This window comes from Stutzerimonas chloritidismutans AW-1 (assembly GCF_000495915.1).
Taxonomy (GTDB): Bacteria; Pseudomonadota; Gammaproteobacteria; order Pseudomonadales; family Pseudomonadaceae; genus Stutzerimonas; species Stutzerimonas chloritidismutans.
In genome coordinates this window covers 1-57,318 of the sequence record NZ_AOFQ01000071.1, presented here as the reverse complement: position 1 = coordinate 57,318, position 57,318 = coordinate 1, and the positions used below count along the sequence as shown (strand labels likewise).

The window sequence follows — 57,318 nt, the reverse complement described above, 5'->3', positions numbered from 1 at the left end:
GAACATCTGCTCCGCCTGGATCCCCTGGCTAGCCATGGTCGCCTGCACGCGGTGCTCGGCCATCTGTTTGCCGGCCAGGGTGAACCCCAGGTAACAGGTGGAAATGGCCAGGGCGTAGGCGGGCCATCTGGCCCTGCGTCCGCGCAGGCCATACAGCAGACCCGCCAGCACCGCAATGAGCAGTGGCACGCTGTACAGCGGGTCGATGATGAACACGCTGGACCAGGCGATAGGCGGCGTGGTCAGTGGCCAGAGCAGCTGCGTGCCGTAGCTGGTGAAGGCGTCCAGCAGAACGTGAGTGATCAGCACCAACCAGATGCTGAGGAACAGTCGTGTAGCGGTGTATCGCTCGTCCGGCCGGAATCGCCTGATCAGCCAGGTCAGCAGAACGGCGAGCAGACTCAGCACGAACAACGAATGGCTGAAGCCACGGTGATAGGTCATGTTGGCGACCGCATCGCCGTAGTCGATGACCACATCGAGGTCTGGCAGGGTGCCGAGCACGGCGCCGTAAGCGAGCGCCTTGCGACCCTGCCAGCGACCGAGCATGGCGCCTTGTACACTGGCACCGAGTAGAGCCTGGGTGATCGAGTCCATGTTCAGATCCGTTGGGGCGGGCGTTTACCTTAGCCGCACGGGTGCCGGCAGCTGACGGCCAATGTTCTAAAAAGTGTGTCGGCGGCGCGCAGGTCATAGGACAATCACCGACACCCATCGTCTGCCGCGAGCTTTCATGCTGGAAATTTCCAATGCCGTGCAGTTGCCGGATGCCGAGATCGAACTGACTGCCATCCGCGCCCAGGGTGCGGGCGGGCAGAACGTCAACAAGGTTTCCAGCGCGTTGCACTTGCGCTTCGACATCCAGGCGTCGTCATTGCCGCCGTTCTACAAGGAGCGGCTGCTGGCCCTGCGCGACAGCCGGATCACCAGCGAAGGCGTGGTCGTCATCAAGGCGCAGCGGTATCGAACCCAGGAGCAGAACCGCCTCGATGCGCTGGAACGACTGGCGGAACTGATTCGCAGCGTGGCCAAGGTGGAGAAGGCGCGCCGCCCGACCAAGCCGACGCTCGGCTCGAAGAAGCGCCGGCTCGAAGGCAAAACCAAGCGCGGCGCGATCAAGGCAGGGCGGGGGAAGGTCGACTTCTGATCGGTGTGTGTCGCCACGCCGCCCGCGGAGCAGCCGGCTACAGGGTGCCGGTCCGTGGTGGCATCGGCTCGTCCTGCGCGACCGGATGCTCGTCGACCATTTCCGCCTCGTTGGCCGGCGCAGCATCAGCTTCGACTTCCGGGGTGTCGGGCATCAGCTCCAGCACGGTATGGCTGGTACGCAGCATGGGTGTGAAATGACCGTGCGGCTCGGTGACCAGATCCACTACGCGACGCGGGCGCCAGAACGAGTAGATCGCGAGGATGCCCAGCGACACGGCGAAGAACAGTGGCAGGGCGATGTGGCCGAACAGGTGCATCAGACCACCGGCGACCACCGGGCCGAACGCCGCACCGAAGCCGTTGGCCAGCAACAGGCCGCTGGAACCCGAAAGAATTTCGTCCGGGTGCAACTGATCGACCATCTGCGCAACGGCGATCGAATAGATCGAAAATGCCAGCCCGCCCCAGAGAAACATCAGCCCCAGCAGCAGCGAGCCGGACAGGATCGGTGTGATCACCAGCGCCAGGACCGCGGCGATCGCTACCACCCAGAGCAGCACGACGCGCCGGTCATGCTTGTCCGAGAACAGCCCGATCGGCCATTGCAGCACCGCGCCGCCGAGAATCGTGATGCTCATCAGCAGGCCGACACCAGCGGCATCGAAACCGACCTGGCTCGCATATACCGGCGCCAGGCCCCAGAAACCGCCCAGCGTAAGCCCGGAAATACCGGCCGCCATCAACGGCAGCGGGGCGATGCGCGCCAGTTGCAGCAAGTCGGTGGCTGGCATGTCCGGCAGCGCGGGTTGCGCCTGGCGGGTCAGGGTGATCGGCATTAGCGCGCTACTGATGAGGATGGCAGCCAGCGCGAACAGCGTGAAATTCATCGGTGTGTCGAGGCTCAACAGCTGTTGGGCAGCCGCCAGCGCGCCGAGGTTGACCGCCATGTACAGGGCGAACACCTGGCCGCGCTTCTCGCCGCTGACCTGCGCGTTCAGCCAGCTTTCTATGACCATGTACAGCGTGACCAGCGACACCCCGTAGAGCACCCGCAGCACCAGCCACACCCAGGGGTTGACGATCAGCACGTGCACCAGTACGGCTACCGCCGCCAGCGCGGCATAGAAGGCGAAGGTGCGGATGTGGCCGATGCGGCGGATCAGCGAGGGCGCCAGCCAGGTGCCGATCAGGAAGCCGGCAAAATAGCCGGACATCAGCAGACCGATCATGCCGGTGGAGTAGCCTTCGGCAACGCCGCGCAGAGTCAGGAGTGTGTTGAGCAGCCCGTGGCCGAGCAGCAGCAAAGCTACTCCGCCCAGCAACGAACTGATGGGGGCAATCAAGGACTTCATGTCGAACAACCCTAGGCAACTAATACGGTGATGGCAACCTGCTTGTTCGCGGGCCACCGTGAAACATTATGTGCGGACGATGTGCTCCGCTGGGCTCTGCCGCCGGTTGCTTGGGCAGTTTTTCCCGTTCAGGATTCCGCGCACATCGGACTTTCCAGCGGAGCGTTGTGGCTGATGGCCTCGTTGAGCTGCTGCACGGCAGCGTCTATTGCCTCGCGGTCCGGCCGCAGGGCGATGCTTTCCTTCGCCTTGTCGAGCACTGCCTGCGCATGCGCCAGCAGAACGGCTTCGGTTTCGGGCTCAGGATCGAAGAACAAGAGGTTCTTGAAGCACTGCAACAGGCTGAGCACGACCTGGGTATCGCCGCCGCCATAGTGCCGTGGCGGCCCCAGTACGGCCAGGAGCATCTGTTGCAGCTCCAGCTCGCGAATGTATAGCCGCGGCGGTTCGTCCGGCTCGCTGGCAACGTCGAAATCCGGCAGCTTCAGGCGCTCGGCGAACAGCACGCCAAGCATGTCGATCGCCTTTATCGCCGTGCCCGGGTCATTGATGCCTGGGCTTAGTGCCTTGCTGGCGATCTCGGATATCTGCTTGAAACCAAAGAAATAATGCTGATTCGCGTACTCCTCGACATAGAAGTCGAAGGCATCGAGTAGCGTCTCGGTCACTTCCTCATCGACCTGGCGGCTAAGCCTGAACAGTGGGTGGCCAGGCATCACGAAAAAGCCGTTGTGCACCTCAATGGTCATGCGCAGGTCGTGCTTCTGCAGCAGCGCCTTGGCCGCCTCACTGTTGAAGGCCTTGAAGTAGCCAGCACGGGTCGAGCGGGTAACCGGCCAGCCCTGATCATCCGGCCACTGTTGGCGTTCGCTGAACTGACCGAACTTGCCTTGCTGCACCTGCAGTTCCTTCAGGGTCTTCTTGAACAGGCTATTGAGGATGTAATCGACCTGAATCGATTGCGAGATACCGCGTATGAAAGTAATGAACAGGCACAGGCTGACGATCCCCAGCCCCAGCGCGAGAAAGATGCCGAGGCTCGGGATGTTTATGTCGTCGCCTTCCTGAATAGTCAGGATCAGCAGCAGCGAGTCGATGATGGTGCCCAGATAGATTCCGAGGATGAACTGGTGGTTGCGGCTGCTGATCAGGCTCGGGATGACGCGCGGCGAGAGTGTCGAGGACGCCGAGTTGAGCACCACCATCACCATGCTGAAACTGAACACCATCAGCGAGACGATGCCGCCAACCAGGGTGCCGAGGATTAGGCGGGCATTTTCGGCGTTGTTGACCAGGCCAAGTTTGATGTCCTCCTTGTAGACCTGCAGGTAGGTCATCTCCAGCCAGATGCTGATGACGCAGAGCAGTACCAGGCCGAGCGTGATCAGCGCGGGGTAGAAGGCGATACTGCTGACGATGCGCTGGTAGAGGCGAAACAGGCGATTGTTAGATGTAGCCATGCAGGGCTTCCGGATTGCGGTGCGTACCGGTTTCGGCAGTGCTGACGGGCAAATGTTCGGTGGACAGGGATTTCAGTATTGCGTGGGGACCAGGGTTGCGATCAGCGCACGCACGCTGCCGGGCAGCGCGTCCAGTTCGCGAACCAGAATGCTGCGCTCGCGCACCGCCCAGGGTTCGTCCAGTGCCACCAGCGCAAGCTGCATGGTGCGGCTGTGCCGCCTTGCCGCGGATTCGGGAATGATGCCGATGCCCACACCGGCCTCGATCATCCGGCACACCGCTTCGAAGCTGGAGACCTGGATGCGCAGCGATAGCTGGCTGCCAAGCTTTTCCACCTGATCGCGCAGAAAGGTCAGCAGCGTGCTGCCCTCATGCAGGCCGATGTGCTGGTAGGCCAGGGTCTGGCGCAGCGTGACCTGTCGCTCGCCCGCCAGCGGATGGCCGATCGGCACGGCGAGCAGCAGGCGGTCGGTGCTGAAGTGCAGCACCTGCAGTCCCTCGGCGCGCACCGGCCCGGCGATGATGCCCATGTCCGTGCTGCCGTCGAGCACGCCACGGACGATATCGCGGCTCAGCCTTTCCTGCAGGTCAACCGTCACGCCGGGGCGCTCGGCAAGAAAGCCGGCCAGCACTTCCGGCAGAAATTCGGTCACCGCGGTGGTGTTGGCGAAGATACGGATATGTCCGGCCGAATCGGTGCCGTATTCGGTGAACTCGCTCTTCAGGTAATCGACCTGGCGCATGATCAGCCGTGCGTGCTGCAGCAGCTTGTGTCCGGCCGGCGTCAGCTCGACACCGCGGCTGTCGCGGTACAGCAGGCGGCTGTCGAGCTGGCTTTCCAGCGCCTTGATGCGAGCGCTGGCCGCTGCCGGTGACAGATGGGCACGGCGCGCGCCCTGGGTCAGGCTCGGGGATTCGGCGATATGAATGAACAGGCGCAGGTCGGCCAGATCGAAATGCATGCTTGATACCGGTACTTGGAACGGCGTTCAGCTTAGCCGAACGCTGGTGTCGGTAAATACAAATTCACGGAACGCCGCCGTCGTAGCATTCTCCAGCGAAACAAAGACAACGACCGGAAGCCGCAATGACCGATATCTCTGCCTGGATTGGCCGCAGCGAAGAAGTGCACGACCAGCTCAGCCGCAACCTGCTGATGCGCATCGCCGCCACATTCGGCGAAACAACGCCCGCTCATGGCGAGGCGTTGCCGCCGTTGTGGCAATGGTGCTTCTTTCAGGAGCCCATCGCCGAGAGCGGCCTGGGCAAGGACGGTCACCCGGCGCGCGGCGGCTTCCTGCCCCCGGCCGATAACCGCAACCGCATGTGGGCCGGTGGTCGGGTCGAGTTTCTCCGTCCGCTGGAAGCCGGTGGCGAGGCGCGGCGGGGGTCGACCATCAAGCACATCGAGGAAAAGCACGGTCGCACCGGTGCGCTGCTGTTCGTCACCGTGCAGCACGACTACCTGCAGGACGGCCGTCTGGCCATCCGCGAGGAACAGGACATCGTCTACCGCGAGCCCACCCCGCCAAAGACCAGCAGCGGCGAACCCATGGTCGCCGGTGGCTGGCGCGAGGCGGTAACGCCGACGCCGACGCTGCTGTTCCGCTATTCGGCGGTCACCTTCAACGGCCATCGCATCCATTACGACTGGCCCTACGTCACCGAGGCCGAGGGCTATGCCGGTCTGGTCGTTCACGGCCCGCTGATCGCCACGCTGAACCTGCGTGCCTTTTGCCGCGCCAATCCCGATGCCCGCCTGCGCCGCTTCGCCTACCGCGGCCTGCGCCCGCTGATCGCACCGCAGCCGTTCGAGGTCGGCGGGCGCATTGTCGCGCCGGGCAATGCCGAACTCTGGGCCGGCGATCACAACGGCCTGGCGCAGAAAGCCGAAGTGGAATTCGACTGAGGTGTATGGCGGGACTCCGCCCCCTCACCCTAACCCTCTCCCCAAGGGGGCGAGGGGACGGCATCTGCGGGGTGGTCAGGGGCGCAGGTGATAGTCGTCCCGCGGAAGAAAGTCTGGTGAGCCTCAAGCTGAGTGCGCTACCGGGCAGTCCAGCCAAACGCGAATGCAGCCCCCTCTCCCGGAGGGAGAGGGCTGGGGTGAGGGGGCGGTGCTGCGGCCCTGCACAATCCCCCTGCCACTGCACAAGCCAACATACTCTCCTCCTTGGGAAGAGTGCCGGGGAGCGGGCTGGGGCGAGGGGGCGTTGCTACGCACATGCACTCCCGCCCAGCCATTGCACAGACCAACTCCCTCTCCCCCTTGGGGATAGGGCTGGGGCGAGGGGGCGGTGCCAAGGACCGACACAGCCGCCCGACCACCACACAACGCAACCCTCTCACCGCGCGTACGCGACAACGTATACGAGCGAGCACCCCACAGAAGCCCAGTCATCACGCGCGCTCCTGCCAGGCGGGCGTGCGTTTTTCCAGGAAGGCGCTCAGGCCTTCCTGACCTTCCGAGCTGGTGCGCAGGCGCGCAATGGCCTGTTCGGTGGTCTGGCGCAGGTCGGCGCTGAAATCGCCATCACCCACTTCCAGCAGCAGGTCCTTGCAAGCCTTGAGCGCCTGCGGGCTGTTGAGCAGCAGGTTGTCGACCCACTGCTCGAGCGCGGCGTCCAGTTCACTGGCCGGGTAGGTCTCGGCAAGCAGGCCGAGTTCGCGGGCACGCTTACCGTCGAAGCGTTCGGCGGTCAGCGCGTAGCGGCGGGTGGCGCGCTCGCCGATGGCCTTGACCACGAACGGGCTGATCACCGCCGGGGCCAGGCCGATGCGTACTTCTGACAGGCAGAACAGCGCATCGCTGGCACCGATGGCCATGTCGCAGCAGGCGATCAGCCCCAAGGCGCCGCCAAAGGCCGCGCCCTGCACCACGGCCAGGGTCGGCTGCGGCAGTTGGTAGAGGCGTTGCATCAGCTCGCCAAGTTCATGGGCGTCGGCGAGATTGGCCTGGTAGTCGAGCTTGGCCGACTCGCGCATCCAGCCCAGATCGGCACCGGCGGAGAAATGCTTGCCGCGCCCGCGCAGGATCAGGAAGCGGATGCTCGCATCGTCCTGCACCTGGGCCAGCGCGGCGTTCAGTTCGCCGATCACCCGGGCGTCGAAGGCGTTGTTCTTGTCCGCGCGGTTGAGCCAGAGGGTGGCCACGCCGCGCGCGTCTGTGTTCAATTCGATGGTCTGGAAATCGGTCATCTCGGCATCCTCGATGCGACTGCAGTCGCCGGCGCGTTCGGCTGCCGGCGGCACGGATTACATGCGGAACACGCCGAAGCGGGTCGGCTCGATCGGCGCATTCAGCGCGGCGGACAGCGCCAGCCCCAGCACCTCGCGGGTCTGCGCCGGGTCGATCACGCCGTCGTCCCACAGCCGCGCGCTGGAGTAATAGGGATGGCCCTGGCGCTCGTACTGCTCGAGAATCGGCTGCTTGATCGCGGCTACCTCGTCGTCGCCGAGACTCTTGCCGGCGCGCTCGCTCTGTTCCTGCTTGACCTGGGCGAGCACCCCGGCGGCCTGTTCGCCACCCATCACGGCGATGCGCGCGTTGGGCCACATCCAGAGGAAGCGCGGGTCGTAGGCGCGGCCGCACATGCCGTAGTTGCCGGCACCGAAGCTGCCGCCGATGAGCACGGTGAACTTCGGCACCTGGGCGCAGGCCACCGCGGTGACCAGCTTGGCGCCGTGCTTTGCGATGCCACCGGCCTCGTATTTCTGCCCGACCATGAAACCGGTGATGTTCTGCAGGAACAGCAGCGGGATGCCGCGCTGGCAGGCCAGCTCGATGAAGTGCGCGCCTTTCTGCGCCGCCTCGGCGAAGAGGATGCCGTTGTTGGCGAGGATGGCGATCGGGTAGCCGTGCAGATGGGCGAAGCCGCAGACGAGGGTGGTGCCGAACAGCGCCTTGAATTCATCGAACTCACTGCCGTCCACCAGCCGCGCGATCACCTCGCGCACGTCATAGGGCTGCTTGGCCTGCGCCGGGATCACGCCGTACAGCTCGTCGGCGGCATACAGCGGTACGCGCGGTTCGCGGGTCTGCAGCTGGCCGAGCTTGCGCCAGTTGAGGTTGGCCACGCAGCGGCGGGCGATGGAAAGCGCGTGCTCGTCGTTTTCGGCGTAGTGGTCGGCGACGCCCGAGGTCTTGCAGTGCACGTCGGCGCCGCCCAGCTCCTCGGCGGTTACCACTTCGCCGGTGGCAGCCTTCACCAGCGGCGGGCCGGCGAGAAAGATGGTCGCCTGGTTGCGCACCATGATGGTCTCGTCGGCCATCGCCGGCACGTAGGCGCCGCCGGCTGTGCAGGAGCCCATCACCACAGCGATCTGCGGGATGCCCATGGCGCTCATGTTGGCCTGGTTGAAGAAGATACGGCCGAAGTGCTCGCGGTCTGGGAACACCTCGTCCTGTCGCGGCAGGTTGGCGCCGCCGGAGTCCACCAGGTAGATGCAGGGCAGGCGGTTCTCGCGGGCGACGGTCTGCGCGCGCAGGTGCTTCTTCACCGTCAGCGGGTAGTAGGTGCCGCCTTTCACTGTGGCGTCATTGGCGATGATCATGCATTCGACGCCTTCGACGCGGCCGATCCCGGCCACTACGCCGGCAGCGGCGACATCTTCGCCATAGACCTCATGGGCGGCCAGCGGCGCGAGTTCGAGAAAGGCCGAGCCGGCGTCGAGCAGGGTATCGATGCGCTCGCGCACCAGCAGCTTGCCGCGTGAGACATGGCGCTGCTGGGCGGTGGCGCCGCCGCCTTCGCTGACGCGGCCGAGCAGGGCGCGCAGGTTGTTCACCTGTTCGAGCATCGCTGCGCTGTTGGCGGCGAACTCCGGCGAACGGGTATTGATCTGGGTGTGCAGGATGGCCATGGTTGGCTCCGTTCAATTCCATCATGGATGGCGCTGCCATCTACCGACTGCGGTGGAAAACGCTTCGCGGTTTTCCACCCTACGAGGGTTGGGTGTTGTTCCGCCCGCAGCTCACCTGGATTCGTTGAACAGCTCGCGGCCGATCAGCATCCGGCGGATCTCGCTGGTGCCGGCGCCGATCTCGTAGAGCTTGGCGTCACGCAGCAGGCGGCCGGTGGGGAATTCGTTGATATAGCCGTTGCCACCGAGAATCTGGATCGCCTGCAGGGCCATCTGCGTGGCGTTCTCGGCGGTATAGAGGATCACCCCGGCGGCGTCCTTGCGGGTGGTCTCGCCACGGTCGCAGGCCTGGGCGACGGCGTAGAGATAGGCACGGCTGGCGTTGAGCTGGGTGTACATGTCCGCCACCTTGCCCTGGATGAACTGGAACTCGCCGATGCTCTGGCCGAACTGCTTGCGGTCGTGGATGTAGGGCACCACCACGTCGAGGCAGGCCTGCATGATCCCGGTCGGGCCGCCGGCCAGTACCACGCGCTCGTAATCCAGGCCGCTCATCAGCACCTTGACGCCGCCGTTCTCGACGCCCAGCACGTTCTCTTGCGGCACCTCGACGTCATCGAAGAACAGCTCGCAGGTGTTGGAGCCACGCATGCCGAGCTTGTCGAACTTGTTGCCGCGGGAGAAACCTTTCCAGTCGCGCTCGACGATGAACGCGGTGATGCCGTGCGGACCCTTGTCCAGGTCGGTCTTGGCGTAGATCACATAGGTGTTGGCGTCCGGGCCGTTGGTGATCCAGGTCTTGCTGCCGTTGAGCACGTAGCGGTCGCCGCGCTTTTCGGCGCGCAGCTTCATGGAGACCACGTCGGAACCGGCATTCGGCTCGCTCATGGCCAGCGCGCCGACGTGTTCGCCGCTGATCAGCTTGGGCAGGTAGCGGGCCTTCTGCTCGGGGTTGCCGTTGCGGTTGATCTGGTTGACGCACAGGTTGGAGTGGGCGCCGTAGGAGAGGGCGACCGAGGCCGAGCCGCGGCTGATTTCTTCCATCGCCACCACGTGGGCCAGGTAGCCGAGGCCGGCACCGCCGTACTCCTCGGAGACGGTCACGCCGAGCAGACCCATCTCGCCGAATTTTCTCCACATGTCCGCCGGGAACAGGTTTTCCTGATCGATGGCTTCGGCGCGCGGAGCAATCTCGGCGGCGACAAAGGCCTGCACCTGCTCGCGCAGCATGTCGATGGTTTCACCGAGGGCGAAATTGAGGCTGGAGTAGTTCATGGGGCCACCTGCTTGTCTTGTAATTGTTCTGTTTTCAGAGGATTCGTTCGTCCGGCGGAGTGCAGGCCGGCGCTCTGGTAGCGGTCTGACGTCATCGACAGGGATGGTCGTTCGCTGCTTTACGTTAACGTAAAGGTCCGCTCTCGGTCTGTCAACACACCGCCGAGTCGGCATGCTGCAAGCATAGGCCTGCCAAGGTGCGGCCGTCGGTGGTCGGTCCTGCGATGGTGTTTCGTCGGTGGCGGGGCACTCGCCGCGAGGCTGGCGGGACTAAACAGGCAGTGGCCGCAATGCCGGCCTGCCACCCGACGAGGAACTCCATGCCCCGCATCGGCTTCGCCTGCATGTATCGCCATCCGCAACAGAGCCTCTCGCTGAAGGAGCTGGAGCGCATCGAGCGCACCTTCAATCCGCGCAGCACCACGCTGCGCTGGATGGCCTCGGTCGGTCGCGCCGCGGCCGAGGCGAGGCTGGAGGAGATCGTCGAGCACAACCTGAGCGCTCAGCGGGTGTTGCTCGAATACGTCGCCACATTGCCGCCGATGCTGCGCATGTTGCGCCTGTCCAGCGACTTGCTGCCGTTCTACAGCCATGCCGAGATCGCGCCGTTCTATCGCCGTGCTGAAATACAGAGCCGCCTAGAGGCGGGTTTCGCCGCGATCGGCGAGCTGGCGCGGGCCAACGATATCCGCCTGTCGATGCATCCCGGCCAGTACTGCGTGCTGGGATCGGACAAGCCCCTGGTGGTGGAAAACAGCCTGGCGGAATTCGAATACCACGCCGACATGATCCGCATGATGGGTTATGGCCGGCGCTTCCAGGACTTCAAGTGCAACCTGCATATCGCCGGGCGGCTCGGCGCCGAGGGCGTGCGTGCCGTGTGGCCGCGGCTGTCGAGCGAGGCGCGCCACTGCATCACCTTCGAGAACGACGAAAAGACCTATGGCCTGGACGACTGCCTGGGGCTCGCGGACCTCGCGCCGGTGGTGCTGGACATCCATCACTGCTGGATTCACGAAGGCCGCTACATCGAGCCGGACGACCCGCGCATCGAGCGTGTTCTGGAAAGCTGGCGCGGCGTGCGGCCCACCATGCACTACTCGCAGCCGCCGGAGCGCCTGATGGAGCTGGGCTTCGCGCCGGAGCGGAAGCTGGAAATCCCCGAGTTGCTGGAAAAGGTCAGCAAGCGCGACCTCTATGCGCACAGCAAGCGCATGTGGAACCGCTGGACGAATCGCTATGCGTTTCAGTTTCTGGATCGCTTCGACATCATGCTCGAAGCCAAGGACAAGAACCTCGCCGCGCTAGATTTCCATAACGAGTACCAGCGCGAATGCGGCTGACGAGGCGTCTTCGGCAGACGCATGCGCGGCATCGTTGCAGAGGCTCCGGCGCAACCGTTTTTGCGCCGCTCAGGCATGCCTTCCGACACGTCGTGTCAGCGCCGATCTGGCCGCGGCTGACCCCGTTATTCGTCACCAGATAATGGCCATTTGACTGCTCGAGCTCCTCGACTTTCGCCTACCCTGCGACATATTGTCAGCTAGTTACCTTTACGTTAACGTAATCGTCGCCTAGGGTGACTGTCAGCAGCGCCAGCACCCTTGCGAGCACGCCTCATAACAAACATAAGACTGAGGGAAATCGTCATGAGTCTTCCGAGCTATACCTGCGGACCGCAGAGCAAACCCCTGTTGCCCATGACCATCGGCGCGGCGTTCGACCGTACCGTGGAGCGCTTTCCCCAGCGTGAGGCCCTGGTGGTGCGCCATCAGCAACTGCGTTACACCTGGGCGGAACTGGCGGAGGCGGTGGACCGTTGCGCGCGTGGCCTGCTGGCCCTCGGACTGCAAGCTGGCGAACGAGTGGGCATCTGGTCGCCGAACAATGCCCAGTGGTGCATCACCCAGTTCGCTACGGCGAAGATCGGCGTTGTGCTGGTCAACATCAACCCCGCCTACCGCCTCAGCGAACTCGAATACGCATTGAAGCAATCCGGCTGCCGCTGGCTGATCTGCGCCGATGCCTTCAAGACGTCCGATTACCACGCCATGCTGCACGAGCTGCTGCCGGAGCTGGAAAGCGCCGCAGTTGGCGCGCTGCAGAGCCACATGCTGCCAGAGCTGCGCGGGGTGATCAGCCTGTGCGACAAGCCGGTGGACGGCATGCTCCAGTGGCAGGCGCTGATGGAGATGGCCGAGCAGGTCGGCCCCGAACAGCTGCGCCAGTGCGGCGAACGCCTGCAGTTCGACGACCCCATCAACATCCAGTACACCTCCGGCACCACGGGCTTCCCCAAGGGTGCGACCCTCAGTCATTACAACATCCTCAACAACGGCTACATGGTCGGCGAGAGCCTCAGGCTGACCGAGCACGACCGTCTGGTGATCCCGGTGCCGCTGTACCACTGCTTTGGCATGGTCATGGGCAATCTCGGCTGTGTCACCCACGGCACCACGATGATTTACCCGAGCGCCGCCTTCGAACCGCTGGCGGCACTGCAGGCCGCGGCCGAGGAAAAGGCCACCGGCATGTACGGCGTGCCGACCATGTTCATCGCCATGCTCGATCACCCGGAGCGCCAGTCGCTGGACCTCAGCAGCCTGCGCACCGGCATCATGGCCGGTTCCACCTGCCCGATCGAGGTCATGAAGCGCGTCATCGACGACATGCATCTGGCCGAAATGCAGATCGCCTACGGCATGACCGAAACCAGCCCGGTCTCCACCCAGACCAGCGCCGACGACGACCTGGAACGTCGCGTGACCAGCGTCGGCCGCACGCAGCCGCATCTGGAAAGCAAGATCGTCGACGAGCACGGCGCGGTGGTGCCGCGCGGGCAGATCGGCGAACTGTGCACCCGCGGCTACAGCGTGATGCTCGGTTACTGGAACAACCCGGACGCCACCCGCGATGCCATCGACGGCGCCCGCTGGATGCACACCGGTGACCTCGCGGTAATGGACGATGAGGGTTACATCAAGATCGTCGGCCGCAATAAGGACATGATCATCCGCGGCGGCGAGAACGTGTACCCGCGCGAGATCGAGGAATTTCTCTTCACCCATCCGGCGGTGGCCGATGTGCAGGTGATCGGCGTGCCGGACAGCAAGTTCGGCGAGGAGATCGTCGCCTGGGTCAAGCTGCACCCGGGCCATCAGGTCGAGGCCGAGGCGCTGCGCGAGTTCTGCAAGGGCCGCATTGCCCACTTCAAGACGCCGCGGCATATCCGGTTCGTGGACGACTTCCCGATGACCATCAGCGGCAAGGTGCAGAAGTTCCGCATGCGCGAGATCAGCGTGGTCGAGCTGGGTATCAGCGAGCAGCACTGACCGGCACCGGCCGGGTTCGCCCGGCCGGCAATTCGCTCATCCGAAAAGGAGCTTTCCATGGCGCTGCCTACTACTCAGTCGATCAGCCGTTTTCCGCTGTCCGATAGCCTCGACACGCTGCCCGCCGACCTGCGCGAACGGATTCTCGCCGTGCAGGAAAAGGCCGGTTTCATCCCCAACGTGTTTCTCATGCTGGCTCATCGGCCGGCGGAGTTTCGCGCCTTCTTCGCCTATCACGATGCGCTGATGGAGCGCGAAGCCGACAGCCTGACCCAGGCCGAGAAGGAGATGATCGTGGTCGCGGTGAGCGCCGACCACGGCTGCCTGTATTGCGTGGTTGCCCATGGCGCGATCCTGCGCATCCTCGCCAAGGACGCGCAGCTGGCTGACCAGATCGCCGTCAACTACCACACCGCGCCGATCTCCGAACGTCAGCGCACCATGCTCGATTTCGCCCTGCACCTGGCCGCCGGGCGCGGCGTGCTGGACGACGTCTGGCAAGCGCGGCTGGAAGCCCAGGGTTTCAGCCTCGATGACATCTGGGATATCGGCGCCATCGCTGGACTGTTCGGCCTCTCCAACCGCCTGGTGTCCATGGCGCGCACCCCGCCCAACGACGAGTTCTATCTGCTGGGCCGCGTGCCCAGAAGCACCGCGCGCTGAGCGCGACACCGCATTACCGCATGAAGTGGTAATCCGAGCCCGGGCAGTTGGCAGTCGGGCTCAACAGCTGCATCAACGATCACAACAACAAGAGAGAAAGCTATGCAACTGATACCAGCAAGCCGAACCTTCCTGCTTTCCAGCCTGGCCGCGGCCATCCTGGGCATGTCCACCACGGCTTCGGCCGCCTTCATCGAAGACAGCAAGGCCGCTGTCGAACTGCGCAACTTCTACATGAACCGCGACTTCCGTTCGGGGGACGGCCAGTCCAAGGCCGAGGAGTGGGCCCAGGGCTTCATCCTGAAAATGGAATCCGGCTACACCGAAGGGCCGGTCGGCTTTGGCCTGGATGCCATCGGGCTGCTCGGCGTCAAGCTCGACTCCGGCTCCGGTCGCGGTGGCACCGGCCTGCTGCCACGCTCGGCCTCCGGTGAACCGGCGGACGACTACGGCACGGCGGGCCTGACCGCCAAGGCCAAGCTGTCCGCCACCACGCTGCACGTGGGCACGCTGCAACCGGTGATCCCGGTGCTGATGCGCAACGACAGCCGCCTGCTGCCGAACATCTATCGCGGCGCCTGGCTGCAGAGCAAGGATGTCGAAGGCCTCACGCTGGATCTCGGCATGCTGGATCGCACCAGCTACCGCGACTCTTCCAACTACGAAGAGATGACGGTGTTCAATGGCGGGCTGCGCAACATCACCTTCGGCAGCGGTGGCACCACCAGCGACGAATTCCTCTTCGCCGGCGGGCGCTACGACTGGTCGCCACAATTGGCCACCAGCTACTACTACGGTGGGCTGGACGGCATCTACGACCAGCACAACCTCAGCCTGGTCCATGTGCTGCCCATCGGCGAGTCGCAGAGCTTCAAGACCGACCTGCGCTATGTGCGCTCCACCGACGATGGCGGCAGCAACGTCGACAACGACGCCTTCGGCGCGCTGTTCACCTACAAACATGGCGGTCACGCCTTCACCGGCGGTTACCAGCACATGAGCGGCGATACCGGTTTCGCCTACGTCGCCGGTGGCGATAACGCGTTGATCAACCTGTTGCAGATCAACGATTTCGGTAACCAGGACGAGCGTTCCTGGCAGGTCCGTTATGACTACGACTTCGCCGCCATGGGCATTCCCGGGCTGAGCCTGATGACCCGCTACGTCTCCGGTGACAACGTCGACCGCGGCGCTGGCGCCAGCGAAGGCAAGACTTGGGAGCGCAACACCGACATCGCCTACGTCATCCAGAGCGGCCCGCTGAAGAATCTTGGCCTCAAGCTGCGCAACGCCACCACGCGGAGCAACTTCCAGAGCGATCTGGACGAGAACCGCGTCATCGTCAGCTACAGCCTGCCGTTGTGGTAACCGCGAAACCGCTGTGAACCTCCTCGTTGGAAATTTCCGGGCCGCATAGGCCCGGCTTTTTCTGCGTCGTCCGAAGAGCTGACTTCGGCATTCCGGTGCCATGGAAACGGGGACGAACACGAGCGCCTGGGGCACTGGGAAACTAGTGAAAAGTGGTCTATATGCTGGCTATTTGCCTGCAGCTTGCACGCTTTTTCCGCTCAATCGCCCGTTTGAAAAAGCCACTTGCCGTATACGGAAACTGGTTGTTATCGTTTACGTAAAGGTCATGCAGCGACCTGCGCCATAACCAACAAAAACAATCAAGGTTAGAGGGCACCCCATGGAACCAGAGTTCGTGCTGGAAACGCGCGGCCTGACCAAGGAATTCCGCGGCTTCACCGCAGTGGATTCCGTCGATCTGAAGGTCCGTCAGGGTCACATCCATGCGCTTATCGGCCCCAACGGCGCCGGCAAGACCACCGTATTCAATCTGCTCACCAAGTTCCTCACGCCCACCCGCGGCGAAATCCTCTATCGCGGCAAGAACATCACCTCGATGAAGGCCAATGAGATCGCCCGGCTCGGTCTGGTGCGCTCGTTCCAGATTTCCGCGGTGTTCGGCCACATGAGCGTGCTGGAGAACGTACGCGTCGCGCTGCAGCAGAAGATGGGCAATTCCTTCCACTTCTGGAAATCCGAACGCAGCCTGCGCGAGCTGGACGATCAGGTGATGCAGCTGCTCGCCGAAGTGGACCTGCAATCCTTCGCCCAGACCCTCGCCGTCGAGCTGCCCTACGGCCGCAAGCGCGCGCTGGAGCTGGCCACCACCCTGGCGCTAGACCCCTTCGTGCTGCTGCTCGACGAACCGACCCAGGGCATGGGCAGTGAGGACGTCGACATGGTCGTCGAGCTGGTGCGCAAGGCGGCCGCCAACCGCACGGTGCTGATGGTCGAGCACAACCTCGGCGTGGTCAGCCGCCTGTGCGATCGCATCACTGTGCTGGCGCGCGGCTCGGTGCTCGCCGAGGGCGACTACGAAAGTGTTTCGGCCAACCCGCAGGTGCGCGAAGCCTATCTCGGCAGCGAAGCCGCAGCTCTCGAGGAGGCGCACGCATGAATCCACCGATGGACCGCGATCAGCTGCGCGTCAGCGATCTGCACGCCTTCTACGGCGAGTCGCACATTCTGCATGGCGTCGATCTGGTGGTCGGCCGCGGCGAGCTGGTGACCCTGCTCGGACGCAACGGCGCCGGGCGCTCCACCACGCTGCGGGCGATCATGAACATGGTCGGTCGCCGCACCGGCTCCATCGTGGTCAACGGCAACGAGACCATCGGCATGCCGGCCCACCAGATTCCGCGGCTGGGCGTTGGCTACTGCCCGGAAGAGCGCGGCATCTTCGCCAGCCTGAGCGTCGAGGAGAACCTGTTGCTGCCGCCGACGGTGCGCAGCGGCGGCATGAGCCTGGACGAGCTCTACGAGATGTTTCCCAACCTCTACGAACGTCGCTTCAGCCAGGGCACGCGGCTCTCCGGTGGCGAGCAGCAGATGCTGGCCATGGCGCGCATCCTGCGCACCGGCGCCAACCTGCTGCTGCTCGACGAGATCACCGAAGGCCTGGCGCCGGTCATCGTGCAGAAGCTTGGCGAGGTACTGATCAAGCTCAAGCAGCGCGGACTGACCATCGTCCTGGTGGAGCAGAACTTCCGCTTTGCCGCGCCGTTGGCCGACCGCCATTACGTCATGGAGCACGGCCGCATCATCGAGGAGATCGAGGCGGCCGAGCTGGATTCGAAGAAGGACTTCCTCAATTCCTGTCTCGGGGTGTGAACCTCAGGAAGCTGTAAACCGGCCGCAGTGGATGCCGGCCCGAACCACAACAAAAACAATCGAGAGTGGTGAATACATGAGCTTTTTCCGCAAGAGCGCGAGCGCCATCCTGGCTTCTTCCCTGATCGCTTCGGCCGCCCAGGCCGAGATCAGCAATGATGAAATCCGCATCGGCTACCTGGCCGATATGTCCGGCACCTATCGCGACCTGTCCGGCCCGGGCGGCCTGGAAGCGCTGAAGATGGCGGTGGAGGATTTCGGTGGCAAGGTCGACGGCAAGAAGATCGTTGTCTTCCACGCCGACGACCTGAACAAGCCGGACGTCGGTGCCAACACCGTGCGCCAGTGGATCGACGAGCGTAACGTCGACATGGTGACCGGCATGGTCGCCAGCTCCGTGGTGCTGGCAGCGAGCAAGGTGGTGGAGCAGGGCGGCAAGCTGGCGCTGATCTCCGGTGCCGCGGCGTCCAGCATCACCAACGAGTTCTGCTCGCCCAACCACATCCACTGGACCTACGACACCTACGCGCTGGCCAACGGCACGGCCAAGGCGGTGCTCGCCGATGGCGGCAAGAGCTGGTACATCCTCACCGCCGACTATGCCTTCGGCCACGCCATGGAAACCGACATCACCAAGGTGGTGGAAGGCGAGGGCGGCAGCGTCGTCGGCAAGGTCCGCCATCCGTTCCCAAGCAACGATTTCTCCTCCTACATGCTGCAGGCGCAGGGCTCCGGCGCCGAGGTCATCGCCCTGGCCAACGCCGGTGCCGATACGGTCAACTCGCTGAAGACCGCCAGCGAATTCGGCGTCACTCAGTCCGGGCAGAAGCTCGCCGGCATGGTGGTGTTCCTCAACGACATCCATGCCATGGGCCTGGACGTGACCCAGGGCCTGATGCTGACCACCGGCTGGTACTGGGACATGAACGACGACACCCGTGCCTGGGCCAAGCGCTACTACGAGCGCACCAAGCGCATGCCGGGCATGGTGCACGCCGGCATCTATTCGGCCACTACGCATTATCTGAACGCGGTAAAGGCCGCCGGCACCGACGAGACCGTCGCGGTGCGTGCACAGATGGCCAAGACCCCGGTCAACGACATGTTCGCCAAGGGCGGTCGTATCCGTGAGGACGGCCGCATGGTGCATGACATGTATCTGGTGCAGGTCAAGACACCGGCCGAATCCACCGGCGAGTGGGACCTGTACAAGATCGTCAGCACCATTCCGGGAGAGCAGGCCTATCGGCCGATCGCCGAGACCCAGTGCACCAAGCTGGTCGCCAAGGACTGACCGGCTGATCCGCGCCATCACCCGGTCGGCAACGGCCGGGTGCCACGGACTTCCTTTGGGTGGTGAACCATGACTCTCGTATTCGGCGTACCCCTGAGCGTGCTGCTCGGGCAGTTGCTGCTCGGCCTGATCAACGGAGCGTTCTACGCGCTGCTGAGCCTGGGCCTGGCGATCATCTTCGGCCTGCTGCGCATCATCAACTTCGCCCATGGCGCGCAGTACATGCTCGGCGCTTTCGTGGCCTTTCTGGGGCTGAACTACCTGGGTGTGAGCTACTGGTTCGCGCTGGTGCTGGCGCCGTTGGTGGTGGGTTGCCTGGGCATGGCCATCGAGCGCGGCCTGCTGCGGCGCATTGCCGGTGAGGATCACCTTTACGGATTGCTGCTGACCTTCGGCCTGGCGCTGATCGTCGAGGGCAGCTTCGTCAAGCTGTTCGGCGTGTCCGGCTCGTCCTATCCGATGCCGGAGTTGCTGCGTGGCGGCTTCAATCTCGGCTTCATGTTCCTGCCGACCTACCGCGCCTGGGTGATCGTCGCCGCGCTGGTGGTGTGCCTGGCGACCTGGTACGTCATCGAGCGCACCCGGTTGGGTTCCTACCTGCGCGCCGGCACCGAGAACCCGAAGCTGATGCAGGGCTTCGGCATCAACGTACCGCTGCTGGTGACCCTGACCTATGGCTATGGCGTGGCGCTGGCAGCGTTTGCCGGCGTACTGGCTGCGCCAATCTACGCGGTGACCCCGGGCATGGGCTCGAATCTGCTGATCGTGGTGTTCGCCGTGGTGGTGATCGGCGGTATGGGCTCGATTCTTGGCGCCATCGTGACCGGCATCGCCATGGGCCTGATCGAGGGGCTGACCAAGGTGTTCTATCCGGAAGCGGCCAATACCGTGGTGTTCCTGGTCATGGTGGCGGTGCTGCTGGTTCGTCCTGCGGGACTCTTTGGTAAGGAGGCATGAGCATGACGAATCCGGCAAACGCAGACGTCGCATCAGTGCGACAGGCCAGTGTGGTACGCGAGCGCAGGCATGCGGCCGCGCGGCGGCAAAAGATCTTCTACGCGGTGCTTTTGGTGATCGCGCTGCTGGCGCCGCTGGCGGTGTATCCGGTGTTCCTGATGAAGCTGCTGTGCTTCGCCCTGTTCGCCTGCGCCTTCAACCTGCTGCTGGGCTACGCGGGGCTGCTGTCCTTCGGCCATGCGGCGTTCTTCGCCACCGGCGGCTACATCACCGGCTACATGCTGAGCAGCTACAGCGGGCTCAGTACCGAACTGGGTATCCTCGCCGGCACGCTGGCCTCGACGGTGCTCGGTGCGCTGTTCGGCATGCTGGCGATCCGCAGGCAGGGCATCTATTTCGCGATGATCACCCTGGCGCTGGCGCAGTTGGTGTTCTTCGTCTTCGTTCAGGCGCCGTTTACCGGGGGCGAGAACGGGTTGCAGGGCGTGCCGCGTGGGCATCTGTTCGGCCTCGTCGACATGAAGAACAACATGGCCATGTACTACTTCGTGCTGGCGGTGTTCGTCATTGGCTTCGCCGTCATCCAGCGCACCATCCACTCACCGTACGGGCAGGTGCTCAAGGCCATCCGCGAGAACGAGCCGCGTGCGGTGTCGCTCGGCTACAACGTCGATCGGCACAAGCTGCTGGCGTTCGTGATTTCCGCGGCGCTTGCCGGCCTGGCCGGCGCGACCAAGACCGTGGTGTTCCAGCTGGCCTCGCTGACCGATGCGCACTGGCACATGTCCGGCGAAGTCATCCTGATGACCCTGCTCGGCGGCGTCGGCACCATCCTCGGGCCGCTGGTCGGCGCCACCGTGGTGGTGACGCTACAAAGCTCGCTGTCCAATGGCCCGCTGGGCGAGTGGGTGCATGTGATCCTCGGGGTGATCTTCGTGCTCTGCGTGCTGCTGTTCCGCTCCGGCATCGTCGGCTGGCTGGAACGGCTGGTGAAGCGCAACTTCAAGTAGCGATCCGGTGCGGGACCGTCCAGATTGCGCCGGACGGTCCCGCCATCGGCGAACCCGCTGCAGGGATACGTGCCTAACGTCCCAGGCCCCTTTCAGAGGACAGAGCCATGCCTGGCACCGACCCCCAAATGCAGCCGCAACCCACCTGGCCCTGGCGAGCCGACGAATCGCCCCTCAACGACCTCGACGACGCCGAGAGCGATACCGAGTTCGAAGGCCCGGACGAGCTGCCGGAAGAAGTGCTCGAACAACTCGAGAAGGTCGCTCCGCCGCCGGATCCGATGCCCGACCCTGGTCCGCTTTAACGGATTGCACTCCCTTCGATAGAAACTAAAAGGCCCCGACGAGTCGGGGCCTTTTTTCAAGCGAGCGGACGCTTAGACGTTGAACAGCGATTGTGACTGCAACTCATTGAATGAACAGTTCACCATGCTGCTCCATTAAAAAGTATACTCATGTTTGTACTCAAAAAACTCAGCATTGAGTACGTTTAACGGTGATCTGGCGCCGTTGCGGCGGCTCGGATTCAGCTTTCCAGACGCCAGCGACAGGCATCAATGGTGGATTTTATCTGTTGCGCCAACATCTGCCTAATCGGAGCACGCTCAAATCGCTCACCCAATGAGCTTGCCTGCGGCAGCATCCGGTCGATGACCTCTTCCGCCCGTTTCCTTGGGATGCCACCTTCCTCCGCCAGACGCAATAAATGCCGGCGTTCGATGGCAGCACCTTCGCCGCAAACGTCCAGGTGATGCTGGCCCATCGGGCCTTCACTGAAGGTCAGGTCGAATGCCGGTGCCAGACGCCAGCGCCGGTCAGGCCCGAGACGCCACGCGAAGTTCTTGGGATGGTCGTCACGGTTGTGGAAGAGCACATTGAAGACTGCTCGCGCGTAGGCTTTCTCCACTTCGCGCTCGTCGCGCGTCAGGAAACGGGTAGCCCGCAAGAAAGCGGTGTAGTCGGTGGCACCGGGCAGGCGAAAATCCACCTGCAACAATCCAGCCAGACTATGCACCGGGACACGTTGCCCACCTTCCCGGTCGAAGCGCGCGACGCCGAAGGCGGCCAGTTCAGGGCCAAGGTCGAACCAGCGACTTTCGGGCACTTCCAGTCCGCAATCCCGAGCCAACTCGACATAGAGCTGCTCGATGACGCAGACCTCCTTGTGTTCGTTCTGCGCCGGGAACTTGACCAGCCAGGGGCTGCCGGGCGCATCCGGACGGGTGCTGACCTGCCCGGTCATTGCGTCGTACTGCACCAAGGCCTTGGGCCTGGCCCCTTGCGGTGAGCCGCCGGTGAGCGCGAGCTCGCGCAGGGCTGCCCCCGCCTCGCCCGCGAGCGCGAGACGGCTTTGCTCGGCCAGCGCCAGCAAGGACCAGTCGGGCTCGTGGGCGCCGGCGTCGCTTGCCGGAACGAAGCGCAACGCGCCCATCGCGCGCTCACCAATGAAGGCCAGGCGGTCCAGTGGCCCGGGATGGCGCAAGCCGTGTTGACGGAACAGGCGATCCATCAGCAGCAAACCCCAGCCGTCAGGCAGACTGTCGGCTATTAGGCCCGGAAGGCGATGCAAATGGGTCGGAAAACCACCGTAGGCATCCGCACGCAGCTTGAGGTGCAAGGGCGACAGTTCCAAGCCCTGAGGCAGAGCTTCGGGAGAATATTCGAAGAGCAGGGATTGACCGTCATCGGCCAGGCGTCCCAACGGCCAGTCTTCTCCCCAGCCGCAATAATGCACGGTAAGCAGCTTCATGATGTTCTCTTACGCGGCGCACGCTGGCGGCGGCTGACAAGGTCCACCTGCTCCATCTGGGCGATGGATTGCCGTTTGAGCACGAAGAGATCGTCCAGCGCCTCCAGCAAGCCAAGTGCCTGCGCGACACGGACCAGCGTTTCCAGCGAGCACTGACCGTCGCTTTCGAGTTTGCGCAACGCCCCCAAGGACAGTCCGGCCATTTGCGCCAGTTCACGCTGCGTAAGCGATTGGGCAAGCCGCTGCTCGCGCAGACGAACACCCAGCGCGTGCAGGATCTCAGCGGGAGTTGAGAGATGAAAAGTCACTTTTATGACCCTTAACGCGGAAAAGATTGCGTAAATACCATTTTAGTGGACTTTACTTATTCTTGAAAGCAGATGGCTGCGATAGCTGCCGCGAGCGACTAGGCAGTGACCATCGTAACGTTACGATACCGTAGCGCTACGATGTTACGGTGCAGGCTCCTGTCCAGCCGCCGGCGCCTCCAGCAGTACTGAAGGCTCCACCCCCAGCGCCTCGGCCAGCTTGAAGATGTTGAGCACTGCGATGTTGCGCTGACCACGCTCAACACCCCCCAGATAGCTGCGTGCCAAGCCACTTTCCAGTGCTAGGCGTTCTTGCGACCACCCTCTGGTCTTTCTGATTTCTATCAGCTTCAGGCCGAAGCGTAGTCGGGGATCAAGGGCCATATTTCTCTCTTCTTTAAAGAGAAATGACTCTATGAGTACCCCCTCTATAGGGCTACGCCCGATAAGTACCCGCACTATGAGTGACAATTGAATGCAGTCCCCATAAAATGGCCTCTATGAGTAACAAAATGGGGGGAAATGACGTATGGCAAGCGTCTGGAAGACTGCGGGGGTGGGAGCGGCGGCGGGGCTGGCAGTTCCGGTGGCTGGGCTTTCAGGTCTTGCTGCCGCTGGTCTTACGCTGATTCTTGTACTGGCGATGGTCGGCGTGGGGCCTGCGCGCCTGTCACAGACATCGCTTTGGGGGCTGTTGACCAGTGAGCTGATGCTCTATCTGCTGATTTCGCTGGCGATCTTCACGCTGTCCTTCCGCTTTCTGGCACGTCTGCAGGCCCGCTGCCAGGCCCTTGTCGCCAAGCTCAACGCCCAGCAGGGGCTGTCATTCGATGCTGGACATCTCCTGGGTTATCCCGCGCCGGCATTCCTTGTTTTTGACCCGGAATCGCAAGATCGCGGCCTGCGATGTGGTCAATGACGCATACAAACTGCACGACTTCTCCTGGCTGCTCGGCTGGCGGATGACCTGGCGCGAGGTCGAGAGCATGGAGATGAACGGCGGTAGCCGTCAGGTCAACGCCAGCGGCATGAGCGTGCCGACCTTCGAGCGCACGGTACGCGCGAAAGACTTCGCCATCGAGCTGCAAACCGCCGATCCGCAACGACCATTACTCAGTTTCCCCATGAGCCGTCGGGCGGCGGAAACCTGGTGTGCCCAGCTCAATGCCCTCTTCAACGGATAACCTCGCGAGGAACTGCGATGAAACACTACCGGAGCTTGCTGCTTCTGCCTTTTGTATTGACAGGTTGTGCCACACCCGACATGCAAGGCGCACTGGATTCCATGAACGGCTTGGGAAAATCGATTGGGAGCAGCCTTTCGCAAGCGGCTACGTCCGCAAGCGCAGCAAATCGCAACAGCTTGCTTGGCACTCCACTGCATAACGCCTTGCGCCAGAATCTGTCTACCGACGGTCACGCCCCGGAGTGGCCCAAGGTGGTGATCAGCAATCTGCAAATTCCGGCTGATCAGATGACGCTGACCCGTAGCCTCACGCTCAAAGCCAGCGATTGCATTCACTTTGATGCAGTGCTCTGGCACGACGCCAAGCGCTCCGAGCGCTTCAGCAATCTGTCGCTTTGCGCGCCGGAGCTGCCGAAACAGTCAAACAACTTCGTGCTGACCTGGAAGAGCTTTTCCATCTCCGGCAAGACCAGCGGTCAGGTTCGCAGCGACGGGCCAACCCCACCGTACAGCAAGCTGCCCAGCGACCCGGCGATGGAGCGCTGGCTGATGAATCAGTTCGGCCTTTACTATGTCGGTTCGTTGCTCACGCTGGTCGGCTATGACCCCAACTTCACGGTCGATGACCGCCGCTTCTGGATCAGGAACCTCAAGGGATGAAAGCGTTGCTACTGGCAGCCATGCCGGTGGTGCTGATGGATGGCACTGCCCCAGACCTCAACCACTGGTTGCGGATCGAGCCAGCCATCGTCGCCGCCGTGGAATGCCGTCAAGCCTTGCCGTTGCACGTACTGGACGGCATTGCGCCCAATGCTCCCGGCAGTTGGTCGCTGACACCGGCACGCAGCTTCACAGTGTTCGGGTTGCCGGTGACGCGTATCGAGCTGTTCATCGACCCGGATGGTGAATTGGGTGCGAGCTATACCGCAGTGATCGAAAAGCGCAGCCTGGAACAGGTGCGCAAGCAACTGAAGCTTGCCAGCCAGCGCGGGCGCATCGGCCAGCTCTCGGCAGATCAGCCCAGCGCAGAGGTTCAAGTGACTTGCACGGTCGCCGCAACGGAGCAAGGGTGAGCATTCAGCGCATCCTCTCCGGCGGCCAGACCGGCGTAGACCGGGCTGCGCTGGATTTCGCTATTGCCCGGCAGATTCCGCACGGCGGCTGGTGCCCGGCAGGCCGACGGGCCGCTGATGGCGTACTGGATGCTCGCTACCAGTTGATGGAGACCGAATCCAGCGGTTATCGCCAGCGCACCAAACGCAATGTGCTGGACGCTGATGCCACACTGATCATTTACCGGGACAGGATCGAAGGTGGCAGCCTGCTCACTCGCGATCTGGCGACGGGACACGGCAAGCCGCTACTGCTGTGCGATTTGCATGACCCTGCAGAAGAGCTGTTGGCGGCATGGCAAGACTGGTTGCTTAGCCATCCCGTCGCTATTCTCAACATTGCTGGCCCGAGTGAAGCACGCAACCCCGGTATCTACCTGCAGGCGAGCGCACTACTGGAGCTTTTTTGGAGCAAGGAACATGAGCCGATCTGATGCCCGCTGCGCGACACCCTATATCTACTCGGGTGAGTTGCAGATCCGTCCCGAAGTGGATGCCGCGCTGGCTGCGCTGAAAGACAAACCCTACACCGCCATCCCTAGCTGGAAAAATGACGGAACCTGGGAGCTGTGGACGGTGGAAGGCGACGGCGAAACCAAGCCCTGCATCATCAGCGGCCCATCGACCACTTACCCCAGCGAGGCCGATGCACTGGCCGCCGGTGCGGCCTGGCTATCCGGACAACGCTGAGCAACCTCAATTCCAGCCCTCGCTGACAAAGCCAACGCCACGGCGGTTGATCTCGACCGGCGGCCTGATGTCTTGCACTTGGACAACACCCCGGCCATCACGAGCTGCCGAGCCCAAGGCCCGCTGCAGAATCAGGCGCACACTGCGCGGCGGCAAGGCTTGCAGACGGGACAGGACATCATCACCCAGTCGCTCGGCAAAAGCTGTGCCCCAGCTGGACTCGTCGCGGAGCCGGTTGTAGATCGACTGCGCAATGCTTCTGACCTGCTCCGGCTTGGGCGGTTGAATGTGCAGCACTGTCAGCCGTGAGCGCAGCGGCCCTGGAATCGCTTCCAGCTCATTCGCGGTCGCCATCCAATTGACATGACTGGCGTCGATGGAGAAATCACGGATCGACAGGTCGATGAAATTCCGCGCACTGCGCGGTTCCAGCAAGGTATAGAGCGCCGCCAGCGGATCGTATTGCGGTCGCCCGTTGCTGGCCTTATCCAGCTCATCGAGCACCACCACCGGGTTGGCCAGCGGCTGGTAGGCCAGCAGCTCGAAAAGCTGGCCTGGCTCGGAATTGCTCCAGAACGATTCGGAACCTGCGAGCGGCGAACTCGATTGCGTGCTCGCCATATCGAAGACCCGAAACGGCAGCACGAGCTGATCGGCCAGCCAGCGTGCCGCCTCGGTTTTACCAATGCCCGCCGGGCCGACCAGCAACACGGCAGGCCAGGACACGCGGCCATCGCCCAGACTGGACAAGGCGAAGTGATCACGCAGCAGCTCGGCCAGTTCATGGAAGTTTGGGAAAGCCTGCGCGAACTCATCCAGCAGGGCTTTCCAGTCCGGGGGTAGCAGGCCCAGTTGGCGGCTACCATGGCCCGCCCGCTTGATCCGCTCTGCCATCGCCTGTGCGCGCTTGAACTTGTCGTCGCCTTTTGGTCGGTGGCGATCCACGAACGCCTCCAGCCCGGCTTCATCGAGAAAGACGATGCTCGGCGCTGGCTCTGATTTGGCCGCTTCTGTCGACTGTTCCTGAACCTGCTCCGGTTCGGCTTCACTCAAGACCGGCTCATTTTCAGCTGCCACGGCGGCACGTGCATCCTCGCTCGTTACCTTGCCCAAGTCGCGCACCACCTGCTGCACACCTTGTTCGACGATGAGCTGGCGGCTGCGGCGCACTTCTTCGGCAAACAATCCTTGGATGCCGTCGTGTTGCGGACAGCGTTGCGGACGGATGCCATCCCCGACAACCTGCGCACCGCAAACCGGGCATTGTTGCTGCGAAAGATGCTTGGTCTGGGCAATCAAATCGAGCACGGCCGCTGCACGTTCGCTGTGGCGTCGCGGCGGCTGGTAATGGATGGCCAGGCGATCCCGGTTGCAGCTCACTGACAGTGAGCCCTTGCGTGCGAGCACTGTGGGCGGCAGCAGGTATTCCAGCTGAGCAAACAGATGTGCCACCACGGCCAGATGCCCTGGCGCGGGTTCGACGATCTGCCGGGCAAGCCAGGGATGCTGCGCCTTGAGTGCAGCAATGGCTGCTTCGTATTCCCGCAGGCGCAACGGACGGGCTTGCTTTGGCTTACGCATGATGGCCTCTCAAATAGCCTAACTATAAATTACTATAACAGTGGTTTGCGCGAATCACCAAACTCCGCACGCTCGTCTTGTCGGTCAATAAGTCTTATAGTGATTTACAGTGAATTCACAGAGCCCGACATGCCAAGCATTGCCAACGAACAATTGCCAGGCTTTGCCGCCGCCTTGATACGACTGCGCGGGGAAACGCTGGGGCGGATCGCCGAAGCCACCGGCATCCGTACTGCCAACCTCTCGGTCTGGCTGCGTGGCAAGGAACAGGTGATCTCCGCCAAACGTTTGATCGGCCTGCTGCACCACCTCGGTGTGGAAGGCGGCCGCCTGCGTACCGACGTGTTGCACCAGTGGCAGGATCGCGGGGCACTGGATGACAGCAGGCTCGTACTAAGCCTGTTGCAGACCAACAACCAGCCGGTGTGGTTGTTTCAGGATGAGCAGCCGGGGCTTATCAAGACGCGCTTTCTGTTGGCTGGCGATGTGCTGATCCGCATGAAGATCGAGCCGGGCGTCGATCAGGCCCTTGATCTGGCGACAGTCGCCAGGGTGGATCGTGTCATCACTACGCCTACGGCATTGGCCGGGGTGCCAATCGACTCGTTGGCATCTGCGCGCAACGTCCTCTTGGCACTAGCGGAGCAGACCGCAGCGGACGTGGGTGACGAAGAGCTGCTGGAAGGGCTGATGTTCCGTCTGACCGAAACATTAGGCAGTAATGTCTCTTCAGCGCAGGGCTGGCAACAACTGGAGCTGGCGCTGAGGCGGTCCCTAGAGGCTGGCCTGGCCCCAGGTGACATTGCGAGCTTACTCAAAGGGCATCTACAGAACAGATAGCCAGACCGCTTCTTGTTCGAGCGCCCGTCCGGATTGGCGCATTTGTTCGGTTAACGGGCCCAGATAATCAGGTAACTGCGGAACAGCACTGGTGAACTCCCGAAACGTATCCCAAACCGTACCCTGCCATAGCCGCTGGCTGCCATAACGTGCCAGCTTGCCTTGCCAGTCGGGCATCAGCCAGCATTCGCAGGCGTCGCCAAGCTGTGTGTAAAGTCGCGCGAAGTTTGCCAGTCCCACACCGTCATAATCTGGGAACAGTACGACACGGCTGGCACGCGGGTGCTGCGCTAACCAGCCGACGAGTCGGCCATCAAGCTGTCCACCGTAGTACAACAGAGTCCCCTGGGTTCCGCCCGGCAGCCAATCTGTGCGGTCAAACAGTGCTTGGTTCTCCACCAGCCAGAGCGGCTGTTCGGTTTGCCAGGCGTCACCGGTCTCGATGCGCAGACAGGCCGCCCCGAAGTCGCGCGTCACTTGGCTGAGTGAGAGTTCTGCCCCGTGTTCCCCTTGCCGCCAAAGTACCTTGTCGCCGACGGCCTTGAGCAAGGGGTAATAGCAATCATGCTGATGACTGCCAGCTTTGCTGTCTCGCGCGTAAGCGATGCGCTGCGCCCGCAGCGGCACATTATCGGTGGCCAGCATCTCGACCTGGGGGCAGAGGTCGCTCAGATGGATCGCAAAAATCTGCGGGTCGCTGACACGGTAAACATCCCCGCGCCCCTGACGCTGACAGATCACCGCGCCGGTCTGCCGGGTAAAACGATCCAAGGCGCTGCGTTGGGCAGCGGTGAACTGGCTGGCGGGCAATTCGGCTTGGCTATTCAACTTGAGCAAAGCCGCGCGCAGGGTGCGATCCATGATCAGGCGTCCACGGGTTCGATGATCTGCCAGCTGAACCGGCTGATCTGGTTACTGCCGTGGCGATGATGAATGGGCACGCAATAGCGCACGGTGGTCAGCGGCGCGGGTGAGGCAAAAATCAGCGAGAAGCCGAACTCCGCCGCCGTGTCGATCAGGCTGCGCTGATTGCGGGCGTCCAGGGCCAGTGCCTCGTCTAGGTAGCAGATGCCCTGGATGGGGCGACGCTGATCCTGCATCAGATGCAGCATCGCCAGCCCCGTCACCAGTTTGGCCATCAGCACGGTGCCATTGGAGGCGGCACTGTCGAGGTCATCGAAGGCTTCCGGCTCGCGGTCTGCCTTGCCGACCCAGAAGCGCAGGCGAAACAGGTCGGCCACGCGCAGGCCGTGGCGGGCATTGCCCTCTTCGATCAGCAGGGTCTTGGCGCGATTGAGCTGCTCGTCGTCAAGGACGCTCTGCTGGTTGAACAGCTCGAAGGTTTCGCCGCTGTCCACAGTGGCGGCGGTACTGATCAGCAGTTCGATGGCTTCGACCAGAATGGTTTCGTCTTCGGGTTCGATCTTGAACACTGCCAGATCGGAAAGTTGCCGGCCGCTGATCTTGCGGTTGAACTCGCGCATCCGGCGCTTGAAAGCAAACAGGCCGTCGCGCAGTTCGCGCAGGCAGGCGGCCACATTCACCACAGCCGAGCGTACTTTCTTTTCCAGGGCTTCGGCTTCCTGCGGCAGGTGATGGGCGAATTCAACGAGACGAACAATCTCGCTTTCCGGTTCGCCGACAAACTGATACTTGGTCAATCCACCGCTATGGATTTCACCCAGCAGATGGCGGATCTGCTCATCCAGCTCCAGCAACTGGCGGCAGTCGACCTGATAGGTCTGCAGTCGCTCGGCCAGTTGCTCCAGCGCGAACTCTGGCTGGGCCAACCAGGGGCTGTGCGGCAGATCGGCCAGCCAGGTGAAGGGGCCTTCGTGGTCGATGCGCTGATGACGGCGTTGCTCGATCTGCCGGTGTTGCTGCTGCAAGGCCGCCAAATCCTGTTGCCGCTGTTGGCGCTGCTGATCCAATGCGCGATGCCGTTCGGCCGACTGCGCCAGACTGGCGCCGAGTTCGGCAAGCTTTTTCGCCAGTGTCTGCAGGCGCTCCTCGCGCTCGGCCTCGCTTTGACGCAAGTCCTGCATGTGCGCGTAGTCCCGCAACTCGGCATCCAGTTCGGCCAGTTGCTGCTCCAGCGATTGGCGTTGCTGTTTGACGTTTTCCAGAGCCAGGGCGGTGGCCAGTTGTTCTTGCAGCTGAGCCTGCTGTTGCTGCAACTCCTGCTGCAATTCGCTCAGTTCCGCCAGGGTCCGTTGCTGATACTGTGCCGGAAGGGCTTCCAGCCGCAGTTGGAGGCCAGGCAAATTGAATTGCCCGGCATTCGCATCGGCCAAGGCCGCAAGCAGGGCCTTGCCATCAAGGCGGAAATCCTCGCTGCCCAGGGTCAGTACCGGCTTGGCCAGCACCTTGTTCAGCGCGTTGAGTTGTTCCGAAGATACGAAACCGGCCAGTTGCTGATAGAGGTTTTGCCCCTGGGTGCGCAACTCCTGCGCCAGCTGCGCTGACTCCCGTTCGAGCCGCGCCAGCTCGCGCTCGATAGCCGCTGGCGTGCGGCTCTGTGCCTGGCCGATCCGTACCACCAACGCATCCCGTTGTTCCTGCAGCTCGCGGCGGCGCGCCTCCAGCAGGGCGCGGTCGGGGATCAAGGCAAAACGCTGCTGCAACGCGCGCAACTGTTCGCCTTGCTGGCGGAGCTGCTGTTGTTCCAACTCGCACTCTTTCTTCTCGCCAGCCGACTGCATATCCTGTTCGCGCAGGCGCTGCAGCTCGGTATCGCACTGCGCCAACTCATGCTGCAAGGTTTGCTGGCGGGCCTCGTAATGCTGTTGCCACTGACCCAGTGCCGTGTCGATCAAGGGGCGCCAGCACAGCAATTTGCCGCGCAAGACCAGGCGGGCCTCCTGCTTCTGTTCCAGTTCGCCCAGGGTGGCTTGCAGCCGCACGGCGGCCAGGTACTGGCTGCGCTCGGCGTTGAGGTCGGCAAACGCCTTGTCCCATTCCGCCTTGAAGTCGATGCTGGCATCCGGCAGATCGCGCCGGAAAATCTGCAGCAGATAGTCCTTTACCTCGCTGGAGCGCAGTTTGTCCAGGCGCAGCGTGCGGGTCAGCACCCGCTGAAAAACGCTGGCATCGCTGGCGTGCTCCAGCCGGAAAACGCAGAAATCCTGCTCGCTGGCAAACTTGCGGCTGCGTCCGCCGTACACCATGTCTTTGAATTCGCTGCTGCTGTAGCTGAACACCCGGCGCCCAAAGCTCGCCAGATGGCTGGCCAGTTGCGGTTGGGGTACCAGGGTGCCGTCCGGCAGGCAGAACTCCTCGACCTTCAGCGGCCCGGCAGAGGCGAAATACTCGTACTCGAAGCTTACCCCTTTGCCCACGCAGCCCAGCACTACGGTGCCGGACTCCGGCAGCGACACCTCCAGCAGCACATAGGCGCTGTTGTTGGGGAAATAGAAGCGCCGGCTCTTGTCCACATCGTGCGCCCCAAAATCCATACTGCGGCGGTCGATGATCAGCAGGAACTGCAGGGCATTGATCAGGCTGGTTTTGCCGGTATTGTTGGGCGCCACCAGAGAGACCGCACCATCGAGCGGCAGCTCGGCGCGCGAGTAGCCGGCACTCCCCAGCAGGACCAGACGTTGGAAGCCGTACTGCATCAGGTGTTCTCCTCGTCGTCTGGTGCATCCGCAGCCCAGTCATCCTCCGTTGGCACGCTCGGCTCGTCGCCATCGGTCTTGGCCGTCAACGCCAGGCTCTCGAAATGATCGAGGTAACGGCATACAGCGGGCAGCAGTCGCCAGCCCGCTGGCTCTGCCATGGCAAAGCCCAGGTTGCAGGCGCGGCCCAGCAGCTCCACCAGGGCGTCGGGGTTGAGGCCCTCGGCATCCAGCAGGTCTTGCTGTTGCTTGTAGACCTCGACCAGCCAGGCGCTGTCGATCAGCCAATCGGTAAAGCGCTGCAGGGCCTTGCCGGCGTTGGCCTGGGCATCGAAGATCACCATGAACAGCAAGGCCAGCTGGCGGCTGATCTTGCCGATGTTGCTGTTGGCGTCACTGTTGTGAAACCAGGCAAAGCCCCTGGCATCCAGGCGCAGCTCGAACCCCAGCGCGGCAAACAAGCCGACATAGCTGGCCTCGTGCTGTTCCAGCTCCGCCCACAGCGCGGGCTCGGCCATTCGATTCAGGTGTTTGCCGGAGAGAAACAGGCGGAACAGCTCGGCCAATGCCGGCATTTGCGACAGGGCGGCTGCCAGAGCGTGTGGGATCGTCATTGCGGGATACTCACGCGGTGAGGGTGATGCAGGACGCGAATCGTCTGCAGCGTGGTTTTTTCAGGCTGGCTGGCGGCCTCGAACTGCCAGCCGGGCTCATGTTGCAGGTCATGAAACAGGCGCAGCAGGGTGGCATCCTGCAGATGGGCGTAATGGCGGTGCAGCCAATCGAGCAGATTTTCCACCGGCAGGCTGCGGGCCAGATGCGCGCGAATGGCAGTCTCGTCCACCTGCTCCAGCAACGGAGCGTCATCGCCGGGTTCATCCTGCGGAAAGGCCACCGCCTGCGGCTGGTATTGGCGCGCGGCTGCCATGACTGCCCGCACCTCATCGCCCAATTGCAATTTGAAACCACGCTCATTGCGCCAGACGGGGAGTGCGGTCTCATCCGCCGGGCGCGATAGTGCGCGACGCAGGCCGCGTTTGCGCACCTGCCCCAACAGCAAGCTGATGGCACTGGTCAGGGCGTTGTGCTGACGCAGCTCTTCGCGCAAGGGCAGCAGTGTATCGGCGCACTGTTGCGCAACCAGCCGGCCAAAGCGCCGCAGCTCCTTGGCCTGGTGCGCTACCTGACGCAACTGCAGGCGATGCGAGTAGAGCGCACCCTGTACCGACAATTGCTCCAGGCTCAAGTCGAGCGCACGCTCCGCTTCTTCCAGATAGCGATAGAAGGTGCCCTGCGAGCCGCTGTCCATCATCTGGTTCATCGGCTCCACATAATGATCGTAGGCTTCCAGCACCTCGCGGTAGCGCTGGCTGATCGGCATGCTGCTGTCGGCGCTTTTGGCGTTTTCCGCCAGTTCAAAGAGCGCGTGCCGGTCCTGATCGAGCTGCAGGCTGATCTGGCGGAAGAGTTCTGCCAGCTTGTTGGCGGCTCCGCGCACGCGATCCATGTCGGCCCCGAGCATCCCTTCATTGAGTGCTTCGGTGGCTTCACGGATGGCCGCAACACGCGCCTGCAGTACGGCAGCCAGGCCCAGCTCATGTTCACGGGTGAGGCCGCGCACGAACTCCAGCACATAGGCATTGAGCTGCAGATCGCTGCTGCGCGGCAAGGTTTGCAGGATGTCCGCATTGACCAAGGCACGTAGCACCGCGCCCTGCGTTTCGGCATCCCGTTGCCCGGATACCTTGGCAATGCCGTTCAACACCTGATCGCTGGTCAGCACGGCAAACTCGCGCGACAGCCGCACCAAAAGCTCCACGGTGTCCCAATGGGTGTAAAGCGCGTAGACCAGCGAGCGAGGGTTGGCCATGTCAGTTCAGTCTCCCACCACCGAGCAGGCATGCCCTGTGCGGCATGCTCTCCCCCGCCAGCCGCACAGGGCGGCAACCCGGCGCATGGCCGCAGCGGGGTTTCATAAGGTGCAGGCTGGACGCATCGACCATTCGTTGTCCCCACGCCGCCGCGCCCGATTTCTGGCGAAATCGAGCCCAGCGGCCACATTCTTTGTGCTCTCGCGAGCCAGCACAAAGAATGTGCTCATCGCGCCGGGGACAAGCGACTCTCGGCCTGCGTCCCACCCGGAATGTGTCAGGCATGGTGGCAACACTGTGTGCACAAAGTGGCGTCAATGTGGTGAACAGCGTGGCAACATTGTGTTGAACATGGCGGCAGCATTGTGGCGACATGTGGGTCATAGTGTGGCAACACGGTGGCACTGACAGCTCAAGCGGTCGCATGGATGAAAGCATTCAGTGCCGCCGCGATGCGTTTGCGGCGCTCTTGCAAGAACGCCTTGTAGTGATCCAGTGCCAGCAGTTCCTCCTCCACCGGGATGCACTGTGATGCGAATGGTGTTTCACCGTGCTGCGCCACCAGCGGCAACAGGTAGGTCACAGGCGCTTTGTCGCTGATCGCACGATTGGTTTTGCCGCCGATGAAAGCCAGGTTGGCGATGTCGTCGGCCTCGCGAGGGGTGTAGCTGCCGCGCAGCAATGCCTTGGGGAAAATGTGATGAAACTGCAAGCGGTGCTGACTGCCCGAGTGGTCCAGAGCAATGGCAAGGTGGCTGCGCCAATCCTTGGCGCCTGCCGCACGAAATGCCAGGAACATGGTCTTGAACAGCGCACTGCGCTGGTTGCGCCCCTCCAGCTCTTCCGGCGTGATGTCAAGACGGCCGAACTGCAGACGCAGCCGGTCGATCAGTTCATTGACGCCGCCGCCATTGCGGATGGTCGCCAAATCCTGATCCAGAATGGTCTCGCTGGAACCCCGCGAGAAACGGCCTTTGGCATTGGCGGCCAAGGCCCAGTAGCGCAACTGCTGCGCCTCTTCCGTGCTGAGGGCATAGTCGCGGCGGTGTCCAAAGTAGGCCAGTACCACCAGTAAGAAGGGCGATGACAGCAAGGCAGGGCTGTCGATACCCAGATTGCTGCGTGCGAAATTGAGGGCAAATTCCATCCCCTCGCAGGCTTCTTTCCACGCTTGCTGCAGTACGTCCAGGGTCAGGCTGCCGACGGTCAGAAAACGGGATTGCCCGGTGGCAAAGGCCATCAAATTCTTCAGGTGCAAACCCAGATCCAGCTCGAAACCGTTCTGGGCGCAAGCATTCTGGAAGTCCAGGAAGGTCTGCAGCGAGTGCCGCCATTTGGCCGTGATCTGCGCCAGAGCCAGATCGGAGCTGCGCAGCTTGGCACCCAGCGAGTTGACCCGCACGAAGATTTCCGTGACCTCGTCGTAGGACAGTGTTCGCTCCAGCACGTCCATGCGATACACGTACTTGCGAATGCCACGTAGCCGGGCTAGGCGCTGGCTGTATTTCTCGTAACGCGGATCATCAAAGCCACTGATGCCCGCACGTTTGAGGAAAGGCGCATCGCTGTCGGTCTTGAAGACTTCGGATACCTTCACCCACTGCGGCAACTGCTCCAGCTTCCGGGTCGCCACCACGAAGGTCATTTTGTTGAAGCGCGTCAGCAGTTCGTCCTCGCTGGCGTCGGCCTCGTCGCCGCCCAGTTCGCCTTCCTCATCGACCTCGGCGTCATCGCCGTTCTCATCCACTTCGGTCACGACGGCCAGTTGGTCGGGATGCTCCAGATTAAAGAGCAAATCGATGGGCCGACGGCGACCGCGCACCGACACCGGCTCGCCACGAATGACGGCAGACAACGAGGTCAGACGCTGTTGTCCATCGAGCAACAGGCGGGTGCTCTGATAAGGGTTATTGCTTTGGCTGACGGCAAAGCTTTGCAGGGGCACGGCCTCATCGGTTTCCCACAGCAGAATCGCCCCCGAGGGATAGCCCCGATACAGAGAGTCGAGCAAGTCGCGCACGCGCGTGGAGCGCCAGACATACTGCCGCTGCATTTCCGGCAAGCGCAGCTCACCGCGCTCGATCATCGAGACCAGTTCTTCAACGCTGGCTTCAGCCTTGGCCATGGTGCTTCCTTATCCTCTCAATCTCACTCAACTGCTGCGGGAGGCTCGGCAGCAGGGATGATCAACAACAGCTCGGAGTCATCCACTAGCCTGTAAACCGGCCGCTTGCCGGACAGCCGTTCACTTTGATCCAGAATGATCTGAACCCCTTCACCACGCTTGTCCATCATGGCGCTGCGGCCTGTGATCGCTTTGTCCGCCTCGGGCACGGAACATTTGGCCAGCAGGCTGGTGATGGCTTCGTTTCGCGCGGCCTGGCGGTAGGGAAGGCTCTCCACCGTCATGGTGTTGGGGATGGCGCCTGGCGAATACAGCTCCAGCCGGTCCGCAAACATCCGCAGGCGGATTTTGGCGCCATGGATCGAGTAATCCCGGTGTGCAACGGCATTGACCAGGGCCTCGAAGACGGCGGTCATGTCGTACTGCGGCAGATCGTGCCTGCCCTCATCCTTGGTGGCATAGACCTGCATGTTCTTGCGGACGAAGTGGCAAGCCGCCAGCACCTGGGCATCCAGCGGCCCGGTGATGTCCTGGGCGTCGAGCTGATAGGCCGTGTCGCCTTGCGGCAGCACCTCGGTGCCACGGTAGGCCACCGCCTGAATGAAGGCATTTGGCAGCCAGCGGCGGGGATCTGCGCTGGCCATCAGCACGCCGGCGATGGTTGGCCGAAGTGCGCCGTCGGTATCGGGGCGCGCCATGGCCAGTTTATCCAGCAGCACCGCACGCGTATCTTGCACGCGAGGACTGGCAAAACGTTGCCAGAGGTCATCTGCAAGGTCATCGAGCGTGGCGCCAGGCACCGGCTGCTCGTCGAAGCGGATGATGCGCGCCTGGCTGCGTTGCTGGAACAGCCGCGCCAGATAGTCCGGAGCCATTTCACGCTTGGCGCTGCCCACGCGGTGCAAATAGCCGCCGGGGCTTTTATGCACGAACAGGCTGCTTGCGATATCGACTTTCAATACTGGCAAGGGCTCGCCTGACGTGCTGGGCAGGCTCAGACGCTCGATCACCGGCGCGAGCGGCGGGGTGATGCTGTCCAGGCAAATCTGCCGGACGAAATCCTCCACCAGGTCCAAGCGCTCCAGCGGGATACCGAGCACTTCACGGGTGTCGTCCACGCCGAGCACGCACACACCACCCCGGCTGTTGGCGAAAGCGGCCAGCTCATCGGCCAGCGAATCTTTATGGGGTGCTGACACCTTTTGGCCAGCAAAGCGGACTTCCTTCAACTCCAGATAGGAGTCCTCTCCCAGGCGAATCTTGTCGATCAAGTCGGCGATGTTGTCGAACATGTCAAACCTCTCTTCCCAGGCGTTGGTAACGTCGTTCGAACGCTTCTTCGCCGCCTTCCATCACTTGGCAGACTTCGCGGCGCATAGCCTGATCCTGCAAAGAGCCGGTTTGCTTCACGTGGCACTGGTGGTTGAAGTCCAGTACGTGGATCAACTCCGCATCGCCATTGACCACGATGTTGGGGTTGTGGGTCACGATGATGAGCTGACGGCGCAGTTTGTTGCTGCGGATCTGCTGCACGACCAGTCCGTAGATCAGGTGGTTATCCAGGTCATCTTCTGGCTGGTCGAGCACCAGTGGCTCGTTGCCGTGCGCCAGCAGGAAGGCCAGCATGGCCGCCGCGCGCTGCCCGGCGGACGCCTGGCCGATGGACTGAAAGTCCCGCCCGTCACCTTTGCGGCTGTACTCCACCTGCAAACCGTCTTCGGGGAACCAGCACAGAATGTGATCGATGAATTCCGGGCGCTTGTCGGCTTCCGCTTTCAGGAAACTGTTAAATCGTGCGCCAAATTCGTCCTTTCCTACGGCTGCTTCAACGAGCCGCTTCTTCAGCGTCTCAATGGAGTTCTCGTATGCTTCGATGTCTTGGGAACTCGGCAACGTGTTTAAAGACAGCTCACTGAGCAGCATCAGATCGGCAACTACCCCTCGCGCCAAGCCCTCTTCCTGCGGTTCCTGATATATGTCGGCCTTGAAGCGCTCGTCGACAGCACCAAGCACCTCCCGCAAGGAGCGCTCGATGCCCTGCGCGTCCCGGCTGTACGGGATCAGCTCGATGCGCACAAAGGGATTGCCTTGCAGCGTTGCCTGCAGAAATGCGCTCCGTTGGGCGCTGATGGCGCGGCGGGCGGATTGCACCTGTTCCAGCAACGACTTGGCCTTCTCGCGCAACTCAGTGTGCTGCTTCTGCAAGGCTTCCAGCTTCTTCAGCTCGATTTCCTGGCGCTGCTTTTCTTGCACCAGACGACCGTACTCGCTGGGGTCGCTGACGCCTTGTTGCTGCAAGTCGGCCTTGAGCTGCTCGTAAGCCGTCTTGGCCGCGTCGATCCGCGCAAACCAGGGCGAAGCCTCCAGTTCACCTCTCAGGACTTGCCCACGCTCCTGCAGCACGTTTGCCGCGCGCTCGACGTCCTGCTGCGCCTTGGCGATGGCGGCGTGCAGCGCCTGGACAATGCTCAGTGCTGGTCCGTCTTCGGCGGTATCGAACAAGCCTTCCGGCAAGTCTTCCGCCAACAGATCGTCGGCAAGCGCTTTCAAGCGGGTTGCCAGTTCGGCGGAGGCGTCGAACTGGCGTTCCAGCTCGCGGCTTTGCCGGTTGGTGCGCTGATAGTTTTTCAGCAGGGCGGCATGATCGGCGCCCTCGAAGCGGGCCAGCTTGCGCTGAATATCTTGCAGGGCCAGCGTCAACGCTTCACGCCCTTGCAGCTTGCCATCCAGCTCGCGCATTTGCGCCCGTGCGGCCAGGAAGGCACGCTTGGCTTCCTCGAAAGCGGCTTGCTGCGATTGCGTGCCCGCCGCATCGTCAATCACCTTGAGCAGCGCCTGCTGGCTGTCACCGGCCAGCGCGGCGATCTGCCCCTGGCTGAACAGACGCACCGGAAAGCGTTGCTCGGTGACGGCCTGACTGGCCGAAGGCTTGAAACTGCCCGTAGCGGCGTTCCATTCCTCCACCGCATGGCCCTGGCCATCCTGCCGCCAGATCAGGCGATAGGGCATGCCATCGCGCTGCACTTGCACGCAGAGGCTGGTTTCCGCCCGTAGTCCGCCTTCGTCATTGCGGCCCCTGGCAACCTGATTGAAACGCTTGAAGGTCTGCCCGGCTTCCGAGCTGAGTGACAGCTCCTTCTCACGGCGATAAGCCAGACGCAGGGCATGCACGGTGGTCGATTTACCTGTGCCACGGCCACCTATCAAGGCATTGAAGTACGGATTGAGCGGCAACTCGGCAGGCTGCCTGCCGCGCCCCATGTAGCGAGCGTCGCGGATTTCAATCGACTCAATGAAATGCTCGGGCGTATTGAACGGCGCAAAGCCGTCGCTCTCATCGCTGCGCCGAACAGAGACTTCCTGCCCATCCAGCAAGGCAAGACGCAAGCCTTCCAAGCTAGGCCGCGCCATCTTGATCCAGGTGTAGCGCGAACCCGGAACAGCCGTACCTTGGAAGCTGTGGCAATCGCTGCCCACCACGCTGGCAAAGCGCAGTTTCAGCTCCTCCAGCACCATGGGCACAGGGCTGTTGGAGGCGGCCCACTCCAGCGCCAGGATGCCGGGCTCCTGCAAGATCGCCTTAACCGTATTGGCATCCATCATGCATTTACGCGTACCAGGTTCGACCTGTAGCAGCCCCTTGTCGCCTTCGACGTGTGCCGGAATGGCCAGGCCGCCCGCCGCCAGAATGCGCTCCACCACCTGGGCGGCACCGAGACGGGTAACGCCATCGCTGTCGCCACGCGTGCCTTGGTAATCCACCTGCGCTAGCAGGTCGCTGATGGTCTGACTGGTGGCGGACGGGTCAAAGATCGCCAGCAGATGAAAGCCGCCCTGCACCGAGATTTCCACACCGGGGAACAGGTGCAACTCACGGAAGCCGCCCGGCGGCGTGCCCGCGTCGGCCTCGCGCTTCATTTCCGCATAGGCCGCCTTGAGCCTGTCGATCCACTCGCCCGTGTTGTGGTCGGTGACGGCCACGCAGTCGATTTCGGCGGCCATGTATTTGAGCAGCCATGTCTGCGGCGTTAACTCATTCGGCGTGCCGATGGCTACCTGCCATGCCCCGGTATCCTTGGAAGCTGGGGTGTGGGTATGGAAGTCGAACTTCCACCAGCGTGCGCCGGGGTAAGGCCAGGATGGGCTTGCGTTGACGCTCATGTTCATTCCCTCAGTAATACTGCCGGATGTAGCTGTAGGCCTTCTCGAACAGCTCTTCATCCGCATGCAGCTTGTATTTGAAGAGGGCTTTGCGCAGGGCCTTCTTGACTTCACGCTCGCCGGCCTGCGTACCTTGCCAGCCCGGGAAGCGGACCAGTCGCACTATCTCGTCGATATCCGTGACCACGCGTTCGACCATGATGGGCGTCTCAGAAGTCTTGACCTCGTTGAACAACTCGGTGAGAGCCGCCTTACCGCGATCCTCGTCCTCTTCGGACGGCACGTCCTTCTCGGCCTGCAGCGTCTCCTTGGCGATCTCCAGCAACTGCTTCAGAAACTCGACGCTGTTGATCTGCCCGGATTCGAAGCGGTCCTTCAGCGCATCGAGCCGCTCCGACAGCTTCTTGAACTTGGGGTTGCCGCCATGCCCGCGCAGCCGGCGCTTGAGCTTGATCTCAATCTCCTTGGCCTTCTTCGGGTCTGGGTTCGACAGCACCGCTTCCAGCAGATCAGCGTCCAGCACCAAGGTGTCGAGGTCATCCCGCACCGCGTCGACATGCACGTTCTGGTGGATCAGCTCGATGGTCTTGGCGCCCAGCGAATGCCAGATCAACTTGCCGTGGCCACTAGAGGGCTGTACCGACTGGTACACCTGCGACAACCACTTGTAGTCCTTCTCGAAGGGGCCCAGAACGGTGTCCGGTGACAGCGCCTCCCAGATCTTGTTGAGCACGCTGTACTCGGCAGCAAAGTTGTCTCGCACCTCGTTATTGGGCAGACACTGCTGCGCGGCGATCAGGCCCTCGTAGCCTTGCAAACTGCGATCGCAGCCAGAGAAGAAGGCCAGGCACTTCTGCATGGCTTCGGGCAGCTTGTCCTTCAACTCCTGGATGTTGCTGACCACCTGCTTGACGCTCTGGTCGTCGAATTCCAGCGCCGCCGCGACGTCATCGAAGATGCCGAGGTAGTCCACGATCAGGCCGTGGGTCTTCTGCTCGGAGTAGGTACGGTTCACCCGGCAGATGGCCTGGAGCAGCGTGTGGTCGCGCAGCGGCTTGTCCAGGTACATGGCCTGCAGGATGGGCGCGTCGAAGCCGGTCAGCAGCTTAGCGGTGACGATGATCAGCTTCAGCGGGTCGGCCGGGTCGCGGAAGCGATCGAGCAGTCGCTCTTCTTCATCGCGGCTTCGGTCGTAAGGCGCGTACTCAGGGTGTTCTTTTTTGTCCGCCGCCTGCACCGACATCACGATGTCTGTAGCCTCGGGCGGCAGCAGCTTGTCCAGCTCGGCCTTGAACAGCAGGCAGGACTCGCGATCGAACGTTACGATCTGGCCCTTGAAGCCATTGGGCTCCACCTTGGCCTGAAAGTGCTCGACGATGTCTTCGCACACCTTGCGGATGCGCTCAGGCGTCTTCACCAGCACGGCCATCTTGGCGGCGGTTTTAGCGAGGTTGTCCTTGTCGAGATCCGAGAGGCCGCCGGTCAGGTCTTTGTAGGCGGCGTCCAGCGCTGCCTTGTCGATGTGCAGATCGATCAAGCGCGGTTCAAAGTGCAGTTTCAGTGTGGCACCGTCGCGGATCGACTCCTCGAAGCCGTAGCGGCTCATGTAGCCTTTCTCGTCCTCGTCTGCACCAAAGGCGTAGAAGGTGTTGCGGTCGGCACGGTTGATCGGCGTACCGGTCAGGCCGAACAGAAACGCGTTGGGCAGGGCCTCACGCATCTTGCGGCCCAGGTCGCCTTCCTGTGTGCGGTGAGCCTCGTCTACTAGGGCAATGATGTTGCTGCGGTCGTTCAGGCTGCCGGTGGCCTCGCCGAACTTGAAGATCGTGGTGATGATGATCTTGCGCACGTCTTGCGCCAGCAGCTGCTGCAGCTTCTCGCGGCTGTCCGCCTTTTCCAGATTGGGGATGTCCGCCCCGGTGAATGTGCCAGTGATCTGGCTGTCGAGATCGATGCGATCCACCACGATCAGCACAGTGGGGTTCTTCAGGCCGGCATGCATGCGCAGCTTTTGCGCAGCGAAGACCATCAGCAGTGATTTTCCCGAGCCCTGGAAATGCCAGATCAAGCCCTTCCTGGGGTAGCCCGCCAGCACGCGCTCGACGATCTTGTTGGCTGCTTCAAACTGCTGGTAGCGGCAAATGATCTTGATGCGCTGCTTTTTCTTGTTGGTGGCGAACAGGGTGAAGCTGCCGAGAATGTCCAGCACCACATGCGGGCGCAGCATGCTTTCAGCGGACAGCTTGAGCGACTTCAGCGGGTGGTGCTGACCATCCTCGCCATCACCATCCAGATGCCAAGGGCCCCAGTCCTTGACTGGTAGCCCGATGGAGCCATAGCGGTACGCCTTGCCCTCGGTGGCCACCGAGAACACGTTGCAGACGAAGAGCTCAGGAACGAACTTCTCGTAGTCGTCGTGCACCTGCACCGCGCCATCGACCCAACTGATGCATTTCTTGACCGGCGTCTTGGCCTCGATCAGCACCAGCGGCAGCCCGTTGACCAACAACACCAGATCGGCGCGGCGCTCGGTGGGGCCTGCGCGGTAGATGAACTGCTGGGTGACGATGTACTGGTTCTGCGCCAGATCATCCAGGTCGATCAGCCGCACCGACACATGCTCGTTGTTGGGGCCGAAGGGCATCGAGCGCTCGCCACGCATCCAGGCGGTCATTTCCTCGTTGGCGCAGATCAGGCCATCCGAGCGCACCGACAGCACGATGGCGCGCAGCTTGTAGAGCACCTCGTCGGCGCGGTCGGGCTGAGCGGCAATCTCCGGGTTCAGCCGAATCAGCGCCTCACGCAGCCAGGGCTCGACCAGCACTTCCTGAATCTGGCGCGGCACCTCAGCCGGGGCGGCGTAACGCCAGCCGATGCCTTTGGGGCTGGGACCGTAGCTGGCTTGAGGTTCCTGGGCTGTGTTGGCCGGGACAGCCTTGATGGGACCGGCGAGAAGATCGCGGACGTAGGCTTCGACGGTATTTGATTCGTTAAATGCCATTTCCGCCCCCATTCTCAATCGACCTAAGCGCATGCATTTTCAGGTTCTGTGCAGCCGTCATGCGAGTAGCAATGTTCTTCCGAGCTGATCGAATTGCTCTCATCTCTGCCAGCAGATCATCCTGTTCTTCTACTTCCGGCACTTTGAGTGCGTGTTGGCGAATGTCAGCACCGTTGATTTTCCAGATTCCGTTTGTGGATTTGGCGCGCGAGATCAGCCGGTTATGAGTGCTCTGGCTGTTCCACTGCAATACCGCAAACTCCGGCCTGATGATCTTCTCGTCAAACTTGAGTCGAATCAGCAGATCTGGATAGAAACACCCCTTTGGCACGACATCGACAAGGCCGCATCTGCCGGTGAGTAGCTTGTTGCCATTTCCACGAACAACAAGTACATCGTTTGCCTTCAGTTCAAACGCAGCAGCTTCAGCATCGGATATCTCGGCGTACTTCGTATTGCCTTCGGCAACAATACGTCCATCCCGCACGGCGCCGATGCTGAGGGTTGGATATCCACGTTCGTCAGCATTTGCTTTCGGGGATAGACCGTTCTTTGGTCCGAGTGGAACGAGTTTGTCGACCGTGATGACACGATCAGCCGGTACTGAAGCAAGCGCGTCTTCAATTCGTGAGTTTTCTAGTGCTGTTGTCGCTAGGTCAGCTTCCGAAAGCGAAGCCAAGCAGCCTTCAATGGAGGTGAGAAGTTTGACGAGCCGATGCTGCTCATCCATCGGCGGGAGCATGAACTCAAAGTCCGCCAAACTCGTCCAGTTCGTGCGGGGGCTCAAAGAACCAGCCGACGTGCCTACAGCGTGATCGAAGAAGGCGTCGGTCTGGCAAATGAATGGCAGCAGCTCCGGCAGCAAAACCTGTGCGTCCTTGGTCTCCAGTACGTAGATGTCCCCGGAACACACCCCGGAGAAATCCGCCACAGCCACCTTGCGCTGATAAGCGCGTCGCTTGCCGAACAGCACTTGCCCCGGTTGAAACACGCTGGTGAAGGTCACGCCGTCAGCGACGTTGCCCCAACGGCGGATGCGCAAATCACCGGGTTCGAGATGCTCCAGGCCCACGTAGCGTTCAATGCCATCGGCCATTGGGTCTTTGCTACGCGCTTTGGACAGTCGGACCACATCGCCAAACTTCACTCGACGCCAGCCGGGCTTCAAATCCCTTTCAATCATTGCTCTTGTCCTCGCCCTCTGGGGCGACATACGCCTGGTGTGGGTGTTTGGCGCTTTCCGGGTAGCGGAAACGTAATTGGCCGTCACGCACCATGGGTATTAGGTGTTTGTTGCGCAGGTAGTCGCGGTCTTTTCCCAGCAAGGTTGCAAGTTGATCACCGCTCTGGGGCGCCCACTGACAAAGGCGTCGGATACCGTTACGCAAGGCTTCGCTGCTGATCCGGCCCTGCAAGGTTGCAAGTAAGGTTGCAAGCTCAGACGGCAAGGTTGCAAGCTGAGGGTTGCATGCTTGCTGGCCCGCTACCGCCTCTGCAGGCTGAGGCTGGCCAACAGGAGGGGTGTCTGCGGGGACATCCAACGGCAGCTCTGACTGTGCGCTCTCCAGAGTCGGACGAGGCTCATTACCGGCCAGGGTGTAATAGGTGCGACTGCCTGCACCCTGCTTCTCAAGCAGGCCCCGGTCGCGCAGCCGGCGCAGTACCATGCTGGCGGCCAGGGTATCCGAGCCACAGAAGTCGCGGCAGGCGGTGTTATCCACCGCGCCGGTTGCCCGCACATAGATCAGCACCTTGGCTTCGTCGGGGCCCAATGTGCTGCCCGCATAATTGCGCAGCCAGGTGTGGTCTTCTTCGGTGAGCAGGTTGTGCAGAAACAGGGTGAGCTTAAATTCATTGGCCTGCCGGTCTGAGTGGAACTCTGGCAGCGGCAAGCCTGCATCCGCAGCCAGGCGACGCATGGCACGAATCCCCGTACCCTTGGCTTCGGCCAGATGCAGATCATGCAGCACCGCTGCAATGGCTGGGTTGCGCAGACGTGAACCTGGCAAGCCCAGCTGCGCTGGCTCCTTGAGGGAGTAGCCGACGTTACGAATTTCGATGCGGTTGCTGTAGCGAATGATCTGCGTCGGGCTGTGTAGGGTGTAGTTGCGGTGCATGGCGGCATTGGCCAAGGCTTCGCGGATCACCTTGCGCGGCAGAATGGGCTCTTGCACGCTCTGTAGCTGGCCCTCTGGCAGGCGAAAGCCTTTAGGTAGCTCATCAATAATGCTGGCTTCGGCGAGCGGCAATGCCAGTATCAGGGGCTTGCGGATGTCGATGGATTGGAAGCGATTTTCTGGATCTTCGACCCATTCGTTGCCCGGTACACGTATGTAGTCAATACGCACCATGGGCAGCAATCTGCGCAAAGCTAGCGGTTTACCGAACAAAACGATGCCAGCCAATGTGGGTTGCAAAGCACCATCCACACGCCTTAGTGCCCCCAGCGCTTCGAGCATGTCTTCGTCGCCATAGTCCAGCTCTTCGGCCTGGGGGTTGATGCGGGCACGCTCACGCCGATACGCGGCAATCGCGGTCGGGTCAAAGTCGTCGGCGCGGGCATCAGAAAGAATGCTTGAATCAGGGCCATGCAAGGGCTGGCTTTCACCGCGCAACACCCAGAGGTCTTCATCGACGCAGCGCTGGTCGCTTGAGCCGATGCGGCGGTAAGCGCCGCCTGGTAGGCCCGTGGCTTTTTTGTAGACGGGTTTGTGAGTGACGTCAGCCTCGGGCACATAAACCACCAGCAGCGTCTTGCCACCCACCTGCTCCAACTGCATCTCTGGCCGCAGAGCGACGTTGAGCATGCTGGCACACTGGCTGGCGAGATCACGCTGCATCTTGTCCGGATCGGGCAACCCCACCGGCCGGTACACGGTATCGCCCTTGTCGTTGATCGCCCAGTCCACGCCCAGTAGCAGGTAGCCGCCATCCAGACCGGGCTCGTTGGCAAAGGCGATGACCGTTTCCATCACCGACTTACCCATGTCGCTGGCACGCTTGGCTTCGATGCGGGCGGACTCGTCCACCGCATTGAGTTCATCCAGTAGATCGGTAGCGCTACGCATCGGCTGCCTCCTGAGCGACGAGGCCATCGAGCGTTTCGACCAGCGCATCCATCTGTTGCCAGAACGCGCGGCCATCGGTTTGCCATTGGTCCCAGGCCGAGCGCAGCGATACTGCGTCACCATTGCTGTCGGTGGCGATGGCGGCAGCAATGCGCTTCACATACAGCGGGATCGAGAGGTTTCCCGCATTGATACCGATTTCGGCCAGGGTGGCAACCTTGGCGAAATCGGGCACATCGGTAAAGGTCTTGTAAGTGCTCAGGATGCGCTGCTGGTGCTCGGGCTTGAGAAAGCTCTGCGCGCGCTCGCGGGTCACCTCGTTCACCGCGTCGATGAAGATCACCTTGCCCTTGCGAGCGGCGGCCTTCTTGCGGTTGCAGATGACGATGCACGACTCCATCGGGGAGTTGTAGAACAGGTTGGGGCCCAAGCCGATGACGGCCTCGACCCAGTCCTGCTCGACCATCTTGGCGCGCATGGACTGTTCTTCGTTACGGAACAGCACGCCGTGGGGCCAGAGCACGGCGCAGCGCCCCTTGGCGGTGAGGCTGGTCAGGATGTGCTGCTGGAAGGCGTAATCGGCGCGGCCCTGCGGCGGCGTACCCAGGGAGTTGCGGCCCCACTTGTCACTGCTCCAGGCCTCGCGATTCCACTGCTTGATGGAGTACGGCGGGTTGGCCAGGATCACGTCGAACTGGCGCAGGCGATCGCCTTCGATGTGTTTGGGTTCGGCCAGGGTGTCACCCCGAATGATCTCGAAGTCCTCCACGCCATGCAGGAACAGGTTCATGCGGGCAATGGATGAGGTGATGAGATTGCGCTCTTGCCCGTAGAGCTTGAGCGTGCGGTACTCGCCGCCCGAGCGCTTCACTTCGTCCAAGGCCGAGATCAGCATGCCGCCGGTGCCACAGGTAGGATCGTAGATCGACTCACCCGCCTGCGGTGCCAGGAGTTGCGTCATCAAGTGCACGACGGTGCGGTTGGTATAGAACTCGGCCGCCGTGTGGCCGGAGTCGTCGGCGAACTTCTTGATCAGGTACTCGTAGGCGTTGCCCAACTCGTCCTCGGGGACGTTGGCCACCGAGAGCGTCTGCGTCGAGAAGTGCTCGATGAGGTTTTTCAGCGTTTCGTCGGGCAGACGCTCGCGGTTGGTCCAGGGGGCATCGCCGAAGATACCGTCGAGCAGATCGGGGTTGGCGGTCTCGATGGCGCGCATGGCCTTCTGGATGGCGGCACCGACGTTCTTCGGGGTCTGGCGTATATCGTTCCAGTGCGCGCCCTCGGGAATCTGGAAGCGGTGGTTCTCCGCGAACTGCGCGTAAGAGAGGTCACCGCCCGAGTTGGCCAGCGCTGCCTGGTATTCCTCGTCCCAGACATCCGAGACCCGCTTGTAAAACAGCAGCGGGAAGATGAACTGCTTGTAGTCACCCGCGTCGATGAGACCGCGCAGCAGCACGGCTGCTCCCCACAGGTAGCCTTCGAGTTCTTGTTGAGTGATGCGCTTGCTGCCCCAAGCTTTCTCTTCTTCCATCTGGGCAAACTTTTCCTTCAGTCGAGCGCGCGCAGCATTCGCCATTTCTTCAGTAAAGATCTTGTTGTCTTTGAATGGGCGGTCCGAGCTCATTGCAGCCATCCCCCTTCAGTCATGACCTGCGCAAGTCGTTCTTCGGCTTCACGGCAGCGGGTGAGCGCGTCCTTGAATGCCGCAATCGCATCGGACAGCGGTGGGATATCTTCTTGCAATGGCGGCAGGACATAGCGCGAAATGTTCAGCGTCCAGTCTTCGGCCTTGATCTCGTCGAGGCTGACCACGCGGACTGCGTCCTGCACATCGGCAAAGCCGCGATACCAGCCGAGGATTTCGGTGGCGTGCTCGGGCTCCAGATAGTTTTGAGCACGACCCCGGCGGAACAGGCGTGACGCATCGGCGATCAGCACCTTCTTCTTGTGCTTGGCCGGCTTGCGCTTGCGCAAGACCAAGATGCACGCGGCGAGGCCGGTGCCGTAGAACAGGTTGGGCGCCAAGCCGATCACCGCCTCGACCAGATCCATCTCCAGCAGCTTCTGACGGATGCTGCCTTCCACACCTTTGCGGAACAGGGCGCCCTGGGGCAGCACCACGGCCATCCGGCCGCTGACGTCGGCCATCGACTTGACCATGTGTTGCACCCAGGCGAAGTCACCGCTGGATGAGGGCGGCAAGCCGGCAAAGTTGCGGCCGAAGGGGTCGTTCAGCCACAGGTCTTCGCCCCACTTTTCCAGCGAGAACGGGGGGTTGGCGATCACGCAGTCGAAGGTGGCCAGTCGGTCGATCTCGAAGAAGGCCGGGTTACGCAGGGTGTCGCCGCGCACCACCTGGAAGTCCTCGATGCCGTGGAGGAACAAGTTCATCCGCGCGATGGATGAGGTAGTGAGGTTCTTCTCTTGTCCGTACAGTTTGCCCCACAGGCGCTTCACGTCGCCATGCTGCTCCTTCACGTGCTGCACGGCGGCCAGCAACATGCCGCCTGTACCGCAGGCCGGGTCGTAGATGGTCTCGGCTTCTTTGGGATCGAGCATGTCGATCATCAGCCGCACGACGCTGCGCGGGGTGTAGAACTCGCCGGCCTTCTTGTTGGTGGCGTCGGCGAACTTCTTGATCAGGTATTCGTAGGCGTCGCCAAGCAGATCCGAGTTGACGTTCTTGTTGCCAAACGGCAGCTTGGAGAAGTGCTCGATCAGGTCCTTGAGCAAGGCATCAGACAGCCGATCCTTGTTCGACCACTGTGCATCGCCGAACACGCCGTAAAGGGTGTCGGGGTTGGCCTTCTCAATCTCGCGCATCGCGCGCTGCAGGGCCGTACCGACATTGCTGGCCTTGGTGCGAACGTCGTTCCAGTGGCAGTCTTCCGGGATCTGGAAGCGGTGCGACTCCGGAAACCAGGCCAGTTGCTCGTCGCCGGTCTCATCAACAATCTCCTGGTACTCCTCGTCCCAGACATCGCAGATTCGCTTGAAGAACAGCAGCGGGAAGATGTAGGTCTTGAAGTCAGCCGCATCCACAGGGCCGCGCAGGATGTTGGCGGATTCCCAGAGGTGGCTTTCAAGCTGGCTGAGTGTGATTGTCGAAGCTGCTTGCGTCATTTGGATGGCGTGCTCTTGACTGGCGTTTTCGCGAGGCCATCGGCGTGCAGATCGTGCGCGCGGGCGTACTCCAGCACCAGGATTTCGATCATCGAAGCCACCGAGCGGCGCTCGCGCTCAGCCGCCAAGCGCAAAAGCTGCTTGATCTCAGCGGAGGTGCGGATGGATAGGGTTTCGTCCTTCAGGCGTGACATGGAAGCGTCTCGTCAGTGATGTCACGCAAATGTACTGCATTTTGCCCCACCTCGCCACGATTCTCGTCAGGGCGTGTATTCCGTGCTTGAGGCGGCTCGATGACGCGGCCCCTTAGCGGTAGTCGGCTTTACAGGGCGCTCCGCCTCGATGGCGATGGGTTGCAGGGCATGCCGGCTGCTGGCCTGATTGGCTTGCCCGTAGTGTCGCCGTGTCTTGGCGCTGGCATGTCCCAGCCCCTGGCTGACTGAGTCCGCAGCCGCGTGCCGTTTCAGGTCGGCCGCCCATTGGTGGCGCAGGCAGTAAGCCGTGATAGCGTGCTTGTGCTTCGGCCAGAGGCTGTGTGCCAGCCGACGGGCTTCGACGGTGAAGTTGACTGGGCTGTCAATGCAAACGAGCAATTCCCGCCGCCCCGCTAGACGGATGCGCAGAGCCTCCAGCAATGGATGAGGATCGTGTGCTCCATAGGCGATCAAGCGGTGCGGCTGGCCTTGATGCGCCTTGACCTTGGCGCCATCGATCTCGAATCTAATCTCGCCCATGCCGCTGCGCGGATTGTTCACCCGGCGAATGTGCACGCCTTGCCGGAGCTCTTCCGGGCGGCAGCCGGTCAGCGCGGCGACCAGAATCGCATCGGCATACTTGCCTTTCGCAGCGCGCTGATACAGTTGCTCGCGCCAGTCGCCGGGGAGGCCGCGCAAGGCTTGCCGCTTGCTGGCACGCTTGCGGCGCTCATCGGTTGGGCCGCTTTGCCGGGCTATATCGAACTCGCGCAGAAATGCACGCTGTTGTTGCAATTGGGCTTGGATGGCCATGACTTGCAACCTGTCCATAGGTCGAGCAGAGAGCGCGGAACGCAGGCTTTTCAGCTGCCCGACAAGATCGGCGTACAGGCAGTAGCGAAGCGCTGCGACGCGTTTGTAGAAGGTTGTCGGACGCTGGGTGGCCGTCATGACTTCGGCCACCCCACCTTCGGCGTAGCGGGCACGCTGCAACAGCGTTCGGCCGAGCTGGCGATAGTCTTGTCTGGTCTTGCTGCTCAAGCTGGCAAACTCATCGGCCGGGAGCATGGCTTGCATCTCGCGTCGGCACGATTCGATCAGCGCAACCATCTCATCCGCGTCGATCATGGCTTCCGGCCCTGAAACATCGCTTTCAAGTCGGCGATGGCCTTTGCGCGTATTTGGCGCTCGCTTTCTGACAACGGCATGGGCTCACGCGATTGAGCGGCAGCAAGGGACTCCTGTCGGTTCTTTCGCCAGCGAGCGATATTCGGCGCGAACTCAGGAATGAAGTCTCCCGCGACAGCGCTATTCATCACGGCCAATAGCCATGAGCGCACGGAGCGGATGCCCGCGTGCTTGCCACTACCGGCTGCCGACAGGACGCCAGCCAGCTCGTCGGCGACAAGCTGTATCTGTTGTGCTGAGAGCGAGGGGCCGAAGCGGCGGGTTACGTCGGCGATGACGCGCAGGTAGGGCAGAAGGGAAGGGTGCGACAAGTCCAAGGGCGCGGAAGCCTCTCCCGTTTTCGGAGAGTTATCCACAGCCCCGGTCTGTAGTAGTGGTTTTATATTTTTAACTACTACTTCTTCCTTGTATTCACCTACACCTATATCACCGCCCTGACCGGCGACGGATGTGCCGTCCACGGTTTCTCCGTCGCCGGCCAAGCCGGCCATGGATGTTTGTGGCACCTTTTGCGAAACGGGTGTCAACACGGACTCCCATCGCCAAAGCCCTTCCTCGTCCTGGAACTTCCTCCGCGCCAGGTAGCCGGCATCTTCCAGTTCGCGCAGTATGCGGCGGCAAAGGTCTCTGCCGAGATGGCCTTTCGCTCGTGACTGATCGTGCAGCACGCGCGGCAGTGCGACAGCGCGCAACTGCCAGTTACGGCCTAGCGAGAGTAAGTGGCAAGCCACGCCTCGCGCTTCATAGCTCAGCCGCGAATCGCGCAGCAGGCTGCAAGGCAGAGACCACCAATATTCCGCAGAGTCATCAATGCGGATGCGGCTCATGACTTCGCCCTCTGGCGAGCCAGACAACCGGCGTGCTCACGCTCCGCCGCCTGGGTCTCAAGCCACGCGTCGATCTCGTGGGCAAAAAAGCCAATCGAACGGCCGCCAGGGCCTAGCCGAACTGGCTTCGGAAAATCTTCAGTCTGGCAAAGTCGCCAGAGGGTTGTCCGGCTGACCGAGATCTTCGTGCAGACATCCTGCGTCTTGATGATTTGCATGCTATTCCTCTTAACGTGTTGAAACACGAAGGGATCATGCAAAAGATCTGGTTATGAAGTCAGGGAGCACGGTTGTCACCTGCACTCCCTATTCTCGGGCCTGAAATCACCCAGCATGCAAACCGGTGTCGAGCAGTGGCCTCAGCTGTGCCAGTCGAATGTTTCACAAAATGGCCGAGACAATCCAAGCTCGTATCCTTGGCAAGATGCCGTAAGGATGCTGCTTGTGGGCAGGGTTGGTTCACGTCCCTCGGAGACGGCTTTAATTATCTGGGACATGTAAAGATTGGGCTCTATCACTGTTTTCTTCAGCAGCACCCGGACTACAACTCCATCGATAGCGACGGTAAATCCTTTGCTGAAACGCCCCAGATAGTGATTGGCGCGATGAGCAGGCGTGGTTTCAGCATCGGCCTTCATGCCGCCTGCAGCATAGATGGCGCCGAGGAGATAGGCGGATGGCTCGTTCGTGCTGTTCACCGAGTGGTACTCGAACTCCTTGCTCCACTTGATCGGAATTCTGAATTGCTGGCAGGTAACGATAAATTGCTTCGCGATCAGCTCCTTGGCCTCATGTTCTCTGCTTGCTCCGGAGGCTGATAGTTGCCTGCTCACGGAGTGTAGCGACTCGCAGAACAGCTTATGGGTAGGCAGGTTCTTCCTCAGAAATTCGGGTAATAGCGCTGCCGACTCTTCGTCCAGGCTTCGAAGCGCCTTGCTTAACCGGGACGCCGCCTCTCGGAGTCTTTTTAGTTGCTCAAGTGTGCCTTCTTCAATTTCAGGGGGCGGCATCGTACGCCAACGAAAACTTTCTGCCAGCCGCAGAAAAGCATTTACACATTGCTCGCGGCGCTGAACGCCATATCGGTCGCAGGTTGCCTCTGCTCTGGTGCGCAGCTCGGCGACGGCATCGGAGTTGGGAATATCTGGAGCCATGATCTTTGTGGTCATGCCTGTGCTTGCTCTTTCCATTCGTCCAATCTGTCCGCCCATTCCTGCATCATGGCGCGACGCTCATCGAAATAGGTGGCGTGGTTGTAGGTACGACGCACATTGTTCTGGTCGGCATGGGCAAGCTGCGCCTCGATGGCATCGGGACGGTAGCCCAACTCGTTAAGACGGGTACTGCCGCTGGTCCGCGTGGCGTGTGGGCTATAGGCGCCACTCCACCCCAAAACCTTGAGTGCCTGGCGAAGCGATGCGGCGGACATAGGGGCGTTGCGATCATCCCGGCCAGGAAACAAGTGCTTGCGGTTGCCGGTAATGGCATGCAGTCCTTTGAGCATCTCCACTGCCTGTCGTGGCAGAGGCACGACGTGCTCCTTGCGTGCTTTCATGCGCTGCGCCGGGATACGCCAAACAGCCTTCTCAAGGTCAAACTCATCCCAGGCCGCCTCGGCCACTTCGGTCGGTCGCGCCAGGGTCCACCACATCAGTTGCATGCAATGACTTACCTGAAAGCTGCAGCGGTGGTTTGCGAAGTCGCTCAGCAGTTTGCCGATCTGCTCTTTACTCAGCGCCGGTTTGTGCTGGGTCTTGTTTGCTGGTAGCGCCTTGCGTACCGGCCAAACCGGGTCGCTGTCCGCTCGCAGGGTGGCGACGGCGAACTCGAATACGGCGGACATGGTGCGCCGCGCCTCGGCGGCGACCGTGGGGGCGCCACGCTTTGCTGTTTTCTGCAGGATGTCCAGGACATGGGTTGGCGTTATTTCGCGAACCGGCATGCTGCCGATACTGGGGAATACCACGCGCTCCAGCATATCCAGACGCCGGTTCTTGGTGACATCTTCCCAGTCCTTTGTCTGCAGCCACTCCTTGGCTACGATCTCGAAGGTGTTCTTAGCTTCGCTGGCTTGCCGGATGCGGTCGAGCTGCCTTTGCTGGGCGGGATTGATGCCTTGCTTGACCAGTTTGCGTGCGGCCTCGCTGCGTTCCCTGGCTTCAGAGAGCGTAACGGCAGGGTATTCGCCAAGCGCAAACATGCTGGCCTTGCCATCCAGTGTGAAGCGGTATCGCCAAGCCTTGACTCCGTTGGGCTTGACTTCGAGGTAAAGCCCGCGCTGGTCATTCAAGCGGTAGAGCTTCTCCTTGGGCTTGGCGTTGCGGCAGTGCGTGTCGGTAAGCATGGTGGCTGACTCCTTGTCATGGCGACAGCGTTACTATACTCATTTATCCGCACGTCCCCCAAGATCCGTACTCACTGTCGTACTCAGCCATGCTTTGGCTGCTCGGGAAACGCGAAGCAGCATCATGAAACAATAAAACCGCGCAACTGCGCGGTTTTATTAGGATTTTCATGGCATCCTGGTGTTTCATGAAACATCAGGAAAACGGCTTGGCTACTCAGACGTTAAAGCGGAAGTGCATGACGTCACCGTCCTTGACGATGTATTCCTTGCCTTCCAGGCGCCACTTGCCGGCTTCCTTGGCGCCGGCTTCGCCTTTGTACTGGATGAAGTCGTCATAGGCGATGACTTCAGCGCGGATGAAGCCTTTCTCAAAATCGGTGTGGATCACCGCGGCCGCCTGCGGAGCGGTCGCACCGATTCTGACGGTCCAGGCGCGGACTTCCTTCACCCCGGCGGTGAAGTAGGTCTGCAGGTTGAGCAGCTCGTAACCGGCGCGGATCACACGGTTCAGACCTGGTTCTTCCATACCCATGGTTTCGAGGAACATCTGCATCTCTTCCAGATCGTCCAGCTCGGCGATCTCGGCCTCGATCTTGTTGCACACCGGCACGACGATGGCGCCTTCTTCCTCGGCGATGGCGTTGACCACGTCCAGGAGCGGGTTGTTCTCGAAACCATCCTCGGCGACGTTGGCGATGTACATCACCGGCTTGGTGGTCAGCAGGTGGAAGGTCTTGGCCAGGCGCTTTTCTTCGTCACTGAAGCTCTTCAGCAGGCTGCGTGCCGGCTTGCCTTCGGTGAGGTGCGGGATCAGCTTCTCCAGCAGCCCCTTCTGTGCGACCGCTTCCTTGTCGCCGCCCTTGGCGGTACGGGCGACGCGCTGCAGCTGCTTCTCGCAGCTGTCGAGGTCGGCCATGATCAGTTCGAGGTCGATGATCTCGATGTCACGCTTGGGGTCCACGCTGTTGGCGACGTGGATGACGTTCTCGTCTTCGAAGCAGCGGACCACATGGGCGATGGCGTCGGTTTCGCGGATGTTGGCGAGGAATTTGTTGCCCAGGCCTTCGCCCTTCGAAGCGCCCGCGACCAGGCCGGCGATGTCGACGAACTCCATGGTGGTCGGGATCACCCGCTCCGGCTTGACGATCGCCGCCAGCGCGTCGAGGCGCGGATCGGGCATCGGCACGATGCCGCTGTTCGGCTCGATGGTGCAGAAGGGAAAGTTCTCAGCCGCGATGCCGGATTTGGTCAGGGCGTTGAACAGGGTGGACTTGCCGACGTTGGGCAGACCGACGATGCCGCAGTTGAATCCCATGGTGATCTTGCCTCGGAGTTAGGTTCAGGCCTTCTGGCTGTGCAGGCGCTGCATCGCGCGGGTCCAGTCGCCGGCCAGGATTTCTGGCACGACATCCAGCGCAAAGTCGATGCTGGCGTCGAGCTTTTCGCGCTCGGTCTGCGGTGCGCGGCCCAGTACGTAGCCACTGACCAGGCTGGCGTGGCCAGGATGGCCGATACCCAGGCGCAGGCGATGAAAGCCGTTCTGATTGCCGAGCTTGGCGATGATGTCACGCAGCCCGTTGTGCCCGCCATGACCGCCACCCTGCTTGAGTTTGGCGACGCCCGGGGGCATATCGAGCTCATCATGGGCGACCAGGATGGACTCGGGGGGAATTCGGAAAAAGCCGGCCAATGCCGCCACCGCCTGACCGCTGCGGTTCATGTAGGTAGTGGGGATAAGCAGGCGGATGTCTTCACCCTGATGGCTGAACTTGCCGACCAGGCCAAAGTACTTGCGATCGTTGCTGAGCGAGACGCCTTCACGGGCAGCCAGACGCTCAACGAAAAGAGCCCCCGCGTTGTGCCGGGTCTGGTCGTATTCAGGGCCTGGGTTTCCCAGGCCGACGATCAGTTTTACGGCAGTCACGACGGGGGCCTCTTCTTCGACTATGCGAGTGAATTACTCGGCAGCGTCTTCTTCTTTCGGAGCGTCTTCCTTGCTCACGCGCGGAGCGTGAACGTTGGCTACCGGCAGGTCGCTGCCGTGGGCCAGGGCGACCAGCTCAACGCCTTTCGGCAGCTTGATGTCGGTCATGTGCAGAACCTGGCCAACTTCGACGTTGATCATGTCGACTTCGATGAATTCCGGCAGGTCTTGCGGCAGGCAGGAAACTTCGACTTCGTTCAGGTTGTGCAGGATTTCGCCGCCTTGCTGCTTCACGCCCACGGAGGTTTCCTGGTTGATGAAGTGCAGGGGAACGGTTGCGGTCAGCTTGTGGCCGGCAACGACGCGAACGAAGTCAGCGTGCAGGACAAAGCTCTTGGCCGGATGGCGCTGCAGTGCCTTGATCAGAACGGATTCGTTCTGGCCGTCGACGTTCAGGTTCAGCACGTGGCTGAAGGAGGCTTCGTTTTCCAGCAGCTTGGCGAAGTCCTTGGCCAGGATGCTGATGGACTGCGGGGCTTTGTCGCCACCGTAGATGACGGCCGGAACCAGGGCGGCGTTACGACGCAGGCGGCGGCTCGCACCTTTCCCCAGGTCGGAACGCACTTGGGCATTCAGAGTGAAATCGTTCATGGTGATTCTCCAGTAGCAACATTACCTGTCGCGCTTGCGACCAGCGCTCGGGCTGTTGGGCAAAAAGCCCCGCACGAGGCGGGGCACATTACGTTCAGTGCGATTCGCGAAGCTTTTCGCTTAGCGGAACATCGCGCTGATCGATTCGGCATTGCTGATGCGGCGAACCGCTTCAGCCACCACTGGCGCGATGTCCAGTTGGCGAATTCGGGTGCAGGACTGTGCGGCAGCCGACAGCGGGATGGTGTTGGTCACCACCAGCTCGTCAAGCACGGAGCCTTCGATGTTCTCGATGGCGCGGCCGGACAAGATCGGGTGTGTGCAGTAGGCGTAGACCTTGGCGGCGCCATGATCCTTCAGCGCCTTGGCTGCATGGCACAGGGTGCCGGCGGTATCGACCATGTCATCGACGAGGATGCAGGTACGGCCTTCGATATCACCGATGATGTGCATCACTTCGGACTGGTTGGCTTTCGGCCGACGCTTGTCGATGATCGCCAGGTCGACGCCGAGGGATTTGGCCACCGCACGGGCGCGGACTACACCACCGATGTCCGGGGAGACGATCATCAGGTTCTCGAAGCGCTGAGCCTGGATGTCGTCGACCAGGACCGGCGAGCCGTAGATGTTGTCCACCGGCATGTCGAAGAAGCCCTGGATCTGGTCGGCGTGCAGGTCAACGGTCAGCACACGGTTGACGCCAACGACGTCGAGCATGTCGGCCACGACCTTGGCGCTGATCGGTACACGGGCAGAGCGCGGGCGACGATCCTGGCGGGCATAACCGAAGTAGGGGATCACTGCGGTGATGCGCGACGCCGAGGAGCGGCGGAAGGCGTCGGCCAGTACCACCAGTTCCATCAGGTTGTCGTTGGTCGGAGCGCAGGTCGGCTGGATCAGAAATACGTCCTTACCGCGAACGTTCTCGTTGATCTCGACACTGATTTCGCCGTCGGAGAACTTTCCGACGTAGGCATCACCGAGGGGGATATGCAGCTGACGTACGACACGCCGGGCCAGGTCGGGGTTGGCGTTCCCCGTGAAGACCATCATCTTGGACACGCGCAGTACCTGCCTGAGGGTGGGTCCGATGAATAAAAAGCTGTTCAAAAGGCGAGCTTCTGAACAGCTTCAAGTGTATGGCAGGGGCGGCTGGATTCGAACCAACGCATGCCAGGATCAAAACCTGGTGCCTTACCGCTTGGCGACGCCCCTGTA

At 62.0% G+C, this 57,318-nt stretch carries 52 protein-coding genes and 1 tRNA gene (1 of these 53 only partly in view); 19 read left to right on the top strand and 34 right to left on the bottom strand.

Annotated features, from left to right (window positions below; all coding sequences use genetic code 11):
• A protein-coding gene (locus F753_RS46995; protein WP_023447009.1) for a metal-dependent hydrolase crosses the window boundary here: on the bottom strand, positions 1–597 show its 5' portion. Its footprint begins 447 nt before the window's first position; only the first 597 of its 1,044 coding nucleotides appear in the window; its start codon is at positions 595–597; its stop codon lies beyond the left edge, outside the window.
• Positions 598–733: 136 nt separating this feature from the next.
• On the opposite strand from F753_RS46995, the gene arfB reads away from it, so the two are divergent.
• A complete protein-coding gene (gene arfB / locus F753_RS46990; RefSeq protein WP_003297653.1) occupies positions 734–1,147 on the top strand; it encodes an alternative ribosome rescue aminoacyl-tRNA hydrolase ArfB in 414 nt (137 codons plus the stop codon).
• Positions 1,148–1,184: 37 nt separating this feature from the next.
• Here arfB and F753_RS46985 read toward each other — a convergent pair whose 3' ends face one another.
• From F753_RS46985 to F753_RS46975, 3 genes are all read right to left on the bottom strand, one after another.
• Positions 1,185–2,501, bottom strand: coding sequence for an MFS transporter (locus tag F753_RS46985; protein ID WP_031298419.1), 1,317 nt, complete (start codon positions 2,499–2,501; stop codon positions 1,185–1,187).
• A 128-nt stretch (positions 2,502–2,629) separates the two neighbouring features.
• Entirely contained in the window at positions 2,630–3,961 is a 1,332-nt protein-coding gene (locus tag F753_RS46980) for a DUF2254 domain-containing protein (RefSeq protein WP_023447007.1), read from the bottom strand.
• A 72-nt stretch (positions 3,962–4,033) separates the two neighbouring features.
• Entirely contained in the window at positions 4,034–4,924 is an 891-nt protein-coding gene (locus F753_RS46975; RefSeq protein ID WP_023447006.1) for a LysR family transcriptional regulator, read from the bottom strand.
• A 125-nt stretch (positions 4,925–5,049) separates the two neighbouring features.
• Here F753_RS46975 and F753_RS46970 point away from each other — a divergent pair, with 125 nt between their 5' ends.
• Positions 5,050–5,871 (top strand): HTD2 family dehydratase, encoded by an 822-nt coding sequence (locus F753_RS46970; protein ID WP_023447005.1) that lies wholly within the window; start codon positions 5,050–5,052, stop codon positions 5,869–5,871.
• 491 nt (positions 5,872–6,362) lie between these two features.
• On the opposite strand, the gene F753_RS46965 is transcribed toward F753_RS46970, so the two are convergent.
• From F753_RS46965 to F753_RS46955, 3 genes are all read right to left on the bottom strand, one after another.
• Positions 6,363–7,160: a gamma-carboxygeranoyl-CoA hydratase gene (locus F753_RS46965; RefSeq protein ID WP_031298417.1), complete on the bottom strand. Its 798-nt coding sequence runs from the start codon at positions 7,158–7,160 to the stop codon at positions 6,363–6,365.
• 57 nt (positions 7,161–7,217) lie between these two features.
• A complete protein-coding gene (locus F753_RS46960; RefSeq protein WP_023447003.1) occupies positions 7,218–8,825 on the bottom strand; it encodes a carboxyl transferase domain-containing protein in 1,608 nt (535 codons plus the stop codon).
• Between the two features lie 111 nt (positions 8,826–8,936).
• Positions 8,937–10,100, bottom strand: coding sequence for an isovaleryl-CoA dehydrogenase (locus F753_RS46955; protein WP_003280102.1), 1,164 nt, complete (start codon positions 10,098–10,100; stop codon positions 8,937–8,939).
• 320 nt (positions 10,101–10,420) lie between these two features.
• Here F753_RS46955 and F753_RS46950 point away from each other — a divergent pair, with 320 nt between their 5' ends.
• The 10 genes from F753_RS46950 (at position 10,421) to F753_RS46905 (ending at position 20,841) form a co-directional block, all read left to right on the top strand.
• Complete coding sequence (locus F753_RS46950) at positions 10,421–11,443, top strand: apurinic/apyrimidinic endonuclease family protein (protein ID WP_023447002.1); 1,023 nt, start codon at positions 10,421–10,423, stop codon at positions 11,441–11,443.
• 306 nt (positions 11,444–11,749) lie between these two features.
• Positions 11,750–13,432, top strand: coding sequence for an AMP-binding protein (locus F753_RS46945; protein WP_003280105.1), 1,683 nt, complete (start codon positions 11,750–11,752; stop codon positions 13,430–13,432).
• Between the two features lie 57 nt (positions 13,433–13,489).
• On the top strand, positions 13,490–14,095 hold the full coding sequence (locus F753_RS46940) for a peroxidase-related enzyme (protein WP_023447001.1): 606 nt from the start codon (positions 13,490–13,492) through the stop codon (positions 14,093–14,095).
• Between the two features lie 102 nt (positions 14,096–14,197).
• Positions 14,198–15,463 (top strand): OprD family porin, encoded by a 1,266-nt coding sequence (locus tag F753_RS46935; protein WP_023447000.1) that lies wholly within the window; start codon positions 14,198–14,200, stop codon positions 15,461–15,463.
• Between the two features lie 322 nt (positions 15,464–15,785).
• Complete coding sequence (locus F753_RS46930; RefSeq protein WP_023446999.1) at positions 15,786–16,562, top strand: ABC transporter ATP-binding protein; 777 nt, start codon at positions 15,786–15,788, stop codon at positions 16,560–16,562.
• Entirely contained in the window at positions 16,559–17,275 is a 717-nt protein-coding gene (locus F753_RS46925; protein WP_023446998.1) for an ABC transporter ATP-binding protein, read from the top strand. Before F753_RS46930 ends, F753_RS46925 begins: the two co-directional genes overlap by 4 nt.
• A 76-nt stretch (positions 17,276–17,351) precedes the next feature.
• On the top strand, positions 17,352–18,569 hold the full coding sequence (locus tag F753_RS46920) for an ABC transporter substrate-binding protein (RefSeq protein WP_023446997.1): 1,218 nt from the start codon (positions 17,352–17,354) through the stop codon (positions 18,567–18,569).
• Between the two features lie 69 nt (positions 18,570–18,638).
• Entirely contained in the window at positions 18,639–19,526 is an 888-nt protein-coding gene (locus F753_RS46915) for a branched-chain amino acid ABC transporter permease (protein WP_023446996.1), read from the top strand.
• Between the two features lie 2 nt (positions 19,527–19,528).
• A complete protein-coding gene (locus F753_RS46910) occupies positions 19,529–20,536 on the top strand; it encodes a branched-chain amino acid ABC transporter permease (RefSeq protein ID WP_031298414.1) in 1,008 nt (335 codons plus the stop codon).
• 107 nt (positions 20,537–20,643) lie between these two features.
• Positions 20,644–20,841 carry a hypothetical protein gene (locus F753_RS46905; protein ID WP_023446994.1) on the top strand — a complete coding sequence of 66 codons (198 nt, stop codon included), beginning with the start codon at positions 20,644–20,646 and terminating at the stop codon, positions 20,839–20,841.
• 221 nt (positions 20,842–21,062) lie between these two features.
• On the opposite strand, the gene F753_RS46900 is transcribed toward F753_RS46905, so the two are convergent.
• The 3 genes from F753_RS46900 to F753_RS0125340 form a co-directional block, all read right to left on the bottom strand.
• The gene (locus F753_RS46900) at positions 21,063–22,286 is read right to left on the bottom strand and encodes a type II toxin-antitoxin system HipA family toxin (protein WP_023446993.1); all 1,224 of its coding nucleotides are present in this window, start codon (positions 22,284–22,286) and stop codon (positions 21,063–21,065) included.
• A complete protein-coding gene (locus F753_RS0125345; RefSeq protein WP_017936956.1) occupies positions 22,283–22,594 on the bottom strand; it encodes a helix-turn-helix domain-containing protein in 312 nt (103 codons plus the stop codon). Before F753_RS0125345 ends, F753_RS46900 begins: the two co-directional genes overlap by 4 nt.
• Positions 22,595–22,738: 144 nt before the next feature.
• Positions 22,739–22,978, bottom strand: coding sequence for a helix-turn-helix domain-containing protein (locus F753_RS0125340; protein WP_031298413.1), 240 nt, complete (start codon positions 22,976–22,978; stop codon positions 22,739–22,741).
• A gap of 145 nt (positions 22,979–23,123) precedes the next feature.
• On the opposite strand from F753_RS0125340, the gene F753_RS50110 reads away from it, so the two are divergent.
• The 6 genes from F753_RS50110 (at position 23,124) to F753_RS46880 (ending at position 25,582) form a co-directional block, all read left to right on the top strand.
• Complete coding sequence (locus tag F753_RS50110) at positions 23,124–23,513, top strand: hypothetical protein (RefSeq protein WP_245218681.1); 390 nt, start codon at positions 23,124–23,126, stop codon at positions 23,511–23,513.
• Entirely contained in the window at positions 23,503–23,778 is a 276-nt protein-coding gene (locus F753_RS50105; RefSeq protein WP_023446988.1) for a hypothetical protein, read from the top strand. Before F753_RS50110 ends, F753_RS50105 begins: the two co-directional genes overlap by 11 nt.
• A gap of 206 nt (positions 23,779–23,984) precedes the next feature.
• On the top strand, positions 23,985–24,440 hold the full coding sequence (locus F753_RS0125330; RefSeq protein WP_245218680.1) for a hypothetical protein: 456 nt from the start codon (positions 23,985–23,987) through the stop codon (positions 24,438–24,440).
• Positions 24,437–24,853: a hypothetical protein gene (locus F753_RS46890; protein WP_023446986.1), complete on the top strand. Its 417-nt coding sequence runs from the start codon at positions 24,437–24,439 to the stop codon at positions 24,851–24,853. The genes F753_RS0125330 and F753_RS46890 overlap by 4 nt, the downstream gene beginning before the upstream one ends.
• Entirely contained in the window at positions 24,850–25,326 is a 477-nt protein-coding gene (locus F753_RS46885; RefSeq protein WP_023446985.1) for a putative molybdenum carrier protein, read from the top strand. Before F753_RS46890 ends, F753_RS46885 begins: the two co-directional genes overlap by 4 nt.
• On the top strand, positions 25,313–25,582 hold the full coding sequence (locus tag F753_RS46880) for a hypothetical protein (protein ID WP_017936950.1): 270 nt from the start codon (positions 25,313–25,315) through the stop codon (positions 25,580–25,582). The genes F753_RS46885 and F753_RS46880 overlap by 14 nt, the downstream gene beginning before the upstream one ends.
• Positions 25,583–25,588: 6 nt before the next feature.
• Here F753_RS46880 and F753_RS46875 read toward each other — a convergent pair whose 3' ends face one another.
• Positions 25,589–27,163, bottom strand: a complete 1,575-nt coding sequence (locus F753_RS46875; RefSeq protein ID WP_023446984.1) for an AAA family ATPase — start codon at positions 27,161–27,163, stop codon at positions 25,589–25,591.
• 129 nt (positions 27,164–27,292) lie between these two features.
• Here F753_RS46875 and F753_RS46870 point away from each other — a divergent pair, with 129 nt between their 5' ends.
• On the top strand, positions 27,293–28,003 hold the full coding sequence (locus F753_RS46870; RefSeq protein WP_023446983.1) for a Rossmann-fold NAD(P)-binding domain-containing protein: 711 nt from the start codon (positions 27,293–27,295) through the stop codon (positions 28,001–28,003).
• Here the strand turns inward: F753_RS46870 and F753_RS46865 are convergent.
• From F753_RS46865 to F753_RS46755, 23 genes are all read right to left on the bottom strand, one after another.
• Positions 27,989–28,864, bottom strand: a complete 876-nt coding sequence (locus tag F753_RS46865; RefSeq protein ID WP_023446982.1) for a hypothetical protein — start codon at positions 28,862–28,864, stop codon at positions 27,989–27,991. The genes F753_RS46870 and F753_RS46865 overlap by 15 nt on opposite strands.
• Before the next feature lie 2 nt (positions 28,865–28,866).
• A complete protein-coding gene (locus F753_RS46860) occupies positions 28,867–31,620 on the bottom strand; it encodes a hypothetical protein (protein WP_023446981.1) in 2,754 nt (917 codons plus the stop codon).
• Positions 31,620–32,234, bottom strand: a complete 615-nt coding sequence (locus tag F753_RS46855) for a condensin complex protein MksE (protein ID WP_023446980.1) — start codon at positions 32,232–32,234, stop codon at positions 31,620–31,622. Before F753_RS46855 ends, F753_RS46860 begins: the two co-directional genes overlap by 1 nt.
• Positions 32,231–33,490, bottom strand: a complete 1,260-nt coding sequence (locus tag F753_RS46850) for a hypothetical protein (protein WP_011806698.1) — start codon at positions 33,488–33,490, stop codon at positions 32,231–32,233. The genes F753_RS46855 and F753_RS46850 overlap by 4 nt, the downstream gene beginning before the upstream one ends.
• A 413-nt stretch (positions 33,491–33,903) precedes the next feature.
• Positions 33,904–35,616, bottom strand: a complete 1,713-nt coding sequence (locus F753_RS46845) for a GmrSD restriction endonuclease domain-containing protein (RefSeq protein ID WP_011806699.1) — start codon at positions 35,614–35,616, stop codon at positions 33,904–33,906.
• A 23-nt stretch (positions 35,617–35,639) separates the two neighbouring features.
• Positions 35,640–36,908 carry an ATP-binding protein gene (locus F753_RS46840; RefSeq protein WP_011806700.1) on the bottom strand — a complete coding sequence of 423 codons (1,269 nt, stop codon included), beginning with the start codon at positions 36,906–36,908 and terminating at the stop codon, positions 35,640–35,642.
• A 1-nt stretch (position 36,909) separates the two neighbouring features.
• Positions 36,910–39,777 carry a TrlF family AAA-like ATPase gene (locus F753_RS46835; protein WP_011806701.1) on the bottom strand — a complete coding sequence of 956 codons (2,868 nt, stop codon included), beginning with the start codon at positions 39,775–39,777 and terminating at the stop codon, positions 36,910–36,912.
• Between the two features lie 10 nt (positions 39,778–39,787).
• The gene (locus F753_RS46830) at positions 39,788–42,778 is read right to left on the bottom strand and encodes a type I restriction endonuclease subunit R (RefSeq protein WP_023446979.1); all 2,991 of its coding nucleotides are present in this window, start codon (positions 42,776–42,778) and stop codon (positions 39,788–39,790) included.
• A complete protein-coding gene (locus tag F753_RS46825) occupies positions 42,768–43,961 on the bottom strand; it encodes a restriction endonuclease subunit S (protein ID WP_023446978.1) in 1,194 nt (397 codons plus the stop codon). The genes F753_RS46830 and F753_RS46825 overlap by 11 nt, the downstream gene beginning before the upstream one ends.
• Complete coding sequence (locus F753_RS46820) at positions 43,954–45,846, bottom strand: ATP-binding protein (protein ID WP_023446977.1); 1,893 nt, start codon at positions 45,844–45,846, stop codon at positions 43,954–43,956. Before F753_RS46820 ends, F753_RS46825 begins: the two co-directional genes overlap by 8 nt.
• Positions 45,839–47,377 (bottom strand): type I restriction-modification system subunit M, encoded by a 1,539-nt coding sequence (locus tag F753_RS46815; protein WP_031298407.1) that lies wholly within the window; start codon positions 47,375–47,377, stop codon positions 45,839–45,841. The genes F753_RS46820 and F753_RS46815 overlap by 8 nt, the downstream gene beginning before the upstream one ends.
• An 89-nt stretch (positions 47,378–47,466) precedes the next feature.
• Positions 47,467–48,969 (bottom strand): type I restriction-modification system subunit M, encoded by a 1,503-nt coding sequence (locus F753_RS46810; protein ID WP_023446975.1) that lies wholly within the window; start codon positions 48,967–48,969, stop codon positions 47,467–47,469.
• Positions 48,966–49,163, bottom strand: coding sequence for a hypothetical protein (locus tag F753_RS46805; protein WP_011806707.1), 198 nt, complete (start codon positions 49,161–49,163; stop codon positions 48,966–48,968). Before F753_RS46805 ends, F753_RS46810 begins: the two co-directional genes overlap by 4 nt.
• 66 nt (positions 49,164–49,229) lie before the next feature.
• A complete protein-coding gene (locus tag F753_RS46800) occupies positions 49,230–50,273 on the bottom strand; it encodes a site-specific integrase (protein ID WP_209320158.1) in 1,044 nt (347 codons plus the stop codon).
• Between the two features lie 14 nt (positions 50,274–50,287).
• Positions 50,288–51,178: a hypothetical protein gene (locus F753_RS46795; protein WP_023446973.1), complete on the bottom strand. Its 891-nt coding sequence runs from the start codon at positions 51,176–51,178 to the stop codon at positions 50,288–50,290.
• Positions 51,175–51,396, bottom strand: coding sequence for a helix-turn-helix transcriptional regulator (locus tag F753_RS46790; protein WP_023446972.1), 222 nt, complete (start codon positions 51,394–51,396; stop codon positions 51,175–51,177). Before F753_RS46790 ends, F753_RS46795 begins: the two co-directional genes overlap by 4 nt.
• A 141-nt stretch (positions 51,397–51,537) precedes the next feature.
• Positions 51,538–52,347 (bottom strand): hypothetical protein, encoded by an 810-nt coding sequence (locus tag F753_RS46785; protein ID WP_023446971.1) that lies wholly within the window; start codon positions 52,345–52,347, stop codon positions 51,538–51,540.
• Positions 52,344–53,522: a tyrosine-type recombinase/integrase gene (locus F753_RS46780; RefSeq protein WP_023446970.1), complete on the bottom strand. Its 1,179-nt coding sequence runs from the start codon at positions 53,520–53,522 to the stop codon at positions 52,344–52,346. The genes F753_RS46785 and F753_RS46780 overlap by 4 nt, the downstream gene beginning before the upstream one ends.
• 217 nt (positions 53,523–53,739) lie before the next feature.
• Positions 53,740–54,840 carry a redox-regulated ATPase YchF gene (gene ychF, locus F753_RS46775; protein WP_023446969.1) on the bottom strand — a complete coding sequence of 367 codons (1,101 nt, stop codon included), beginning with the start codon at positions 54,838–54,840 and terminating at the stop codon, positions 53,740–53,742.
• Positions 54,841–54,864: 24 nt separating this feature from the next.
• Positions 54,865–55,449, bottom strand: a complete 585-nt coding sequence (gene pth, locus F753_RS46770) for an aminoacyl-tRNA hydrolase (RefSeq protein WP_014819341.1) — start codon at positions 55,447–55,449, stop codon at positions 54,865–54,867.
• 33 nt (positions 55,450–55,482) lie between these two features.
• Positions 55,483–56,100, bottom strand: a complete 618-nt coding sequence (locus F753_RS46765; RefSeq protein WP_023446968.1) for a 50S ribosomal protein L25/general stress protein Ctc — start codon at positions 56,098–56,100, stop codon at positions 55,483–55,485.
• 120 nt (positions 56,101–56,220) lie between these two features.
• On the bottom strand, positions 56,221–57,162 hold the full coding sequence (locus F753_RS46760; protein ID WP_003294564.1) for a ribose-phosphate pyrophosphokinase: 942 nt from the start codon (positions 57,160–57,162) through the stop codon (positions 56,221–56,223).
• Between the two features lie 78 nt (positions 57,163–57,240).
• Positions 57,241–57,315 (bottom strand) — tRNA-Gln (locus tag F753_RS46755).
• Between the last annotated feature and the right edge of the window lie 3 nt (positions 57,316–57,318).

Coding starts and splice junctions, on each gene's coding strand:
- F753_RS46940 (WP_023447001.1), top strand. CDS start 13,490: ATGGCGCTGCCTACTACTCAGTCGATCAGCCGTTTTCCGCTGTCCGAT.
- F753_RS46840 (WP_011806700.1), bottom strand. CDS start 36,908: ATGTTCGACAACATCGCCGACTTGATCGACAAGATTCGCCTGGGAGAG.
- F753_RS46780 (WP_023446970.1), bottom strand. CDS start 53,522: ATGCTTACCGACACGCACTGCCGCAACGCCAAGCCCAAGGAGAAGCTC.
- F753_RS46830 (WP_023446979.1), bottom strand. CDS start 42,778: ATGGCATTTAACGAATCAAATACCGTCGAAGCCTACGTCCGCGATCTT.
- F753_RS46955 (WP_003280102.1), bottom strand. CDS start 10,100: ATGAACTACTCCAGCCTCAATTTCGCCCTCGGTGAAACCATCGACATG.
- F753_RS46925 (WP_023446998.1), top strand. CDS start 16,559: ATGAATCCACCGATGGACCGCGATCAGCTGCGCGTCAGCGATCTGCAC.
- F753_RS46985 (WP_031298419.1), bottom strand. CDS start 2,501: ATGAAGTCCTTGATTGCCCCCATCAGTTCGTTGCTGGGCGGAGTAGCT.
- F753_RS46970 (WP_023447005.1), top strand. CDS start 5,050: ATGACCGATATCTCTGCCTGGATTGGCCGCAGCGAAGAAGTGCACGAC.
- F753_RS46950 (WP_023447002.1), top strand. CDS start 10,421: ATGCCCCGCATCGGCTTCGCCTGCATGTATCGCCATCCGCAACAGAGC.
- F753_RS46825 (WP_023446978.1), bottom strand. CDS start 43,961: ATGATTGAAAGGGATTTGAAGCCCGGCTGGCGTCGAGTGAAGTTTGGC.
- F753_RS46850 (WP_011806698.1), bottom strand. CDS start 33,490: ATGGCCAACCCTCGCTCGCTGGTCTACGCGCTTTACACCCATTGGGAC.
- F753_RS46980 (WP_023447007.1), bottom strand. CDS start 3,961: ATGGCTACATCTAACAATCGCCTGTTTCGCCTCTACCAGCGCATCGTC.
- F753_RS46795 (WP_023446973.1), bottom strand. CDS start 51,178: ATGAGCCGCATCCGCATTGATGACTCTGCGGAATATTGGTGGTCTCTG.
- F753_RS46870 (WP_023446983.1), top strand. CDS start 27,293: ATGCCAAGCATTGCCAACGAACAATTGCCAGGCTTTGCCGCCGCCTTG.
- F753_RS46765 (WP_023446968.1), bottom strand. CDS start 56,100: ATGAACGATTTCACTCTGAATGCCCAAGTGCGTTCCGACCTGGGGAAA.
- F753_RS46785 (WP_023446971.1), bottom strand. CDS start 52,347: ATGACCACAAAGATCATGGCTCCAGATATTCCCAACTCCGATGCCGTC.
- F753_RS0125340 (WP_031298413.1), bottom strand. CDS start 22,978: ATGGCCCTTGATCCCCGACTACGCTTCGGCCTGAAGCTGATAGAAATC.
- F753_RS46975 (WP_023447006.1), bottom strand. CDS start 4,924: ATGCATTTCGATCTGGCCGACCTGCGCCTGTTCATTCATATCGCCGAA.
- F753_RS46820 (WP_023446977.1), bottom strand. CDS start 45,846: ATGCGTAGCGCTACCGATCTACTGGATGAACTCAATGCGGTGGACGAG.
- F753_RS46805 (WP_011806707.1), bottom strand. CDS start 49,163: ATGTCACGCCTGAAGGACGAAACCCTATCCATCCGCACCTCCGCTGAG.
- F753_RS46855 (WP_023446980.1), bottom strand. CDS start 32,234: ATGACGATCCCACACGCTCTGGCAGCCGCCCTGTCGCAAATGCCGGCA.
- F753_RS46965 (WP_031298417.1), bottom strand. CDS start 7,160: ATGACCGATTTCCAGACCATCGAATTGAACACAGACGCGCGCGGCGTG.
- F753_RS46875 (WP_023446984.1), bottom strand. CDS start 27,163: ATGCGTAAGCCAAAGCAAGCCCGTCCGTTGCGCCTGCGGGAATACGAA.
- arfB (WP_003297653.1), top strand. CDS start 734: ATGCTGGAAATTTCCAATGCCGTGCAGTTGCCGGATGCCGAGATCGAA.
- F753_RS46930 (WP_023446999.1), top strand. CDS start 15,786: ATGGAACCAGAGTTCGTGCTGGAAACGCGCGGCCTGACCAAGGAATTC.
- ychF (WP_023446969.1), bottom strand. CDS start 54,840: ATGGGATTCAACTGCGGCATCGTCGGTCTGCCCAACGTCGGCAAGTCC.
- F753_RS46910 (WP_031298414.1), top strand. CDS start 19,529: ATGACGAATCCGGCAAACGCAGACGTCGCATCAGTGCGACAGGCCAGT.
- F753_RS46935 (WP_023447000.1), top strand. CDS start 14,198: ATGCAACTGATACCAGCAAGCCGAACCTTCCTGCTTTCCAGCCTGGCC.
- F753_RS46800 (WP_209320158.1), bottom strand. CDS start 50,273: ATGGTTGCGCTGATCGAATCGTGCCGACGCGAGATGCAAGCCATGCTC.
- F753_RS46865 (WP_023446982.1), bottom strand. CDS start 28,864: ATGGATCGCACCCTGCGCGCGGCTTTGCTCAAGTTGAATAGCCAAGCC.
- F753_RS46815 (WP_031298407.1), bottom strand. CDS start 47,377: ATGGAAGAAGAGAAAGCTTGGGGCAGCAAGCGCATCACTCAACAAGAA.
- F753_RS46945 (WP_003280105.1), top strand. CDS start 11,750: ATGAGTCTTCCGAGCTATACCTGCGGACCGCAGAGCAAACCCCTGTTG.
- F753_RS46845 (WP_011806699.1), bottom strand. CDS start 35,616: ATGGCCAAGGCTGAAGCCAGCGTTGAAGAACTGGTCTCGATGATCGAG.
- F753_RS46960 (WP_023447003.1), bottom strand. CDS start 8,825: ATGGCCATCCTGCACACCCAGATCAATACCCGTTCGCCGGAGTTCGCC.
- F753_RS46890 (WP_023446986.1), top strand. CDS start 24,437: ATGAAAGCGTTGCTACTGGCAGCCATGCCGGTGGTGCTGATGGATGGC.
- F753_RS46860 (WP_023446981.1), bottom strand. CDS start 31,620: ATGCAGTACGGCTTCCAACGTCTGGTCCTGCTGGGGAGTGCCGGCTAC.
- F753_RS46915 (WP_023446996.1), top strand. CDS start 18,639: ATGACTCTCGTATTCGGCGTACCCCTGAGCGTGCTGCTCGGGCAGTTG.
- F753_RS46920 (WP_023446997.1), top strand. CDS start 17,352: ATGAGCTTTTTCCGCAAGAGCGCGAGCGCCATCCTGGCTTCTTCCCTG.
- F753_RS50110 (WP_245218681.1), top strand. CDS start 23,124: ATGGCAAGCGTCTGGAAGACTGCGGGGGTGGGAGCGGCGGCGGGGCTG.
- F753_RS46900 (WP_023446993.1), bottom strand. CDS start 22,286: ATGAAGCTGCTTACCGTGCATTATTGCGGCTGGGGAGAAGACTGGCCG.
- F753_RS46835 (WP_011806701.1), bottom strand. CDS start 39,777: ATGAGCGTCAACGCAAGCCCATCCTGGCCTTACCCCGGCGCACGCTGG.
- F753_RS46880 (WP_017936950.1), top strand. CDS start 25,313: ATGAGCCGATCTGATGCCCGCTGCGCGACACCCTATATCTACTCGGGT.
- F753_RS46810 (WP_023446975.1), bottom strand. CDS start 48,969: ATGACGCAAGCAGCTTCGACAATCACACTCAGCCAGCTTGAAAGCCAC.
- F753_RS46905 (WP_023446994.1), top strand. CDS start 20,644: ATGCCTGGCACCGACCCCCAAATGCAGCCGCAACCCACCTGGCCCTGG.
- F753_RS46790 (WP_023446972.1), bottom strand. CDS start 51,396: ATGCAAATCATCAAGACGCAGGATGTCTGCACGAAGATCTCGGTCAGC.